The 56,156-nt window shown below is 72.0% G+C and carries 52 protein-coding genes and 1 pseudogene (2 of these 53 cut by a window edge); 27 read left to right on the top strand and 26 right to left on the bottom strand.

Translation table 11 applies throughout. The annotated features are described in order from the left end of the window. A protein-coding gene (locus tag ACH34W_RS31895) for a hypothetical protein (RefSeq protein WP_395964843.1) crosses the window boundary here: on the top strand, positions 1-2,080 show its 3' portion. The gene continues 620 nt to the left of window position 1, outside the view; only the last 2,080 of its 2,700 coding nucleotides appear in the window; its start codon lies off the left edge, out of view; the stop codon is at positions 2,078-2,080. A 38-nt stretch (positions 2,081-2,118) separates the two neighbouring features. Then, a complete protein-coding gene (locus ACH34W_RS31890; protein WP_395964842.1) occupies positions 2,119-3,201 on the top strand; it encodes a helix-turn-helix transcriptional regulator in 1,083 nt (360 codons plus the stop codon). A 22-nt stretch (positions 3,202-3,223) separates the two neighbouring features. Here the strand turns inward: ACH34W_RS31890 and ACH34W_RS31885 are convergent, their stop codons facing one another. The 3 genes from ACH34W_RS31885 to ACH34W_RS31875 all read right to left on the bottom strand — a co-directional run bounded on the left by ACH34W_RS31885 (position 3,224) and on the right by ACH34W_RS31875 (position 6,031). Beyond that, a complete protein-coding gene (locus ACH34W_RS31885) occupies positions 3,224-3,679 on the bottom strand; it encodes an ATP-binding protein (RefSeq protein WP_395964841.1) in 456 nt (151 codons plus the stop codon). Between the two features lie 488 nt (positions 3,680-4,167). Then, entirely contained in the window at positions 4,168-4,371 is a 204-nt protein-coding gene (locus ACH34W_RS31880; RefSeq protein ID WP_395964840.1) for a DUF3040 domain-containing protein, read from the bottom strand. 55 nt (positions 4,372-4,426) lie between these two features. Beyond that, positions 4,427-6,031 (bottom strand): glycoside hydrolase family 10 protein, encoded by a 1,605-nt coding sequence (locus ACH34W_RS31875; RefSeq protein WP_395964839.1) that lies wholly within the window; start codon positions 6,029-6,031, stop codon positions 4,427-4,429. Between the two features lie 188 nt (positions 6,032-6,219). Here ACH34W_RS31875 and ACH34W_RS31870 point away from each other — a divergent pair, with 188 nt between their 5' ends. The 3 genes from ACH34W_RS31870 (at position 6,220) to ACH34W_RS31860 (ending at position 8,127) form a co-directional block, all read left to right on the top strand. Beyond that, positions 6,220-6,468 (top strand): hypothetical protein, encoded by a 249-nt coding sequence (locus ACH34W_RS31870; protein WP_395964838.1) that lies wholly within the window; start codon positions 6,220-6,222, stop codon positions 6,466-6,468. A 43-nt stretch (positions 6,469-6,511) separates the two neighbouring features. After that, entirely contained in the window at positions 6,512-7,234 is a 723-nt protein-coding gene (locus ACH34W_RS31865; protein ID WP_395964837.1) for a radical SAM protein, read from the top strand. Positions 7,235-7,353: 119 nt separating this feature from the next. Continuing rightward, complete coding sequence (locus ACH34W_RS31860; RefSeq protein WP_395964836.1) at positions 7,354-8,127, top strand: glycosyltransferase family 2 protein; 774 nt, start codon at positions 7,354-7,356, stop codon at positions 8,125-8,127. Between the two features lie 418 nt (positions 8,128-8,545). Here the strand turns inward: ACH34W_RS31860 and ACH34W_RS31855 are convergent, their stop codons facing one another. Further along, the gene (locus tag ACH34W_RS31855; protein WP_395964835.1) at positions 8,546-8,827 is read right to left on the bottom strand and encodes an IS200/IS605 family accessory protein TnpB-related protein; all 282 of its coding nucleotides are present in this window, start codon (positions 8,825-8,827) and stop codon (positions 8,546-8,548) included. 155 nt (positions 8,828-8,982) lie between these two features. Here ACH34W_RS31855 and ACH34W_RS31850 point away from each other — a divergent pair, with 155 nt between their 5' ends. From ACH34W_RS31850 to ACH34W_RS31840, 3 genes are all read left to right on the top strand, one after another. After that, complete coding sequence (locus ACH34W_RS31850; protein WP_395964834.1) at positions 8,983-9,306, top strand: YciI family protein; 324 nt, start codon at positions 8,983-8,985, stop codon at positions 9,304-9,306. Further along, positions 9,303-10,532 carry an RNA polymerase sigma factor gene (locus tag ACH34W_RS31845; RefSeq protein WP_395964833.1) on the top strand — a complete coding sequence of 410 codons (1,230 nt, stop codon included), beginning with the start codon at positions 9,303-9,305 and terminating at the stop codon, positions 10,530-10,532. Before ACH34W_RS31850 ends, ACH34W_RS31845 begins: the two co-directional genes overlap by 4 nt. Positions 10,533-10,643: 111 nt before the next feature. Beyond that, positions 10,644-11,273 carry a maleylpyruvate isomerase family mycothiol-dependent enzyme gene (locus tag ACH34W_RS31840; RefSeq protein ID WP_395964832.1) on the top strand — a complete coding sequence of 210 codons (630 nt, stop codon included), beginning with the start codon at positions 10,644-10,646 and terminating at the stop codon, positions 11,271-11,273. Between the two features lie 54 nt (positions 11,274-11,327). Here the strand turns inward: ACH34W_RS31840 and ACH34W_RS31835 are convergent, their stop codons facing one another. After that, positions 11,328-12,332, bottom strand: coding sequence for a S1C family serine protease (locus tag ACH34W_RS31835; RefSeq protein WP_395964831.1), 1,005 nt, complete (start codon positions 12,330-12,332; stop codon positions 11,328-11,330). A gap of 72 nt (positions 12,333-12,404) precedes the next feature. Next, a complete protein-coding gene (locus ACH34W_RS31830; RefSeq protein WP_395964830.1) occupies positions 12,405-13,190 on the bottom strand; it encodes an SDR family NAD(P)-dependent oxidoreductase in 786 nt (261 codons plus the stop codon). A gap of 70 nt (positions 13,191-13,260) precedes the next feature. Between ACH34W_RS31830 and ACH34W_RS31825 the strand changes: the two genes are divergently transcribed. From ACH34W_RS31825 to ACH34W_RS31810, 4 genes are all read left to right on the top strand, one after another. Then, the gene (locus ACH34W_RS31825) at positions 13,261-13,938 is read left to right on the top strand and encodes a spermidine synthase (protein ID WP_395964829.1); all 678 of its coding nucleotides are present in this window, start codon (positions 13,261-13,263) and stop codon (positions 13,936-13,938) included. Positions 13,939-14,063: 125 nt separating this feature from the next. Next, a complete protein-coding gene (locus tag ACH34W_RS31820) occupies positions 14,064-14,660 on the top strand; it encodes a biotin transporter BioY (RefSeq protein ID WP_395964828.1) in 597 nt (198 codons plus the stop codon). 218 nt (positions 14,661-14,878) lie between these two features. Beyond that, on the top strand, positions 14,879-16,114 hold the full coding sequence (locus ACH34W_RS31815) for an isochorismate synthase MenF (protein ID WP_395964827.1): 1,236 nt from the start codon (positions 14,879-14,881) through the stop codon (positions 16,112-16,114). 136 nt (positions 16,115-16,250) lie between these two features. Further along, a complete protein-coding gene (locus tag ACH34W_RS31810; protein ID WP_395964826.1) occupies positions 16,251-16,910 on the top strand; it encodes a hypothetical protein in 660 nt (219 codons plus the stop codon). On the opposite strand, the gene ACH34W_RS31805 is transcribed toward ACH34W_RS31810, so the two are convergent. Continuing rightward, positions 16,883-17,719, bottom strand: a complete 837-nt coding sequence (locus tag ACH34W_RS31805) for an Fpg/Nei family DNA glycosylase (RefSeq protein ID WP_395964825.1) — start codon at positions 17,717-17,719, stop codon at positions 16,883-16,885. The two genes, ACH34W_RS31810 and ACH34W_RS31805, sit on opposite strands and share 28 nt — an antisense overlap. A 19-nt stretch (positions 17,720-17,738) precedes the next feature. Then, positions 17,739-18,767, bottom strand: coding sequence for a fatty acid desaturase family protein (locus ACH34W_RS31800; protein WP_395964824.1), 1,029 nt, complete (start codon positions 18,765-18,767; stop codon positions 17,739-17,741). A 284-nt stretch (positions 18,768-19,051) separates the two neighbouring features. Between ACH34W_RS31800 and ACH34W_RS31795 the strand changes: the two genes are divergently transcribed. After that, entirely contained in the window at positions 19,052-19,855 is an 804-nt protein-coding gene (locus ACH34W_RS31795) for a tyrosine-protein phosphatase (RefSeq protein WP_395964823.1), read from the top strand. Positions 19,856-19,923: 68 nt separating this feature from the next. On the opposite strand, the gene ACH34W_RS31790 is transcribed toward ACH34W_RS31795, so the two are convergent. After that, on the bottom strand, positions 19,924-21,381 hold the full coding sequence (locus tag ACH34W_RS31790; protein ID WP_395964822.1) for a PucR family transcriptional regulator: 1,458 nt from the start codon (positions 21,379-21,381) through the stop codon (positions 19,924-19,926). 104 nt (positions 21,382-21,485) lie between these two features. On the opposite strand from ACH34W_RS31790, the gene ACH34W_RS31785 reads away from it, so the two are divergent. From ACH34W_RS31785 to ACH34W_RS31765, 5 genes are read left to right on the top strand one after another with little or no spacing between them, the layout of a single operon-like run. Next, positions 21,486-22,541, top strand: coding sequence for a DUF917 domain-containing protein (locus tag ACH34W_RS31785; protein ID WP_395964821.1), 1,056 nt, complete (start codon positions 21,486-21,488; stop codon positions 22,539-22,541). Then, on the top strand, positions 22,538-23,866 hold the full coding sequence (locus tag ACH34W_RS31780; RefSeq protein ID WP_395964820.1) for a hydantoinase/oxoprolinase N-terminal domain-containing protein: 1,329 nt from the start codon (positions 22,538-22,540) through the stop codon (positions 23,864-23,866). Before ACH34W_RS31785 ends, ACH34W_RS31780 begins: the two co-directional genes overlap by 4 nt. 37 nt (positions 23,867-23,903) lie before the next feature. After that, entirely contained in the window at positions 23,904-25,337 is a 1,434-nt protein-coding gene (locus ACH34W_RS31775; RefSeq protein WP_395964819.1) for a purine-cytosine permease family protein, read from the top strand. A 56-nt stretch (positions 25,338-25,393) separates the two neighbouring features. Next, on the top strand, positions 25,394-26,974 hold the full coding sequence (locus tag ACH34W_RS31770; RefSeq protein WP_395964818.1) for a hydantoinase/oxoprolinase N-terminal domain-containing protein: 1,581 nt from the start codon (positions 25,394-25,396) through the stop codon (positions 26,972-26,974). Further along, positions 26,967-28,037 carry a DUF917 domain-containing protein gene (locus ACH34W_RS31765; RefSeq protein WP_395964817.1) on the top strand — a complete coding sequence of 357 codons (1,071 nt, stop codon included), beginning with the start codon at positions 26,967-26,969 and terminating at the stop codon, positions 28,035-28,037. The genes ACH34W_RS31770 and ACH34W_RS31765 overlap by 8 nt, the downstream gene beginning before the upstream one ends. Here the strand turns inward: ACH34W_RS31765 and ACH34W_RS31760 are convergent. From ACH34W_RS31760 to ACH34W_RS31745, 4 genes and pseudogenes are all read right to left on the bottom strand, one after another. After that, on the bottom strand, positions 28,027-28,569 hold the full coding sequence (locus tag ACH34W_RS31760; RefSeq protein ID WP_395964816.1) for a YdeI family protein: 543 nt from the start codon (positions 28,567-28,569) through the stop codon (positions 28,027-28,029). The genes ACH34W_RS31765 and ACH34W_RS31760 overlap by 11 nt on opposite strands. 171 nt (positions 28,570-28,740) lie before the next feature. Then, positions 28,741-30,411 (bottom strand): 2-succinyl-5-enolpyruvyl-6-hydroxy-3-cyclohexene-1-carboxylic-acid synthase, encoded by a 1,671-nt coding sequence (gene menD / locus ACH34W_RS31755; protein ID WP_395964815.1) that lies wholly within the window; start codon positions 30,409-30,411, stop codon positions 28,741-28,743. Next, a pseudogene (locus tag ACH34W_RS31750) lies at positions 30,408-31,394 on the bottom strand (o-succinylbenzoate synthase); the annotation flags it as partial. The gene menD and the pseudogene ACH34W_RS31750, both read right to left, overlap by 4 nt. A 9-nt stretch (positions 31,395-31,403) precedes the next feature. Next, positions 31,404-32,303, bottom strand: coding sequence for a 1,4-dihydroxy-2-naphthoyl-CoA synthase (locus tag ACH34W_RS31745; protein ID WP_395964927.1), 900 nt, complete (start codon positions 32,301-32,303; stop codon positions 31,404-31,406). Positions 32,304-32,394: 91 nt separating this feature from the next. Here ACH34W_RS31745 and ACH34W_RS31740 point away from each other — a divergent pair, with 91 nt between their 5' ends. Beyond that, positions 32,395-33,576, top strand: a complete 1,182-nt coding sequence (locus tag ACH34W_RS31740; protein ID WP_395964814.1) for an AMP-binding protein — start codon at positions 32,395-32,397, stop codon at positions 33,574-33,576. A 195-nt stretch (positions 33,577-33,771) separates the two neighbouring features. Next, the gene (locus ACH34W_RS31735; protein ID WP_395964813.1) at positions 33,772-35,178 is read left to right on the top strand and encodes an RNA polymerase sigma factor; all 1,407 of its coding nucleotides are present in this window, start codon (positions 33,772-33,774) and stop codon (positions 35,176-35,178) included. Between the two features lie 85 nt (positions 35,179-35,263). On the opposite strand, the gene ACH34W_RS31730 is transcribed toward ACH34W_RS31735, so the two are convergent. Together ACH34W_RS31730 and ACH34W_RS31725 are read right to left on the bottom strand one after the other, a co-directional pair. Continuing rightward, positions 35,264-36,148 carry an ABC transporter permease gene (locus ACH34W_RS31730; RefSeq protein WP_395964812.1) on the bottom strand — a complete coding sequence of 295 codons (885 nt, stop codon included), beginning with the start codon at positions 36,146-36,148 and terminating at the stop codon, positions 35,264-35,266. Positions 36,149-36,150: 2 nt separating this feature from the next. Further along, positions 36,151-37,131 carry an ATP-binding cassette domain-containing protein gene (locus tag ACH34W_RS31725; RefSeq protein WP_395964811.1) on the bottom strand — a complete coding sequence of 327 codons (981 nt, stop codon included), beginning with the start codon at positions 37,129-37,131 and terminating at the stop codon, positions 36,151-36,153. A gap of 83 nt (positions 37,132-37,214) precedes the next feature. Between ACH34W_RS31725 and ACH34W_RS31720 the strand changes: the two genes are divergently transcribed. After that, positions 37,215-37,778, top strand: a complete 564-nt coding sequence (locus ACH34W_RS31720; RefSeq protein ID WP_395964810.1) for a dihydrofolate reductase family protein — start codon at positions 37,215-37,217, stop codon at positions 37,776-37,778. 47 nt (positions 37,779-37,825) lie between these two features. Here the strand turns inward: ACH34W_RS31720 and ACH34W_RS31715 are convergent, their stop codons facing one another. The 6 genes from ACH34W_RS31715 to ACH34W_RS31690 form a co-directional block, all read right to left on the bottom strand. Beyond that, positions 37,826-38,578, bottom strand: coding sequence for a sirohydrochlorin chelatase (locus tag ACH34W_RS31715; protein ID WP_395964809.1), 753 nt, complete (start codon positions 38,576-38,578; stop codon positions 37,826-37,828). A 4-nt stretch (positions 38,579-38,582) separates the two neighbouring features. Continuing rightward, positions 38,583-39,773, bottom strand: coding sequence for a uroporphyrinogen-III synthase (locus ACH34W_RS31710; RefSeq protein ID WP_395964808.1), 1,191 nt, complete (start codon positions 39,771-39,773; stop codon positions 38,583-38,585). Then, positions 39,757-40,215, bottom strand: a complete 459-nt coding sequence (gene nirD / locus ACH34W_RS31705; RefSeq protein ID WP_395964807.1) for a nitrite reductase small subunit NirD — start codon at positions 40,213-40,215, stop codon at positions 39,757-39,759. Before nirD ends, ACH34W_RS31710 begins: the two co-directional genes overlap by 17 nt. Next, on the bottom strand, positions 40,212-42,743 hold the full coding sequence (nirB, locus tag ACH34W_RS31700; RefSeq protein WP_395964806.1) for a nitrite reductase large subunit NirB: 2,532 nt from the start codon (positions 42,741-42,743) through the stop codon (positions 40,212-40,214). Before nirB ends, nirD begins: the two co-directional genes overlap by 4 nt. A gap of 292 nt (positions 42,744-43,035) precedes the next feature. Further along, positions 43,036-44,484, bottom strand: a complete 1,449-nt coding sequence (locus ACH34W_RS31695; protein WP_395964805.1) for an FAD-dependent oxidoreductase — start codon at positions 44,482-44,484, stop codon at positions 43,036-43,038. After that, entirely contained in the window at positions 44,481-46,616 is a 2,136-nt protein-coding gene (locus ACH34W_RS31690) for a molybdopterin oxidoreductase family protein (RefSeq protein ID WP_395964804.1), read from the bottom strand. Before ACH34W_RS31690 ends, ACH34W_RS31695 begins: the two co-directional genes overlap by 4 nt. 285 nt (positions 46,617-46,901) lie before the next feature. On the opposite strand from ACH34W_RS31690, the gene ACH34W_RS31685 reads away from it, so the two are divergent. From ACH34W_RS31685 to ACH34W_RS31675, 3 genes are all read left to right on the top strand, one after another. Beyond that, entirely contained in the window at positions 46,902-47,402 is a 501-nt protein-coding gene (locus tag ACH34W_RS31685) for an NUDIX domain-containing protein (protein WP_395964803.1), read from the top strand. Between the two features lie 65 nt (positions 47,403-47,467). Continuing rightward, entirely contained in the window at positions 47,468-47,710 is a 243-nt protein-coding gene (locus ACH34W_RS31680) for a hypothetical protein (RefSeq protein ID WP_151570856.1), read from the top strand. A gap of 153 nt (positions 47,711-47,863) precedes the next feature. Next, positions 47,864-49,246, top strand: coding sequence for a nitrate/nitrite transporter (locus tag ACH34W_RS31675; protein ID WP_395964802.1), 1,383 nt, complete (start codon positions 47,864-47,866; stop codon positions 49,244-49,246). 26 nt (positions 49,247-49,272) lie between these two features. Here the strand turns inward: ACH34W_RS31675 and ACH34W_RS31670 are convergent, their stop codons facing one another. Both ACH34W_RS31670 and ACH34W_RS31665 read right to left on the bottom strand, forming a co-directional pair. Continuing rightward, positions 49,273-49,995 carry a maleylpyruvate isomerase N-terminal domain-containing protein gene (locus tag ACH34W_RS31670; protein ID WP_395964801.1) on the bottom strand — a complete coding sequence of 241 codons (723 nt, stop codon included), beginning with the start codon at positions 49,993-49,995 and terminating at the stop codon, positions 49,273-49,275. Between the two features lie 214 nt (positions 49,996-50,209). Next, on the bottom strand, positions 50,210-50,626 hold the full coding sequence (locus tag ACH34W_RS31665) for a plectin (protein WP_395964800.1): 417 nt from the start codon (positions 50,624-50,626) through the stop codon (positions 50,210-50,212). Between the two features lie 120 nt (positions 50,627-50,746). On the opposite strand from ACH34W_RS31665, the gene ACH34W_RS31660 reads away from it, so the two are divergent. Together ACH34W_RS31660 and ACH34W_RS31655 are read left to right on the top strand one after the other, a co-directional pair. Next, positions 50,747-51,313: a TetR/AcrR family transcriptional regulator gene (locus ACH34W_RS31660; RefSeq protein ID WP_395964799.1), complete on the top strand. Its 567-nt coding sequence runs from the start codon at positions 50,747-50,749 to the stop codon at positions 51,311-51,313. A 438-nt stretch (positions 51,314-51,751) separates the two neighbouring features. Then, positions 51,752-51,955: a DUF5999 family protein gene (locus ACH34W_RS31655; protein ID WP_151570952.1), complete on the top strand. Its 204-nt coding sequence runs from the start codon at positions 51,752-51,754 to the stop codon at positions 51,953-51,955. Positions 51,956-52,144: 189 nt separating this feature from the next. Here the strand turns inward: ACH34W_RS31655 and ACH34W_RS31650 are convergent, their stop codons facing one another. Further along, entirely contained in the window at positions 52,145-52,759 is a 615-nt protein-coding gene (locus ACH34W_RS31650) for an alpha/beta family hydrolase (protein ID WP_395964798.1), read from the bottom strand. A gap of 54 nt (positions 52,760-52,813) precedes the next feature. Here ACH34W_RS31650 and ACH34W_RS31645 point away from each other — a divergent pair, with 54 nt between their 5' ends. Then, a complete protein-coding gene (locus tag ACH34W_RS31645; RefSeq protein ID WP_395964797.1) occupies positions 52,814-53,230 on the top strand; it encodes a PPOX class F420-dependent oxidoreductase in 417 nt (138 codons plus the stop codon). Positions 53,231-53,245: 15 nt separating this feature from the next. Here ACH34W_RS31645 and ACH34W_RS31640 read toward each other — a convergent pair whose 3' ends face one another. Next, positions 53,246-54,385 (bottom strand): tetratricopeptide repeat protein, encoded by a 1,140-nt coding sequence (locus ACH34W_RS31640; RefSeq protein ID WP_395964796.1) that lies wholly within the window; start codon positions 54,383-54,385, stop codon positions 53,246-53,248. A gap of 140 nt (positions 54,386-54,525) precedes the next feature. Next, positions 54,526-56,156 carry the 3' portion of an aminomethyl-transferring glycine dehydrogenase gene (gene gcvP / locus ACH34W_RS31635; RefSeq protein WP_395964795.1) on the bottom strand. 1,249 nt of this gene lie beyond the right edge of the window, so only the last 1,631 of its 2,880 coding nucleotides appear in the window; the start codon falls outside the window, past its right edge; the stop codon is at positions 54,526-54,528.

The following is a 56,156-nucleotide window of genomic DNA, read 5'->3' as shown; positions in this document are numbered from 1 at the left end:
GTTCCTCACCACGCCCGCCGAGCGGCTGCACTGGATGATGCCGCCCGACTTCAGCACGCTGGCCGGCTACTACATCAGCAGGCTCGGCGCGGGCGACGCCGGCGGCGCCGCGCACATCGCCCGGGTGATGTACGAGGTGGCGGCGGGCCTGCAGGGCGACCCGCGGTTCCGGCCCGGCGCCGACGCGCTGGCCGCCGTGACCGCAGCGTCGCTGCGGCTGGTCCCGCAGGATCTGGCCACCGCCCGCTACGGCCCGGCGGCCGTCCTGCAGGAGTGGCGGCGCCGCTGCCCGGCCGAGTACGCCACGCCGATGGTGCGTGACGCCGCGCCGGGTGAGTACCTGCGGCTGGCGCTGTACGACCTGCAGCAGATCGTGGCGGGCCTGACCGGCCCGCGGCCGGGTGCCGCCGGGCGCGGCCATGACGAGGTCCGCCGCGCGGGCATCGCCGTGCTCGCCGCCGACCTGCAGGCCGCGCCGCATGTGCTGCCCGCGCTGCAACGCTGGCTGGATCCCGACAGCGCGCGCACGCTGCAGGCGGTGCTGGCCGACCCGGGCAGCCCGCTGCGCGAGCTCTGGCCGCGCGACGGGCGCCTGCCCGAGGCGCTGCGTTCCACCGACACCGACGCGCTCGCGGCGCTGCTGGCCACCACGTACACGCTGGGGCTGACGTGGTGCCGGCTGGCGCAGGTGTCGCCGCCCGCGGTCGGGTTCGCGGTCCCGCAGGCGGCCGCGGCCGAGCTCGCCGGCACCGGCGTGCACTCGCCGCCTTCCACCGACGAGCTGAGCGCCTGGGACATCATCAAGGCGGCCCGCGCCCACCTGGCGTCCGAACGCGAACAGGCCGCCGACGCCGCCGTGGCGCCTTTGCCGCCGCAGCCGCAGGCGCCCGCTCCCACGCCGCCTCCCCCGCCACCGCCCTCCGCGCCCGTGCCGCCGCCGGAGCCACCCGCGCCTGTCGCCGCGCCGATGCCCGACCCCCCCGCCCCCGCCCCCGCGCCGCCTGCGCCGCCTGCGCCGCCGGCGGCCGCCGAGGAGCCGCCGCCTGCCGCGCCCGCATGGCCGCAGGCCGACGCCGGGGAGCCGGCTCCGGCGTGGCCGGGCGAGGCCGAGGCCACCCAGCTCGACCCCGGCCCGGGGGCGACCCAGCTGGACCGCGCAGCGGCGCCGGTGTGGCCGGGCGCCGAGGAGCCGGCCACGCCGCCGCCTGTTCTGCCGCCGCCGCCCGCGCCGGTCTCCGAGCCGCCGCCGCCCGTGCCTCCCGCCGCCGCGCCCGAGCCGGGCACGCAGGTCGCCGAGGCGTACGGCATCCGGTTCCTGTGCGGCGCCGACGACATCGAACGCGTCGTCACCGAGGTGCGCCGCCGCGGCAAGTGGGCCAAGGGCCTGCGCGGCCAGGAGGTCTCCAGCGCCTCGGTGCCCGCGCTGCTGCTGATCGGCGCCGTGTCGTGCGGGCAGCGCCGCCTGGCGCGCATGGTCGCGCGTGCCCTCGCCGAGGTGGAGGTGTCCAGCGGCGAGGTCCACACCATGCACTCCGAGGAGCTGCGCGAGGACGGGCCCGACGGGCTGCGCGGCGCGCTCGACGAGCACGCCGGGCATGTCCTGCTGCTGGAGGGACTGGACGGCCTCATCCTCGACGACGCGCAGGGCTCCGCCTACGCCGCCGCGATCTACCGTGCCCGCCTGGAGGGCGTCAGCGACACCGCGCTGCTCGGCACCTGCGAACCCGACCGCGTCGGTGAATTGTCGGCGGCCGCACCCGAGCTGGTCGCCGACCTGCGTGCGGTGCGCCTTCCCGACCTGGGCGCCCCGAGGCCGCGCACGCGCCTGCTGGGGCTCCTCGCTGAGGAACGGCGGCTGCGTCTCGGCCAGGACGCGTGGGAGATCGTGCACCGCGACATGGCCACGCTGCGCGGCCGTGGCCGGCTGACCGGCGCGCGGCTCATCGAGGCCTACCTGGACCGCGCCGCGACGCGCGGTCTCGGGCGTGCGCCGGCGACGCAGGCGATCGGCAGCACGCCGGCGCTGACGCTCAGCAGCGCCGATTTCGACGGCGTCGCCGCGGAACTCTCACCTTCGTGACTCCCTGAAATGTCGGTGCCGCGGGTCACGATGGTGGGGTGAACCGTGCGGACCGGTTGCTGGCCCTGACCGCCGAGCTGCGGGCCGCGGCGCCCGAGCCGCTGCCCGCCGACGCCCTGGCCGCCCGCCTGCGCGTGAGCACGCGCACCGTGCGGCGTGACCTGGAGCTGCTGACGCACGGCGGCCTGCCGGTGCGGCTCGAGCGCGGCCGTGGCTACGTGCTGCCGCCGGACGACCCGCCGCCCCCGCTGACCGAGGCCGGGTCGCTGGTGGGCCCGGTCCGCGGCACCCTCACCGAGGCCGTGCGCGCGCGGCGCGTCGTGCGCCTGGTCTACACCGACCAGTCGGGTGTGCGCACCTGCCGCGATGTCGAGGCGCACGGCCTGGTGACCGCGCCGCAGGCCGAATACCTCGTCGGCTGGTGCCGCATGCGCGACGGGCCCCGCATGTTCCGCGTCGACCGGATCGGCGCCGCCTACCTCAGCGGCCGCGAAGCGGGCCTGCGTGACCTGGACGACCTGCTGGCGGCGCTGCGCGTCCCGTTCCCCCGCACGCCGCCCGAGGAGGGCCCGCGCGGCCCCGCCGGCGCCGCACGCGCGCGGGCGTGGACGCTCGACCGCCTCCGTCATGTGCGCGGCCGCCTCGCCGACACCATCGCCGAGGTCCGCACCCACCGCGAGGGCGCAGCCGCGCTGCGCGCGGTGCTGGGCCATCTCACCGAGTGGACGCGGTGGCAGGCCGCCGCCGTCCATGCCGCCGCCGAAGACATGCCGGCTCCGGTGTTCGAACGCGACCTGCCCTACGAGACGCGCGAGCAGATGATCCAGGACGCGATGGCGCTGCGTTCCCTGGGTGAGCTGGCCCGTGACCTCGAGGGTCTGCTCGATGACGTGGCGCGCTGGGCGGCCGACTGCGACGACGCGTTCTGGGACGCCCCTCTGCCCGACCCCACCGAGCCGTCCCGGCGCCGCCCCCTGGCCGACCTGGTCGCCGGCTGGCGCGGCCCGCTGGCCCACATCGAGTGGCACCTGGACCGCCTCACCGACGGCTCCCCCGCCGCCGAGCTCGACGCCGACGACGAGGGCGTGTGGGTGGTGGACCGCTGTCCCCTCCAAGCGTGACCAGCACCGAATGGCGGGTGGGTCAGGCGGGGGTGCGGCCGTTGCCGTTGGCGGTGTGGAGCAGGCGTGTGAACCACACGGTTTTGCCCCGGCCTTCGGGGCGGCTGCCGAACTCTGACGCAAGCGCGCTGACCAGGAGCAGGCCGCGGCCTTGTTCGGACCAGTCGAGCAGGGGCGGCGAGGACGGGGCGCCGGGTGCCGTGGGGTTGCCGTCGGTGATTTCACCCACAATGCGGGTGCCGTCGAGGTGGAGGCGGAGCCTCACGGGGCCGGTGCCGTGGACGATCGCGTTGGTGATGAGCTCGTCGACCATGAGCACGATGTCGTCGACGTCGGGGGTGGTCACGTGCCATGCGCGGAGGGCGTCGCCGGTGAGGGCGCGTGCCCGGGACGCGGTGCGGGCCTCGGCGGGCAGTTCCCAGGCCGCGTCCCGCTCGCCCGCCGTCGGTTTCTCGATCCCGAGCCACTTCGTACTCAATGCCCCGACTCCTCCTGTTGCGGGTTGCCGCAGGCCGGCGCCCACCAGGCATGTTCCCGGCGTGCGTCGCGCGATAGGGCCCGGCCAAGAGGTCTGGCCGGACCGGGAGCTCCCCGTACCGGCGGCGGTCACGCTGGTGCGCCGCCGGTGTCGATCCGCGCATTTCCTGCGTCCGTACATTCAGGACGCGGCGCCGCGGAGCCCGGTGCACGTTCATACATAATCCTCACTTTCCAGTCAGGTGATCGTGCGCCGGGCGGCGGGGTGGAACAGGCCGCATGGAACAGGCACTGCGTGGATGCCGTTATGGTGGTGGTGTCGGTGTGGCATGTGTCCCCCGGGCTCTACACAATGCCTTCGTGGAATACCGCCGGGCCGCAAGGTCCGGGCCGGAGCCACGTTGTGCCTTTCGCCGTGAGGCGACCACCACACCGGCTTGACGTCGGAGGCCCCGGCGAGAGTCATCTCGCCGGGGCCTCCGACGTCTCCTACGAGACCGCGGTGATGATCGCGGAGGCGATCGCCGTCACCACGCCGATCACGGCGACCACGATCGCCGCGATCAGGCGGATCCTGCGCCGCCGCCGCTCCCGGCCGAGTCTCGACAGGCGATGGGCCAGCCGCGGGTCGTCCTCACGGAGCTGGATCTCGATCTCGGCGAGGATCCGCTGCTCTTCCATCGACAGCGCCATGCCATACCTCCGGGGGGCGTTCAGGTGCTGTGTTCCTCCCCCGCCAGCAAGATCATTATCCACGCCGTACGGTAATCGTTGCGCCACGGCCGGGCGCGCTCTCGTGGTGGAGCCGGTCCAGCGCGGTCACGTAGTAGGTGTAGGCCTTGCCGGGCTCGGCGGCCGGGTCGGTGACGCCGCCGCCGCGGACGCTGGCCAGCAGCGTCGCGGGGTTCACCGCCGCGCAGCCGGGCCGCTTGCCGTCGGCGCGGTAGACCGCGTACGCCGTGGCGCCCTTGGACGTCTGCCACCGCACGCGCACGCGCTCGCCGTCACTCTCCGCCGTCACCGACCGGGCCGGCGCGGGCGCCTTGCCGCCGCTTCCCTGCACCGCGGGCGGGATCGCGGGGCGGGCGTAGTGGTCCTTGCGGAGCCGCTCGGCGAAGCCGCGCTGGTTGGCGGCCATGTCGCTGGCACTGAAGTACACGTCGCCGCGCACGCCGGGGTAGCGCTGGTTGAGCGTGAGGTGCCGGGACAGCTCGGCGGGTTTCTTCCAGGTGGCGTCCTCGCCGACGCGGTAGCCGGCCTGCCCGATCGTCAGCTGCACCTTGGTGCCGGCGACCTGCTTGGACCACCAGTCGACCAGCCGCGCGTAGTCGGCGCGCGAGTCGCCGATCGGCCAGTACAGCTGCGGCGTGACGTAGTCGATCCAGCCGTTGCGGATCCACTTGCGGGTGTCGGCGTACTGGTCGGAGTAGCTCTGCAGCGCCTTGGTCGCCGAGCCCGCCGGGTCGGAGGTGGAGTTGCGCCACACCCCGAACGGGCTGATGCCGAACCGCACCCACGGCTTGGCCTCGTGGATCTTCTGCGACAGGCCGCGGACCATGACGTCCACGTTCTGCCGCCGCCAGTCGGCCTTCTTCATGCCCTTGCCGTAGGTCTTGAACGTGGCCTGGTCGGGGTAGTCCCGGCCGCCCTCGGGATAGGGGTAGAAGTAGTCGTCGAAGTGCACGGCGTCGATGTCGTACTTGCGCACGACGTCCAACACGGCCTTGGTCGCCAGGTCGCGCACCTGAGGCAGCCCCGGGTCATACCACAGGCCCGTCCCGTACTTGCGCACCCAGTCGGGGTGCTGCCGCGCCGGGCTGTTGGGCGCGAGCTTCTTCGGGTCGCTCTCGCGGCTGACCCGGTAGGGGTTGAACCAGGCGTGGAACTCCAGGTTGCGCGCGTGCGCCTCCTTGAGCATGAACGCGAGCACGTCGTAGCCGGGGTTCTTGCCGGGGGTGCCGGTGAGCCACTTGGACCACGGCTCGTACGGGGAGGGGTAGAACGCGTCGGAGTTGGGCCGGATCTGCACGAACACGGCGTTGAGGTTCATCGCCTTGGCGGCGTCGAGGAGCCGGCGGAACTGCGCCTGCTGCGTGGCGACGGGCTTCTTGGGGTCCTTGGGCCAGTCGATGCCCGCCACGGTGGCGATCCACATGCCGCGTACCTGCCGTGCCCGCGAGTCCCCCGCCGGCGCCGCGACCGAGCATTCTCCCTTCGCGGCGTCGGGCGCCTGCGCGCGCTCGGCCTTGCCGTCACCAGTGCCGCCGCTCGCCGGAATGCACGCCGTCAGCAGCAGCCCGGCCGCCGCTGCGGCCGCTGCGACCTTCGCTCCGATCCCCGAATGCCTCGCCATAGCGGCCCATTGTTACGCACCCGTTGCCATGCTTTTGCCCAAACCGGCCACTCGTGTCGTGCTGGACAGCCCGGCCGACCCAGCCAGCCCGGACGCCGTACACCGCCGGTTGCGATCTTCGAACGGATGTTCAAGACTGGTCACACCTGCCACAATCGTGCAGGTGTTCGACGATCGGGAGGTCAGGGATGCGCTGGGATCATCTCCGGCTGGTCGAGGAGGCCGGTGGGCCCGCGCTGCCGCTGATCGAGCGGCAGGCGGTCGCGCGCACCTTCGACACGCCCGGGTTCCGCGGCATGACCTTCTACGAGGTGCAGGCCCGTTCCATCATCAACCAGGTGCCGCCGGCGTCCCGGATGATGTTCCGCTGGACGATCAACCCCTACCGGGGCTGCTCCCACGCCTGCAAATTACTGCTTCGCCCGCAAGACCCATGAGTATCTCGACCTGGACGCGGGGGCGGACTTCGATTCGAAGGTCGTGGTGAAGGTCAACGCGGCCGAGCTGGTGCGGCGGGAGCTGGCGGCGCCCAGGTGGCGGGGCGAGCACATCGCGATGGGCACCAACGTCGACTGCTACCAGCGGGCCGAGGGGCGCTACCAGCTGATGCCGGGGATCCTGGCGGCGCTGCGTGACGCGGCCAACCCGTTCTCGATCCTGACCAAGGGTTCGATGATCATGCGGGACCTGCCGCTGCTGCTGGAGGCCGGCGAGCGCGCGGACGTGAGCACGATGGTGTCGGTCGGGTCGCTGGACCGGGAGCTGTGGCGGCTGGTGGAGCCCGGCACGCCCGCGCCGGGCAGGCGACTGGAGGTGTGCGCGGCGCTGAACGAGGCGGGGATCGGCTGCGGGGTGCTGATGGGGCCCGTGCTGCCGTACCTGAGTGACTCGCCGCGGCAGCTGGAGGCGGTGGTGCGGGCGGCGGCCGAGGCGGGCGCCACGTCGATCGGCGCGATCACGCTGCATCTGCGGCCCGGGGCACGGGAGTGGTACCTGTCGTGGCTGCGCGATCACCATCCGGAGCTGGTGGTCCCCTACGCGCGGCTGTACGCGAACGGCGCGTACGCCCCCAAGGCGTTCCAAGATCGCATCTCGGTGCGGGTGAAGGAGCTGGCGGCCCGGTACGGCATCGGCAAGCGCGCGGCGCGCGGGCCGGAAAGGCCCGCCCGCCCGGCCGGACCGCAGCAACTCACCCTCATGTGAACGACGATGTATTAGCAGCCGTGGCGGCCATATAAGGCGACCATCAAGATTTTTTCAAACATCTGGTGGCCGGAGTCACATCTAACAGAGTGTCGCCAACAAGGAGCCACGGAGAAAACATGATGAACGCCACCGCAGATATGAGCCGCATCGCCAGTCCCGCGCAGACGGTCACCGCCGTCATCCCGACGCTGAACGAGGCCGACAACCTCCGATGGCTCCTCCCCCGGCTGACCGGGGTCGACGAGATCGTGATCGTGGACGGTGAGTCCAGCGACGGTTCCGCCGAGATCGCCGCGTCGCTGCGGCCCGACGCCGTCATCATCAGCCAGCCGCCGCGCGGCAAGGGCTCGGCGCTGCAGGCCGGCTTCGCCGCCGCCACCGGCGACGTGATCGTGATGCTGGACGCCGACGGCAGCATGGACCCGGCTGAGATCCCCGCGTTCGTCGCGCTGGTCGGCCGCGGCTTCGACTTCGTCAAGGGCTCGCGCTACGCCTGCGGCGGCGGCTCGGAGGACCTGACCTTCCTGCGCCGCACCGGCAACAAGTGGCTGACCCGCCTGGCCAACACCCTGTACCGCACCAGCTGGACCGACCTGTGCTACGGCTACGTCGCGATGCGCCGCACCGCGGTCGAGCGCCTCCAGCTCCAGTCGACCGGGTTCGAGATCGAGACCGAGATGTGCGTCAACGCCGTCACCACCGGGCTGCGCATCGCCGAGGTCGCCAGCTTCGAGAGCAACCGGCTGTTCGGCGAGTCGCACCTCAACACCTGGCGCGACGGCTACCGCGTGCTGCGGAAGATGATCAGCAGCCGCGTGAACCCGGTCCGCGACACCGCCGCGCTGCCCGAGCCGGTGGCGCTGCCCACCGCGGTCGGCGTGGCCGCCTGACCCACCCGCGACACCTGATTTCTCCACTGCTCCGCGACAGAAGCCCCGGTCCGCCCCTGGCGGACCGGGGTTTTCGCTGTCTTCAAAGGCGGAGGCCGCCCGGCCCGTCGCCCAACGCTTTTAGGCTGGTGGTCCTTTCGGGGTGATGTCGTTCGTCGGAACGATACGGAGGAACTGTCAACTTCTCGACCCTGAAGGATCCGAGTTTTTGGTTCGGGTCCTGCAAGCCGGGTCGCGCTCCCTGACTGCCCTGGACGAGGGGGCGGTGACGGGTCGCATCCACCAGTTCGGGAGGTGTGAGGTCCGTTGTGGTGCGGGTGTGTTGACGAACACCCACGCCGTTCGTGCGCGTCGTGTGACGTTCACGGCGGCGACGACGTCGGCGGGGCCAGCGAGCCCGCACCGGCGACAGCAGAAATCATCTCTGGTGGAACGGTTGTGCCAGGCGTTGTGCCCGCAGCACGGGGCGCATCTGGGAGGTGTAGGCCGGGTCCACGGCCTGGACCAGCACGCCAGCGCGCCGGGCTTTGTAGCCGAGGTGTTGTTCCAGTCGGTGGAACGGCCAGGTGGAGAACGTGGCCCGCTGGTCGCCTCGGAGCCGTACCCGGTCACGGATTTCGCTCAGTTCTTCGAGCGCGATGCCGCGTCCGGTGCGTTCGGCGACGGTCACGATCTCCTTGCTGACCTTGTGAATCTTCACAACCACATCGTAACGGTAGGTGCCGATAAAATAACTCAGTGCTACCAAATCGTTGTTCAATATCACATCAATCCGCAAAGGACGATCACCATGCTGCACCGCACCGCGCCTCCTCCCCGCCGCGAAGGACGGGGCCTCCACGCTAGGGGTGAGAGATGAAGTACATGTTGCTGATCGCAGGAGATGAGTCGGCGGCCGAGCACGCCGACGACGGCTGCGACGGCTGGAGCGAGGAGATGACGGCACGCGGCGTGATCCGCGGCGGCGGCGGGCTGCGGCCGCCCGCGGAGGCGACGACGGTGCGGGTCCGCGACGACCAGGTGCTGCTGACCGACGGCCCGTTCGCCGAGAGCAAGGAGCAGATCGGCGGGTTCTGCCTGATCGAGTGCGCCGACCTGGACGAGGCCATCGAGATCGCCGCCAGGCACCCCGCGGCCGGGTACGGCACGATCGAGATACGGCCGCTCTGGCCGCAGTGACCGGCACCCACGACGCCGTCGACCGGGCGTTCCGGGACGAGTGGGGCCAGGTCGTGGCCACGCTCATCCGCGTCACCGGTGACTGGGACCTGGCGGAGGAATGCGCGCAGGACGCCTTCGCGCAGGCCCTGCAGACCTGGCCGCGCGACGGGGTCCCCGAACGCCCCGGCGCCTGGCTGACCACGGCGGCGCGCAACCGCGCGACCGACCGGCTCCGCCGCGCCGCGGTCGGCGCCGCCAAGCTACGGGAGGTGGCCGCGATGGAAGCCGTTCAGAGCGGCGATCCGGGACACGACGGCACGGTGCCCGATGACCGGCTGCGGCTGATGTTCACCTGCTGCCACCCGGCACTGGCCCTGGACGCACAGGTGGCGCTGACGCTGCGGACCTTGGCGGGCCTGACCACCGCCGAGATCGCGCAGGCGTTCCTGGTGGGCGAGCAGACGATGTCCAAACGCCTGACGCGCGCCAAGCAGAAGATCAGGCACGCCGCCATCCCCTACCGGGTGCCGCCCGCGCACCTGCTGCCCGAGCGGACACCCGCCGTGCTGGCGGTGCTGTATCTGCTGTTCAACAAGGGGCATTCGGCCGACCCGGCGCAGGCGGAGCTGAGCGGCGAGGCGATCCGGCTGGCGCGGGTGCTCGCGCGGCTGATGCCCGACGAACCCGAGGCGGTGGGGCTGCTGGCGTTGATGTTGCTGCACGACGCCCGCCGCCCCGCCCGGTTCGACGCCGCCGGCGACCTGGTGCTCCTGGAGGACCAGGACCGGACCCGGTGGGACACCCGGGAGATCACTGAGGGAACGGCCCTGCTGGACGCGGTGCTGAAACGCGGCCGCCCCGGCCCGTACCAGGTCCAGGCCGCCATAGCCGCCTGCCACGCGGGCGCCGCGCGCGCCGCCGACACCGACTGGGCGCAGATCGCCGCGCTGTACGGGGAGCTGGCGCGGCTGGGGCCCTCCCCCGTCGTCGAGCTGAACCGCGCCGTCGCGGTCGGCATGGCCGACGGCCCGGCCGACGCCCTGCCGCTGGTCGAGGCCCTCGACGCGTCGGGGCAGCTGGCGGGCTATCACCTGCTGCCGGCGGTCCGCGCCGACCTGCTACGCCGCCTGGACCGCACGGCCGAGGCCGCAGCCGCCTACCGCGACGCCCTCGCCCTGGCGCCCACCGACGCCGAACGCCGGTACCTGCACCGGCGCCTCACCGAAGTGACCCCGGAGCCCTGACCACCACCGCGCGGTGTCTGTCTGGCGCCTGGTTGTTCGTCGGTGAGATGTCAGGCCGCGTCCGGGATGAACCGCCCGGCGCGGCGTCCGGCTTCAGCCAGGAGGCTTGGCATGAACGAGACGGAGCTTCGGAGCGAGATCGCGGCGGAACGCGGGGAGCTGGCGGCGCTGCTGGGTGATCTTCCAGCCGGGGACTGGGACGCGCCGTCATTGTGCGAGGGATGGCGGATCCGGGAGGTCGCCGCCCACATCACGATGGCCTACCGGTACTCGGCGCCGCGAGTGATCTTCGAGCTGGTGCGGTCCGGCGGGAGTTTCGACCGCATGCTCGACCGGTGTGCCCGCCGCGACGCCGCATCGGTCCCGGCGGCCGGCCTGCACGCCTCGCTCCGCGACAACACCACGCACCCGTGGAAGCCGCCGGGCGGCGGATACGCGGGCGCCCTCACCCACGACGTCGTGCACGGCCTGGACATGACGGTCGCGCTCGGTCTGGAGCGGCGGGTGCCCGAGCGGCGGCTGCGGGTGGTCTTGGAGGGGCTCGCCTCCCCCAAGGGCCTGAAGTACTTCGGCGCCGACCTTGACGGGATCGAGCTGCGCGCCGACGACATCGACTGGTCGTTCGGCTCCGGCACGCCTGTCACCGGCGCGGCCCAGGACCTCGCGCTGGTCCTGTGCGGCCGGCGCCTGCCCGCAGGGCGGCTGAGCGGTGAGCAGAGCACGCGTTTCGCCGCGACGTGAGCGGTCTGGGCGGTCTGCGGGGTCTGCGGGGTCTGGGTGATCTGGCTGGGTGGTCTAGGCGTGCTCGGCGTCCAGTTCGGTCGGCTCGGCGATCACGTCGACCATCGCACCGTTGCGCAGCACGGTGATCTGCAGCGGCCGCCCGATCGCCTCGGCGAACATCAGCCGCTGCAGGCTCTGGGCCTGGCTGACCGGCACACCGCCCGCGGTGAGGACCAGGTCGCCGCGGCGCAGCCCGGCACTCGCGGCGGGGCTGCCGGGCACCACGTCGGCGACCCGCAGCGCGTCGTGCTGGCCGAGGCGGTCACGCAGCGCCGCCGGGACCGGCACGGGGTTGGCGACGAGGCCGAGGAACGCGCGCCGCACCCGGCCGTCACGCATCAGCGCACCGATGATGCGGCGGCTGGTGGAGTTGATCGGCACGGCCAGGCCGAGGCCGATCCCGGCGACCGCGGTGTTGATCCCGACGACATGGCCACGGGAGTCGGCGAGCGCGCCGCCGGAGTTGCCGGGGTTGAGGGCCGCGTCGGTCTGGATGACGTCCTCGATCACCCGTACGGCGTTGCCGCTGCGGGTGGGCAGGGACCGGCCGAGCGCGCTGACCACCCCGGCGGTGACCGACCCGGCGAGGCCGAGCGGGTTGCCGACGGCGACGACCAGCTGGCCCACCACCAGCCCGTCGCTGTCACCGAGGGTGACCGGGCCGGGGGTGCCGCCGTCGGCGCGTACCACCGCCAGGTCCGACAGCGGGTCGGTGCCGACGACGGTGAACGAGGTGGTGGTGCCGTCGGCGAACGCGGCCTGGCCGCCGCGGGCGCCGCCGACGACGTGCGCGTTGGTGAGCAGGAACCCGTCGTCGGTGAACGTCACCGCCGACCCGGAGCCCTCACGGCTCCGCTGGCGCACACGCAGGCTCGCCACGCGCGGGGTGAGCTCGCGGGCGACCGCCGACACCGCCTGGGAGTAGGCGTCGAGCGGCTGGGCGCTGGGTTCGGGATCGCGGATCTCGGGATCGCGGGGCTCGGCATCGCGGGGCTCGGGGATCGGTTCAGGGCTCATCTCGCCTCCCGATGATTACATCGTTACACGGTAACCGCGGACGGCGAATCCGTAATCCCCTCCGAAGAGGATTCAGCGCAGAGTGGACAGTCCCCCGTCGACGCCGATGACCTGGCCGGTGACATAGCTCGCCCGCTGCGAGAGCAGGAACACCGCGACCTCGGCGACCTCCCACGCGGTTCCCTGCCGCCCCAGCGGGATCAGCCTGGCGACCCGGTCACGGTCGGCGTTGCCCGCTGACGCCATCCGGCCCATCACGGTGTCGATCAGGCCGGGCGCGACCACGTTCGCCCGGACGCCCTGCGGCGCGCCCTCGGCCGCGACGTGCCGCACCAGCCCCGTCAGCCCCGCCTTGGACGCGTCGTAGGAAGGGGAGCCGCTGCCCGGCTTCGTCCCGGCCAGCGACCCCACGAACACCAGCGCGCCGCCCTCCCCCAGCACCGGCACCGCCGCCCTGGCGATCAGGAACGGCCCGCGCAGGTTCACCGCGAGCACGCGGTCCCAGTCGGCCGTCCCGGTCCCGGCCAGGCCGTAGCCGACGCCGATCCCGGCGTTGAACACCACGCCGTCCAGCCCGCCGAGCACCTCGGCGGCGCCGGCGACCATGCGCTCGCACGCCTCCGGGTCGGCGGCGTCGCCGGTCAGCACGTGCGCGCGGCCCCCGCCGCCGGAGATCAGCTCCGCGGTCCCTGCCGCGGCGGCCCCGTCGACGTCGGCGCAGACCACCGCCGCACCCTCGCGCGCCGCCGTCACGGCGATCGCACGGCCGTTGCCGGCCGGCGCGTCAGGCTCGTCACTGGGGCGGGTGCCTGCGCCGACCACGAGGATCCGCCGACCGGGCAGAAGGGTCTCGGCCATGCCGACGACGCTAGCGCCGGCGCCGCCGCGCCGCCCAGACCCAAGGTCGAACGGCCGCTAGGCTGCCGGGGTGACCGTCACCGGGGAGCCAGCCACCATCGAGCGCGCCCACGGGCGAAGCGGCGAGCTGGTACTGCGACGCGCCGGCGCCCACTACGAGATCATCAGTAACGGCGTCTTCCTCATGGACACCCGCAACGGCGAGTCCGAACGGCTGCTCGTCCGCGCCGCCACGGCCGGCCTCCAGCCGCCGGTGTCGCTGCTGATCGGCGGGCTGGGTGTCGGGTTCTCCCTCGCCGAGGCCGCCGCGCTGCCCGGCGTGGCCGCCGTCACCGTCGTGGAGATCGAACCCGCCGTGATCGGCTGGCACGCCACCCACCTGCGGCCCTTCTCCGCCGAAGCGCTCGACGACCCGCGCGTCCACGTCGTCAACGCCGACCTGCTCGATCATCTGCGCGGCAGCTCCGGTCGCCACGACGCGATCTGCCTGGACATCGACAACGGCCCCGAGTGGACGGTCACGCCCGCCAACGCCGGGCTGTACGGCGACGACGGCCTCGCCCTGCTCACCTCGCGGCTGACCGGGCACGGCGTCCTGGCCGTGTGGAGCGCCGGCGCCGCCCCCGCCTTCGAGGCACGCCTGCGGGCGCGGTTCGCCGAGGTGGAGACGCGGCCCGTGCCCGTCCCGCGCGGCGAGCCCGACGTCGTCTACCTCGCCCGGCGCCCCCTGGCCTCCACGCGTCCATGACGGCCTCCGCGCGTCCATGACCGGGGCGGACAAGAAACACCCAGCCGAAACAGTGACCCGCGTGATCCACCCGCACGTCCCGATTCGCTAGGTTTCGCCCTGACACAGTATTTGTGGAGGGTTTTGTGACTACTGTCCCAGCGGCCCGGCGGCGCCCCATCGTCCTCGGTGACCTGCTGCCCGGCTCCCTGGCCCGCGACACCGCGCTCGTCGCCGGCTCCGCGGCCTTCGTCGGCCTGGCCGCCCAGATCGCCGTCCCGCTCCCCGGCACCCCCGTACCCGTCACCGGCCAGACGTTCGCGGTGCTCCTGGCCGGCGCCGCGCTCGGATGGGGCCGCGCCGCGCTCGGCATGACGCTCTACCTGCTCGCCGGGATCGCCGGCGTGCCCTGGTTCACCGATGGAGCCTCCGGCGCCGGCCTGCACACCCTCGGATACATCATCGGGTTCGTGCTGGCCGCCGCCGTCGTGGGCCGCCTCGCCGAACGCGGCGGCGACCGCACCCCCGCGCGCACCATCGGCACGATGCTCCTCGGCACCACGATCATGTACGCGACCGGCGTCCCGTACCTGATGGCCTCCCTCGGGGTCGGCCTCGGCAAGGCGGTCGATCTGGGTCTCACCCCGTTCCTCATCGGCGACGCCCTGAAGGTCCTGCTGGCCGCCGGGCTGCTGCCCGGCGCCTGGAAACTGGCCGGAACGGGCCGCGGCCACTCCGCCTAACGATCACACAGGGCGCCCACCTGGACGTTCGCCCGCCCGTGCCGCATCTACCCGCACGGCCGATGCGGCACGGGCTCGGCACATGTTCGGCACATGTTCGGCGCGGCTCAGCCGGGGAACGAGTAGGGGCGCTCACGCGCCAGGTGTGGCGCAAACCTCACCACGACCAGCCACCCCGGCAGTTTGAACGGGTTCAATTCTCCCGTAGAGTGGCTCGCGTGAAGCTCGCCGTGACCGCACCGGACCGCCTGATCGTCCGCACCGAGCGGGTCGCCGACCCCGGCGACCTCATCTCGCGGCTTCCGCATCCGACCGCGCTGGCCTGGGTCCGCCACGGCGAGGGCATCGTCGGCTGGGGCGAGGCCGCCCGCCTCACCCTCCCCGGCGGCGAGGACCGCTTCGCCGTCGCCGACCAGTGGCTGCGCGACCTCTTCGGCTCCGCTGACATCGACGACCCCGTCCAGGTCCCCGGCTCCGGGCCCGTCGCCTTCGGGAGCTTCGGCTTCGACCCCAAGTCACCCGACTCGGTCCTCATCGTGCCGCGCTGGATCGTCGGCCGCCGCGACGGCGCCGCCTGGCTCACCACCATAGGCGAGGACGCCGACCCGCTCGCGCTGGTCCGCCCGCCCCAGCCCCCGGCCCGCCTCGACTGGAGCGACGGCACCCTCAGCGCCCCCGCCTGGGAACAAGCCGTCGCCGCCGCCGTCGACCGCATCCGCGACGGCCGCCTCGGCAAAGTCGTCCTCGCCCGCGACCTGCACGCCGAAGCCGCCGAACCCATCGACGCCCGTACCCTCCTGCGCCGCCTCGCCGACCGCTTCCCCGCCTGCTACACCTTCTCCTGCGCGGGCCTGGTCGGCGCCACCCCCGAACTCCTCATCCGCCGCGCCGGCGAACGCCTCGACTCCCTGGTCCTGGCCGGCACCACCGCCCGCGGCACCACCCCCGCCGACGACGCCGAACGCGCCACCCGGCTCAGCGCCTCCGCCAAAGACCGCGAGGAACACGCCTACGCCGCCGAAATGGTCCGCGACGCCCTCACGCCGCTGTGCGCCGAGCTCACCGTCCCCGACCAGCCCGAACTGCTCACCCTGCCCAACGTCATGCACCTGGCCTCGCCCGTGCACGGCCGCCTCCGCAGCGAACGCTCCGTCCTGGACGTCGTCGCCGCGCTCCACCCCACCCCCGCCGTCTGCGGCACGCCCACCGACATCGCCCTCGACCTCATCCGCGAACTCGAAATGATGGACCGCGGCCGCTACGCCGGCCCCGTCGGCTGGATCGACGCCCGCGGCGACGGCGAATGGGGCATCGCGCTCCGCTGCGCCGAGCTCGACGGCACCCGCGCCCGCCTCTTCGCCGGCTGCGGCATCGTCGCCGACTCCGACCCCGCCGCCGAGCTCGCCGAAGCCCAGACCAAGTTCCGCGCCATGCAGTACGCCCTCGAAGGCTGACCCGCCACCAACCGCCATCAACCCGCCGCCTGTCCCGGCGATCGCTGACCAGAGTGGGTCAGGAGGTTGTTGATCTCCGCGGTGGCTTGTGAGGCTGGCACCGACACCACTTGCGCGACCTTCGGGGGATCACTCGATGCACCGCCGCCGTACCGCCGCTGTCCTGCTCGCCTGGCTCATCACCGTCAGCACGCTCGCGGCCGGACCCGCGCAGGCCACGACCGGCTCACACCCTCACCAAGCGGAGATCTTCGCCACGAACAACACCGCGATCATCACCGACCCCGACGACCCCCGGCTGAAGACACGCCTCACCCGGTTCGACCGGCAGGCCCGCCGGATCATCGCCGGCCACGGCGCCCGCACCCGGCGCTCCACCCTTCTCGACGGCGTCTTCTGGTCCAGCGACCTCCAGCAGACCACCTACGAACGATCACGCCGCTTCGACCTCGACCGCACCGACACCCTCGAGCTGCACCACATCGCCGGCCTCATCCGCAAGGAGTTCCACCAGGAGTCGGTCCTCACCTTCGAACACCTCCCCCAGGGATCACCGCGCACGGACGCCGTCCGCATCGAGGTCCCCGGACTCGACGTCCGCCGCCTCCACGACGGCCTCGTCGCCGACCCCGCCGCCCGCGACGAGCTCTTCGGCGGCTCGGTCACCCTGCGCGGCCACCTCATCCTCGTCGCCGAACTCGCCGATCTCGCCATCGCCCGCCGGTTCGTCACCGCCATCGGCGGCGACTGGTCACAAGCCACCGTCCGCTACGGCGACAGCGAATTCGTCGGCTGACGCCCCGCTTGACACGTCGGGCACCAGAACAGATTCCGGCCCACCAGCCGCTCGGTGCGCACCTCGGTCCCGCACAGCAAGCACGGCAACCCCGCACGCCGGTACACGTACACCTCGCCACCATGGTCATCCACCCGCGGCGGACGGCCCATCGCCTCCGGAGTGTGCTCAGGACGCACCGTGTCGATCCGGCCCGTCGCCACACCCACCCGCATCAACGACACCAGATCACCCCAGATCTCCCACCACTGCTCAGCTGTGAGAGCACGACCCGGCAGGCTCGGATCGATCCCCTGCCGGAACAGCACCTCCGCCCGGTACACGTTCCCCGGCCCCGCCACCACCGCCTGATCCAGCAGCAGCGCCGCGATGCTCGTCCGGCTCCGCGAGATCCGCCGCCACGCCCGCTCCGGATCGGCGTCCGCACGCAGCGGATCCGCACCGAGCCGGTCGAGCAGCACCTTCACCTCACCCGGCTCCAGCAGCTCACACGCCGCCGGCCCGCGCAGATCGGCGAACTCGGCCGCCCCCGTCAGCCGCAGCCGCACCAGCCCCTTCGGCTCCGGAGCGGGCACCGGCCCGAACGTGTACGTCCCGTACAACCCCAGATGGATGTGCAGCAGCCGCTCATCCTCAAACCGCAGCAGCAGATGCTTCCCATGAGCATCCGCCCCGTCCAGCACCCGCCCGTCCAGCTGCCGGGCCCCCTCAGCGAACCGCCCCTGCGGGCTCTCGGCACGCAACGCACGGCCGCCGAACATCCGCAGATGCTCGGCGGCCAGACGATGGATCGTGTGTCCCTCAGGCATTGTGGAACAAGGATAGGGCTCAGGAACGCAACGGCTCGCCCACCTCGTGCATGTAACCCAGGGCCTCCCGGTACGACTCGATCAGCCCCGTCTCTACGTACGGCAGGCCCACCAGGGCGCAGTGCTCGCGCACCAGCGGCTGCACCTTCCGCAGGTTCGGCCGCGGGATGCTCGGGAACAGGTGGTGCTCGATCTGGTAGTTCAACCCGCCCAGCATGTAGTCGGTCACCAGGCCACCACGCACGTTCCGAGACGTCAGCACCTGCCGCCGCAGGTGATCCCACCGCTTACCGTCAGCGGGCATCTCCATCCCCTTGTGGTTGGGCGCGAACGAGGCGCCCAGGTGCACCCCGAACAGCGCCTGGTGCAGCAGGATGAACGCCACCGCCTGCGCCGGCGACAGGAACGAGAAGGCCATCCCGACGTAACCGCCCAGGTGCGCCGCCAGCAACGCCCCCTCGATCAGCCTCTCCCGCCGCGGCGCGCGCTTCAGGTACAGAACGCTGTTGACCTTGAGGTTGAACCCCTCCAGCGTCAGCAGCGGGAAGAACAACCGCGCCTGGTGGCGGGCCAGGAACCCCAGCACGCCCCGCCGCCCGTCCGCCTGCTCCCGCGTCCACGCCAGCGGCCCCTCGCCGACGTCGGGGTCCTTATCGACATGGTTCGGGTTCGCGTGGTGCCGGTTGTGCTTGTCGTTCCACCACCCGTACCCCATCCCGAGCATCAGATCGCCCAGGATCAGGCCCAGGACACGGTTCGCCCGATGCGAGCCCGCGATCTGCCGGTGCCCCGCGTCGTGGCCCAGGAACCCCGTCCGAGCCGACGCCAGCGCCAGCGGCACGGCGAGCAGCACCGCCCACCACGTGGCGCCCGCCCACGCCACCGCCGCCCAGATCGCCGCCGTGGCCGCCACGTTCACTCCGATGGCCCAGGCGTAGTAGCCGCGCCGCCTCTCCAGCAGCCCGCTGTCACGGACCTCTCGTGACAGCGGCGCGAAATCGCTGCCGGCGCTCCGGCGGGATGCCGGGGCTTCGACGGTGGCGGTCATGGGCTCTCCATTCGTTCGGGGATGAGTTCGTTCGACTCGCAGGCTACGGATACGATGATCAAGCGGTCGCCACGCTGCGGAGCCATCTCCTGACTGGCTCGCAGGTCTTGGTGCCGATCGGAAACCGCACGTGACGGGCTTGATCCGGTCTTCAGTCTGGCCACCCCGCAGAACGATCACATGGGCTCCAGCACCACGTTCGCAGGGGATCTGCCACCCGGTTCCGGGGTGGTGCTGGCTCCCCCGCCAAGACATGACAGACCGGCCATATAGGGTCATAGGTCATGAATGCGCGCTCTCGCTGGATCGATCTGGACGGTGCGGTCAATGTCAGAGATCTGGGCGGACTTCCCACCGCGGATGGCGGTACGACTCGGCGAGGGCGGGTGCTGCGGTCGGACAACCTGCAGGACCTGACGGTATCCGACGTCAGGATCCTCATAGACCATTACGCGCTCAAGGACGTCATCGACTTGCGCAGCGACGCCGAGGTGAACCTCGAAGGTCCCGGCCCGCTGACCCGCACACCCTCGGTCACCGTCCACAATCTGTCGCTGTTCGCCGAGGGCGGCCGCCACACCGATGTCGCCGCTGACACCGACGTCGTGGACATCGACAAGGTGCTCCCATGGCAGACCCGCCCGGACAACTCACCGGCACAGGACCGCCCGATCAGCCACTACCTCGGCTACCTGGACGACCGGCCCGACTCGATCGTGGCGGCGCTGCGCGTGATGACCAGGCCCGCCGGTTCCGCCCTGGTCCACTGCGCCGCAGGCAAAGACCGCACGGGCGTGGTCTGCGCGTTCGCCCTGGAGGTCGCCGGGGTGACCCGTGAGGCCATCGTGGCCGACTACGCCCAGACCGGCGAACGCATCGACGCGATCCTGGCCCGGCTCCGCGCCAGCACCACCTACGCCGAGGACCTCGACTCCCGGCCGGCCGACAGCCATAACCCGCACGCCTTCATCATGGAGAAGTTCCTGGCCCGCGTGGACGAGAAGTTCGGCGGCTCGCTGGGATGGCTCACCGCCCACGGATGGACGGCCGAGGACACCGCTGCGCTTCGAGCTCGCTTGCTGGATTGAGGCTGTTTAAGGTGTGGGGTTTGATCAAACCCCACACCTTTACGTTGTAAGTTTACAACTGGAACACTTTAGATCCGGAGTGCGCGGCAGGCCAGCTGGAGCGCCAGCCGCTGCTCCGGGTCCGCCAGATCCACGCCGAGCAGCCTGCCCGCCTTCCGTATGCGCTGGGTGACGGCGTTGCGGTGCAGATGCAGCTCCTCCGCCGCCCGCGCCGGCGACCCCTGGTGGTCAAGATAGGCCTGGAGGGTGCGCAGCAGCGGCTCGGCCCGCTCGGCCCCCAGCGCCTCGATCGGCGCGAGCAGCTCCCGTGCCGAGGCCCACGCGGTGTCCGAGGCGTACCACTCCCCCAGCATGCGGTCCAGGCCCGCCAGGTCGTGCGCCGTGACCGGGCGATCACGTCCGCCGCCCCGGGCCAGCGCGGTCCGGGCCTCCCGAGCCGAGCCGCGCAGCCCCAGCGGTCCGCGGTGGGCTCCGCCGACGCCACAGCGCAACCCCGCAGCGGGAAACCGGCCGCGCAGCTCCCCCAGCAGCCGCTCGGCGTCCCCGACGGCCGAACGCAGGCCGTCCCGCCCGGGGTCGCCGGTCTGCGTCCGGATGAGCAGCAGGGCGTCATCCGCGCGCGCCGGATTCCACTGCGCGCCACCGGCCGAGCGCAGGCTCTGCAACGCCACCCGGCCAGCCGCGTCCAGCAGGTCGTACCGTTCTGGTCCCTGCAGCTCCACAGGCTCCACGCGCAACGCGATGTGCCAGCCGTCCACAGGGAGCCCGATCCCGCGGGCCCTCCCCAGCAACCGCAACGCCTGGCCCTCGGGAGACACCAGCAGCTCCGACAGCAGCAACATCCGTGACCGGATGGGGGTGTCCTCCGCCGCTCCCCCGGCGGCACGGGCGATCGCCTCCGCTGCCATCCGCAAGGACACCGCCACGGCCTGGCCGAGGTGCCCGCCGAGCTCGGGCGCCGCGAGCGTCACCTCCCCCTCGCGCCCCCGAGCCACCTCGCCGCGTTCTCCCGGCCCCGGCGCGCGGAGCTCGATCGGAACTCCCAGCGCCTCGTTCAACGCCGCCACCATGCGTTCGGCATCACCGCCAGAGCGCACGATCCCGTCCAAAGCAGCGGTCAGCCGTGCGAACGCCTCCGCCGCGCCGCCCTCGACCACCCGGGCGAGCAGGATCACAAGGCCGCCGAGGTCCACGCCGTCGCTGTGCAGCAGCGCGACACGCCCCCGTTCGGCGATGCCCTGCACCGTCCGGGCGACAGGCGGGGCCGCACCGCCTGTCAGTACGAGCCCCGCACCGCCCGCGGCCACGACGTCGCGCATCGCCACATCCAGGAGGTACGCGGTGGCCCGGGACGAGGCGGGGCCGGTCAGCACGGCGAGCGAGCCCGGCGGCACCTCGGACAGCACCCGCAGATCCTCCACCAGCCGCACACCCAACACCGGCCGGCCGGCCGCCGGACCCGCCAGCAGATCAAGCGATCCAGGACGTCCCGGCGCGGCGAGCAGATCGGCGATGACGGTGTCCACGCCAGCAGGCTATCCCGTAGAAGTGTGCTAAAAGCACACTGACCAGGCAAATTAGAGGCGGCCAGCACACGAGATCATGGCATGCCCCGTCCTACGCTGACGCCATGCCTCTCCTGGACGGCACCACACTCCCCACGTTCGCTCGCGGCTGCGCGGTGCTGGGTTCCGGCGGCGGCGGAGGCGTCGGCGTCGCCCTGGCGACCGCGCTCCAGGCCGTCGAAGATCACGGACCCGTCCACGTCGTGCAGCACGAGGACCTCGACGCCGGAGCGCTGGTCATGCCGTGCGGGATCATCGGCTCCCCGGCGGTCGCGGGCGAACGCATCGGCGGCGGCACCGAGGCCGAGGTCCTGCGCGACACCGTCGAACGGCTGCACGGCGCGCCCGTAGCGGCGCTGATGTCCAGCGAGATCGGCGGCTCCAACGGCTGCCACGCCGTGGCATGGGCAGCCGGCCTCGGCCTGCCGCTCGTGGACGCCGACGCCATGGGCCGGGCCTTCCCCCGCATGGACCAGAACGCCATGGAACTGGCCGGCATCGCGCCCACGCCCTGCGTCCTCACCGACGAACGCGGCCGCACGGTCGTCCTCGACCATGTCGACGGCCGGTGGCTGGAACGGCTGGCCAGAGGAGTGCTCGAGGCCTTCGGCGGCCAGGCCGCCACCTCCGAGTACGTGCTGCGCGCCGGCCAGGTCCGCACCGCCGCCGTCACCGGCTCGGTGTCGCGCGCCCTGGCCATCGGAGCGGCGCTGGCCGGCGGAGTCCCCCATGAGCCGGGCGGCGGCCTCGGCCGCCTGATCACCGGCAAGATCTCGGCTGTCGACCGGACCGGGACCGGCGCCACCGCCGCCATCGTCGAGGGGCTGGGCCCCGACACCGGGCGGCTGCTACGGCTGGAGGCACAGAGCGAGTACCTCGCCGCCTACGAGGACGGCCGCGCACTCACCCTGGTCCCCGACATCATCGCCGTCCTCGACACCCGTACCGCCGCCGCCATCGACGTGGAACAGCTGCGCTACGGGCTCCGGGTCAGCGTGCTCGCCCTCCCCTGCGCGCCGGTCTGGAACACCCCAGAGGGCCGCCGACTCGCCGGACCGGCCGCCTTCGGCCTGGACGCAGCCATCACAGACACAGCCACCACACCGGAGGTGGCCACGTGATCACCGGAATCGAGGTCGGCCCCACCCACACCGACGCCGCCGTCCTCACCGACGACGCGGTGCCCTGGGCAACGGCCAAGGTGCCGTCCGTTCCAGGCGATCCCGTGGCATCCGTCCGCGATGCCCTGGCCGCGCTCCCCCAGCACCCCCGCACCCAGGTCGCCGTCGGCCTCCGCGGCCCCGCGCAGGCCCTCGTCGAACGACGGGGCCTCGCCAAGGTCGGCGTGCTCCGCATCGGCGGGCCCGCCGCCCAGGCCGTGCGGCCCCTCTTCGGCTGGCCCGCCGACCTTAGCGACGCCGTCTGCGCCGGCACCGCCATCGTCGAGGGCGGCGGCGGCTTCGACGCCGCCGAATGGACCCCGCTCGACACCGGCGCCGTCGCCGCGTTCGCCGCCGCACTCGCCGGGCGCGCCGACGCGATCGCCATCGCCGGGGTCTTCTCGCCCGTGGACGGCGCGCAGGAACGCCAGGCCGCCGACATCATCCGCCGCGAACTCGGCGACGCCATGCACATCTCGCTGTCCGGCGAGCTGGGCCCGCTCGGCCTGCTGGAACGCGAGAACACCACCGTCCTGGACGCCGCGCTGCACCGCGTCACCGCCGATCTCGCCGACGGCCTGCAGGCGGCCATCGGCGGCGCCGCGACCGTCCTGGTCACCCGCGGCGACGGCACCCTGATGGGCCTGGGCCACCTGCGCCGGCACCCCGGCCTCGGCCTCGGCGGCGGCCTGGCCGGCACGCTGCGCGGCGCCGCCACCCTCACCGGGCTGGCCGACGCCGTCGTCGCCGACGTCGGCGAGCACCGCGTCCGCGTCGCCGCCCTCACCGCCGGCTTCCCGCAGCAGGCGCTCGACGCCGAGATCACCGGCGTCCCCGTCGGCTTCTGGATGCCCGACGTCATCCGGGTGCCCCGCGGCGGCCCGCGCGCCCACCACGAGCTCGCCGAGGCCGTCGACCGCATGCAGCCCGCCGCCGGACGGCTCCCCCTGGTCGTCGTCGGCGGAGGCGCCACCGAGGTCCCCGCGACGCTGCCCGGTGTCGCCGAGGTCCGCCACCCCGACCACGGCGCCGTCGCGGGAGCCATCGGCGCCGCCTCCAGCCCCGTCGGCGGCCAGGCCGAACGCGTCGTCCGCCTCGACCCGCGCACCGGCCTGCAAGCCGTCCTCGACGACGTACGGGAAGAAGCCCGCGCCAGCGCCGTACGGGCCGGAGCCGACCCTCGCCGCGTCCAGGTGTCGGAAGTGACACAGACCCCGCTCCCCTACCTGCCCAGCGTCACTCTGCGGCTGCACGCCCGCGCCTCTGGCCCCGCCCACCCCCTGTAACCCCCTGTAACCCCGGCCCAGCCCGAAAGGCCAACCCATGTCAAAGACCGGCTCACCCATCGACCAGCCATCGCCCCCAATACCGGCCAAGGCCTCCTCCCACACCGACGAGGACTACCCGCTCGAACGGGTCCCGCAGTCGGCCCGCTACTCCTGGTTCAACGTCGCGGTCCAGCGGTTCGGCCAGCTGTCGGACCTCACCCAGTTCCTCCTCGGCGCCACCCTGGGCGCGGGCCTGTCGTTCTGGGGCGCCTTCTGGGCGTTCACCCTCGGCTCGGTGATCCTGGAGGTCGTCTGCATCTTCGTCGGCATCGCCGGGATGCGCGAGGGCCTGTCCACCTCGGTGCTGGCCCGCTGGACCGGGTTCGGCCGGTACGGGTCGACGCTGATCGGGGTGGTCATCGCGGTCTCGCTGTTCGGCTGGTTCGGCGTACAGACCGCCGTGTTCGCCACGGGCCTGCACTCGCTGGTGGGCGGCCCGCCGCTGTGGGTCTGGTCGATCATCGCCGGGCTGGGCGTGACGGTGCTGGTGCTCAGAGGCTTCCGCGTCATGGGCTGGACCGCGTTCGTCACCGTCCCGGCCTTCCTCGGCCTGGCCGGCTGGGCGATGTACGTGGAGATCTCCAAGCACAGCCTCGGCGACCTCGTCGCCTCACCGCCGTTCGGCGAGCCGATGTCCATCGCGACCGGCGCGACCATCGTCGCCGGGTCCTACATCGTCGGCGCCGTCACCACCCCCGACATGACCCGCTTCAACCGCACCACCGGCGACGTGGTCAAGCAGACCCTCGTCGGCATCTCCCTCGGCGAGTACGTCCTCGGCCTGGCGGGCGTGCTGCTGGCGTACGCCGTCAAGACCTCCGACGTCATCGCCATCATCACCGCGTCCTCCGGCGTCGCCGGCGTCATCATCCTCATCTCCGCCACCACGAAGATCAACAACTGGAACCTCTACTCGGCCGCGCTGGGCCTGATCAACGCCGTCGAGTCGCTGGTCGGCGTGCGGCTCAACCGCGTCGCGGTCACGGTCGGCATCGGCGTGCTCGGCAGCATCGCGGCCGCCGCCGGGATCCTCGACCGGTTCGCCGACTTCCTCACCCTGCTCGGCGTCCTCACCCCGCCGATCGCCGGGATCATGGTCGCCGAGTACTTCGTCGCCCGCCGCTGGCGGCCCGCCCTGGACGCCTCCCGCGAGCTCGGCAGGCTGCCCGAGACCGAACCCGGCTGGGTCCCCGCCACCCTCGTGCTCTGGACCGCCGCCGCGACCGTCGGCTGGTTCAGCGAGCACCACCACTGGTGGGGCATCCCCGCGCTCAACTCGCTGCTCCTCGCCGGCGTCGGCTACGTCCTCGCCGCCCGCCTCGGCCTGGTCCGCGGCACCCGCGAGCTCCCCGTCGAGCAGCCCGACCAGCCGGCCGCAGCCCTGGAGGCCGCCGCACGCGGCGGCACCGCGGCCACCACCCACTCGTAGATCACCAGGCACAGCAAATCCCACACCCCGTAAATCCCACACAGCAAAGGAGCGGAATGCGCATCGGCATCGACGTCGGCGGCACCAACACCGACGCGGTCCTGCTGGACGGGGACACCGTGCTCGCCACGGTCAAGTCCCCCACCACCCCGGATGTCACCGGCGGCGTGATCACGGCCGTCAACGCGGTCCTGGACGGGTCGGGCGCCGCACCCGGCACCATCACCGCGGTCATGATCGGCACCACGCACTTCGTGAACGCCCTGGTGGAGGGCGAACGGCTCGCACCGACCGCGGCCGTACGGCTCGGCCTGCCCGCCACCGCGGCGCTGCCGCCGATGTCCGACTGGCCCGCCCGGCTCCGCGCCGCCCTCGGCAATGCCCATGGTGATGCCCCCTCGTTCCTCTGCCACGGCGGCCACGAGTACGACGGCCGTGAGATCTCCCAGCTCGACGAGGGGGAACTGCGCAAGGCCGCCGCCGGGATCGCCGCGCGCGGCATCCGCTCGGTCGCCATCTCCTCGGTCTTCTCACCGGTCAGCGCCGACGCCGAGCTCCGTGCCGCGGAGGTGCTCGCGGCCGAGCTCGGCGACGCGGTGCACCTGTCGCTGTCCCACGAGATCGGGCGCGTCGGCCTCCTCCCCCGCGAGAACGCCACCATCGTCAACGCCGCGCTGCGCGACCTCGCCGTCACCATCGTCGAGGCGTTCGGCGGCGCCCTCACCGCCGCCGGGATCACCGCGCCGCTGTTCCTGTCCCAGAACGACGGCACGCTGATGGACGTCGAGCACGCCCGCCGCCATCCCGTCGCAACGTTCGCCTCCGGCCCCACCAATTCCATGCGCGGCGCCGCTTACCTGTCCGGCCTCACCGACTGCGCCGTCATCGACGTCGGCGGGACCACCGCCGACGTCGGCATCCTCACCGGCGGCTTCCCGCGCCAGGCCGCCGGCGAGGCCGAGCTCGCCGGCGTCCGCACCAACTTCCGCATCCCCGACGTGCTGTCCCTCGGCATCGGCGGCGGCTCGCTCGCCGACCTGGACACGCCCTCGATCGGCCCGCGCAGCGTCGGCTACCGGCTCACCGAAGAGGCGCTCGTCTTCGGCGGTGACACGCTCACCGCGACCGACCTCGCCGTCGCGGCGGGCCGCGCCGACATCGGCGACGCCGCCCGCGTCGCGCACCTCGACCCCGGTGCCGTCCAGGCCGGGCTCGGGCACATCGCCGCACGCCTCGCCGAGACCGTGGACCGCATGCGCACCTCCGCCGAGCCGATCCCCGTCGTCGCGGTCGGCGGCGGCAGCATCCTGGTCGGCACCGAACTGCCCGGCTTCTCCGACGTACGGCGCCCCGGCCACTTCGCCGTCGCCAACGCCATCGGCGCCGCCATCGCCCAGGTCGGCGGCGAGGTCGACCGGGTCTTCCAGGTGCCCGCCGGCCGCCGGGACGCCGTCCTGGACGCCGCCAAGGCCGAGGCCGTACACGCCGCCGAGGAGGCCGGCGCCCGCCCCGGAACCGTCACCATCACCGACATCGAAGAGGTCCCCCTCGCCTACCTGCCCGGCGGCGCCACCCGTATCCGGGTCAACGCGGTCGGCGACCTGGACCTGCAGCGACTGGAGACCGCCCATGCGTGAGATCCGCCCCGAGCACCTGGACGACATGGCGCGCGGCGCCGGGATCCTGGGCACCGGCGGCGGAGGCGACCCCTACGTCGGCAAGCTGCTGGCCCAGCACGCCATCCGCAAGCACGGCCCGGTGACGGTCGTGGACATCGACGAGGTGCCCGCCGACGCCACCGTCGTCGCCATCTCCGGCATGGGCGCCCCCACCGTGTCGCTGGAGAAGATCCCCGCCGGCACCGAGGAGGTCACCGCCCTCCGCGCCCTGGAGAGGTTCCTCGGCCGCAAGGCCACCCACCTCGTGCCCATCGAGGTCGGCGGGCTCAACTCCATGACGCCGTTCATCGCCGCCGCCCAGACCCGGCTCCCCGTGGTCGACGGCGACGCCATGGGCCGCGCCTTCCCCGAGGCCCAGATGGTGCTGCCCGGCCTCATCGGCGTCACCGTCACCCCGATGGCCGTCGCCGACGACAAGGGCAACACCCTGGTCCTGGAGACGGTCTCCAACCTGTGGTCCGAACGGCTCGCCCGCACGGCGTGCGTCGAGATGGGCTGCTCGGTCTCCTGCGCCGACACGGTCATGCGCGGCGACCAGCTGGCCGACGGCCTCGTCCCCGCCACCCTCACCCTCGCCGAAGACCTCGGCCGCACGGTCCGCGAGGCCCGAGCCGCGCACGCCGATCCGGTCGCCGCAGCCAGCGATCTCCTCGGCGGGATCCGGCTCCTCACCGGCAAGGTCGCGGACGTCCAGCGCCGGACCTCCGGCGGCTTCGCCCGCGGGCAGGCCCGCATCGACGGCCTCGGCGGCGACGACGGCCGGTGGCTGGAGCTCAGCTTCCAGAACGAGCACCTGCTCGCCCGGCGGGACGGTGAGATCGTGGCGACCACGCCCGACCTGATCTGCGTGCTCGACACCGACAGCGGCGAGCCGGTCACCACCGAGGGCCTGCGCTACGGCCTGCGCGTCACCGTCCTCGGCGTGCCCTGCGACCCCCGCTGGCTGACGCCCGGCGGTCTGGAACTGGCCGGGCCGCGCTACTTCGGCTACGACACCGGCCACGTCCCGCTCAGCCGCTGAGCAGGGCCGACACGGCCTTCTCCAGGCGGGCGGCGCGGCCCGCCGGGGTCCTGGCCTTCAGGAGCGGAAGGATCAGCTGGTAGCGGCCGGTCTTGTCGAGTGCCTCGAAACGGGCGGCGGCCTGCGGGTCGGCCTCCAGCGCCGCGGCCAGGTCGGGCGGCACTGTGGCGTTGCGCTGGGCGACATAGGCCGACTCCCACCGGCCGTCCGCCTGGGCGGCGGCGACCTCCGCCAGGCCCGGCGGCCGCATGCGCCCGGCGGCGATCAGCGCCTCGACCTTCTCGACGTTCACCCGCGACCACGGGCTGCCCTTGCGGCGGGGTGAATACCGCTGCAGGTAGAAGTCCTCGTCATGGGCCTTGCGCTGGCTGTCGATCCAGCCGTAGCACAGCGCGACGTCCAGCGCCTGGGTGATCGTGAGGGAGGTGGCACGCCCGCCCTTCTTGGCGATCTTCAGCCACACTCCGCCATCGTCTGCGTGGTGCTCGGCCAGCCAGGATTCCCACTGAGCCTCGTTCTCGAAGTGCATCATGCGGCTCTCTCCCTTCCTCTCTGCCAAAGCTAGAGGTCGTTGAGGAACGTGCAGTTCCTCAACTCGGGGAGATACACCAAACCCGGCGCCTTTACATTGTAATTTGAGAGCTCAAATAGTGTCCGATGGCATGCTCCGATGGCACTCGTGGCGAAGACGGTATTCGTGTGCTCAGCGGGCCATCAAGGCGCGGACGGCCTCGTGGGCGGCCTTGCGCATCTCCGCGTGGAGCACAGCGTTGGCGTCGCGGTCGGTGCGGGCCTCGACGATGCGCAGCCCCTCCCCCGCGATCGCCTTGGGCAGGTCCGCCGCGGCCTCCAGGCGCCGGTACGGGATGCCGTGCGCGGCGGCGATGTGCTCCAGGTCGACCCGGTGCGGCGTGCCGAAGACCCGCTCGAACGGGTCGCGCAGCGCCGCCTGCGGCAGCAGCGAGAAGATCCCGCCGCCCTCGTTGTTGACCACGATGATCGCCAGGTCCGGGCGGCGGTCGTCGGGTCCGAGGATCAGCCCGTTCTGGTCGTGCAGGAACGCCAGGTCACCGAGCAGCGCGTAGGCGCGGCCGCTGTGCACCAGCGCGGCGCCGATCGCCGTGGAGACCAGCCCGTCGATGCCGCTGGCGCCCCGGTTGGCCATGACGCGGATGCCGCGGCGCGGACGCATCACCTGATCGAGGTCACGGATCGGCATGCTCGCCGCGGTGAACAACAACGAGCCGCCCGGCAGCCCGGCGACGAGGTCGCGGGCCAGCCGCGGCTCGCTGACCTCGGGGATCGCGTCGAGCACCGAGTCCACCGCCGCGGCGGCGGTCAGGTCGGCGCTGCGCCACGACTTCAGCCACGCGTCGTCGCCCGACACCACCGGGATCTCCACGTCCTGGGCGACCTGGGTGGCCGAACGCACGGGGTCGGGCCAGCGCGTCAGGTCCGGCGAGAGCACGACGTGCTCCTCCGCACGGCGCAGCAACGAAAGGAGGGGCCGGGAGAGACCCGGCTTGCCGAGCGTCACGACGACCTCGGGCCGGTGCCGTTCCACGAACTCCGGCACGCCGAGCAGGAAGTGGTGGGAGGAGAGCGCGTGGTCGCCGTAGCGGGCGTTGCCGTTCGGCTCGGCCAGCACGGGCCAGCCCGCCATCGACGCGGCGGCGACGTAGCGCTTGACGTTGGTGGCGCCGTCACCGACGACCAGGACCCCGCGGCGGGTCGGCGGCACGTGCAGCACCGACCCCGGCGTGGCCGCCCGCACCTTGGTCCAGGCCCCCGTCGCGTCGCCGTCCAGGGGCTCGCACCAGGTGGCGTCGCCGTCGGGGATCAGCGGCTCGCGGAACGCCGCGTTCAGGTGCACCGGGCCCGGGTCGGGCGCGAGCGCCAGGCCCCACGCCCGGCTGATCAGGGAACGCCAGTAGGCGACCATGCCGGGCCGGTTCTCCGGCACACCGATCTCGCAGCTCCACCGCGCGGCGGTGCCGTAGATCTTGACCTGGTCGATGGTCTGATTGGCGCCGGTGTCGCGCAGCTCGGGCGGCCGGTCGGCGGTCAGCACGATCAGCGGCACATGGGACTCGTGCGCCTCGATGACGGCGGGGTGGAAGTTGGCAGCGGCCGTGCCCGAGGTGCAGACGAGCGCGACCGGCCGGCCCGACCGCTTGGCCATGCCGAGTGCCAGGAACGAGGCGGACCGTTCGTCGATGCGCACGTGCAGCCGGACCCGGCCGGCCCCGGACGCCTCGTGCAACGCCAGCGCCAGCGGCGCCGACCGGGACCCGGGCGCCAGCACCGCCTCGGTCATCCCGCAGCGCAGCAGTTCGTCGACCAGCACGGTCGCCAGTGCGGTGGCCGGATTCATCGCGCGACTCCGATCACCGGTGGTGCGTCCATCAGGGCCTGGGCGTCGGCGACCCGGCGCCGCCAGCCCGCCTGCAGCTCATCGTCGGCGGGCTCGAACCGGCGCAGGGCGTCCTCGACCACGTCCGGGCGGCGTACCGGGATCGCGCCGTCCTCGGCGACCAGCGGGTCACCGACGACATCGCCCTGCAGCAGCGAGAGTGTGGCCAGCCCGCACGCGTACGGGAGCTCCGGCAGCGCGGCGGCCAGCGCCAGGCCCGCCGCGAGCCCGATCGAGGTCTCCACCGCGCTCGACACCACCACCGGCAGGCCGCACGCTTCGGCGATCTTCAGGGCGGCGCGGACACCGCCGAGCGGCTGCACCTTGAGCACGGCGACGTCGGCGGCCTCGGCCGCCCGCACCTTGAACGGGTCGTCGGCGCGCCGGATGGACTCGTCCGCGGCGACCGGCACGTCCACCAGCCGCCTCACCTGCGCCAGCTCATCCAGCGTCGCGCAGGGCTGCTCGACGTACTCCAGCCCGAACCGGTCCAGCGTCCGGATCATCCGCACGGCCCGGTCGACGTCCCACGCCCCGTTGACGTCCACGCGGATCCTGCCGTCGGGGCCGATCGCGTCGCGGACGGCCTCCACCCGGGCCACGTCGTCGGCCTCGCCTTGACCGCGTTCGGCGACCTTCACCTTGGCGGTGCGGCAGCCCGAGGCCCGCGTCATCTCGGCGGCCGTCTCGGGGCCGACCGCGGGGATCGTCACATTGACCGGAACGGTCTCGCGCAGCGGCGCGGGCCAGCCGTCGTAGGCGGCTTCACGCGCCGCGGCCAGCCAGCGTGCGCACTCGGCGGGGCCGTATTCGGCGAAGGGGGAGAACTCGCCCCAGCCGGCGGGGCCGTGGATCAGCACGCCCTCCCGTTGCGTGATGCCGCGGAACCGCGTCCGCATCGGGATGGAGTAGACCCTCACCCGTTTGACCCCCTGCCGTTCACCCTGAGGTTTTTAGTAGTACCACGGGAAACGCGACCAATCGGGGTCACGCTTCTCAAGGAAGGAATCACGTCCCTCGGCGGCCTCATCGGTCCCGTACGCAAGCCGGGTCGCCTCGCCCGCGAACACCTGCTGCCCGACCAGGCCGTCGTCCACGAGGTTGAAGGCGAACTTGAGCATGCGCTGCGCCGTCGGGCTCTTGCCGTTGATCTTGGCGCCCCACTCCAGCGCGGTCCGCTCCAGCTCCGCGTGCGGCACGACCGCGTTGACCATGCCCATGCGGTGTGCTGCCTCGGCGTCATAAGTGTCACCCAGGAAGAAGATCTCCCTGGCGAACTTCTGCCCCACCTGCCGGGCCAGATAAGCCGATCCGAACCCGCCGTCGAAGCTGGCCACATCGGCGTCGGTCTGCTTGAAGCGGGCGTGCTCCCGGCTGGCGAGCGTCAGGTCGCAGACGACGTGGAGGCTGTGGCCCCCGCCTGCGGCCCAGCCGGGCACGACGCAGATGACGACCTTGCCCATGGTCCGGATCAGCCGCTGCACCTCCAGGATGTGGAGCCGCCCCGCCCGGGCCGGGTCGATGCTGTCGGCGGTCTCCCCCTCGGCGTACTTGTAGCCGTCCTTGCCCCGGATCCGCTGGTCGCCGCCGGAGCAGAAGGCCCAGCCACCGTCCCTGGGTGACGGCCCGTTGCCGGTGAGCAGGACGCAGCCGACATCGCTGGACATCCGCGCGTGGTCCATGGCCCGGTAGAGCTCGTCGACCGTGTGCGGCCGGAAGGCGTTGCGCACCTCGGGCCGGTTGAACGCGATGCGGACGGTGCCGTGATCGACCGCCCGGTGATAGGTGATGTCGGTGAAGTCGAAGCCCTCGACTTCCTTCCAGGCGCCGCTGTCGAACAGCTCCGAGACCATGTGCCCCTCTTCCATGTCGCTCGCTGGCGCCTCCATTCAACGGCACGCCGAATCGAACGTGTTCAGCGGGGTCGTTTAGGCTGATCGCATTATGGATCGCCGTCTGCACGCCGTCGTTCTGCCGCCGGGACCGCGCCTGTACGCGGCGCTCGCCGCGGCGCTGGACGGCACCGGCCCGGCGATCTGCCCGATCTCCCCAGACCTCCCCGGGCCGGCGCTCCGGGACCTGGTGAACGCGCTGGCCCCGCACGCGATCGAGACCGAGGACGGCATCCACCCCCATCGGGCGGGCAGCGCCGGCATGCCGATCACCGGCATCCCCGTGGCGCCGGAGACCGCCGTGCTGATCGCGACCTCCGGCTCCACCGGCATCCCCAAGATCGTCGAGCTGCCGGCGAGCGCGTTGCTCGCCTCAGCGGCCACGACGTTCGACCGGATCGGGGCCGGGCCCGATGATCGCTGGCTGTGCTGCCTGCCGACCAGCCATATCGCCGGTGTCCAGGTCCTGGTCCGGTCGCTCGTCGCCGGGACCGAGCCGGTGATCCAGCCGCGCTTCGACGCGATGGCGGTGGCCAGTGCCGATGTGGCGCATCTCTCGGTCGTCCCCACGCAGCTCCGCCGTCTCCTGGACGAGGGCACCGACCTGTCGAAGTTCCGTTCCATCCTGCTGGGCGGCGCCGCCGCTCCCCCGGACCTGCTCGACGCCGCCAGGGGACGCGGCGCGCGGGTTTTCACCACATACGGCATGAGCGAGACCTCCGGTGGCTGCGTGTACGACGGCGTGCCGCTGGACGGCGTCCGGACCGGCATCGGAGCGGACGGGCGCATCCGGCTCGCCGGGCCCGTCCTGTTCAGCGGATACCGGCTGCGGCCGCAGCTCACCTCGGCCGCGCGGGACGGCGACTGGTTCGTGACCCAGGACCTCGGCGTGATCGAGGACGGGCGGCTGCGCGTCCGCGGCCGGGCCGACGACGTGATCGTCACGGGCGGGGAGAAGGTCGTCGCCGGTGAGGTCGCCGCGGCCCTGTCCCGCCATCCCAAGGTGGCGGACGTGGTGGTCGTGGGCCGCTCCGACCCCGAGTGGGGCCACCGGGTGACCGCCGTGGTCGTGCCGGCGGGCGAGGCGCCCGATCTGGCGGGGCTGCGCGGCTGGATCCGCGAGACCATGCCCGCGTACGCCGCGCCGCGCGAGCTGGAACTGGTCGGGGAGATCCCGCTCCTGCCCTCCGGCAAGCCGGACCTGGAGGCCCTCCGGCGCCCTGGATCGCAATAAACCCGTAAAGTCTTCAAGAATGTGAATCCGGCGCTCCACAAGGGGCTCCGGGCCGCTCCTGGGGCCCGCCCGGGGGTTTCGGGCGCTGTGGCCGGGAACAGAAGCCCTCCGTGCAGCGTTCCGATAAGTGCGCGCATCACTAGCGATTTACGCCTCCGCGTCGCACCCACACAGTGAAGGGAGAGGGGTGCCCCCATGCCGCGAACCGCTGTAGAGACCCCGCTCACGGAGTTGACGAGCCCGGCGCTCGCCGACCTCCTCGAGCGTGGCCGTGCTCAAGGGCGCCTCTCGCTCGACGAGGTACGCAAGGCCTTCGAAGCCGCCGGTATCAGCCCCTCGCAGGGACGTTCCATCCTGCGCGAGCTCTCCGACGCCGGCATCGGCCTGGCCAGCGAATCCGAGTCCGCCGGCAAGCCCCCGGCCAAGACCACCAGGGCCAAGACCCGCAAGCCCGGCAAGGCGGCCGGCCCCGGCGAAGCCGCGGACGAGGCGGACGTGACAAAGGTCACCAAGGCCCCCGCCGCGAAGCGGGTCACCGCCAAGAAGGCCGCCGGCAAGTCCGCCACCCAGGCCGCCGTGCAGGCCGTCGACGACCGTGAGCCCGCCGCCGCGGAGCTCGACGACGCCGACGACGGAACCTTCGAGGTGACCGAGGTCGAGGGCGCGCCGCTCGCCGACCTGGACGACCAGTCGACCACCATGGGCGACTCGGTGCACACCTACCTCAAGGCGATCGGGCGGCGCCAGCTGCTCACCGCCGAGCAGGAGGTCGACCTGGCCAAGCGCATCGAGGCCGGGCTTTACGCCGAGCACCTGCTCGAGACGCAGAAGCTCAGCCCCCAGCGCCGCCTTGACCTGGAGTGGGTCGCCGCCGACGGCCGCCGCGCCAAGTCCCACATGCTTGAGGCCAACCTGCGCCTGGTGGTGTCGGTCGCCAAGAAGTACTCCGACCGCGGGCTGTCCCTGCTGGACGTCGTCCAGGAGGGCAACCTGGGCCTGATCCGCGCGGTCGAGAAGTTCGACTACTCCAAGGGCTACAAGTTCTCCACCTACGCCATGTGGTGGATCCGCCAGGCGATCCAGCGAGGCTTCGCCGACTCCGCCCGCACGATCCGCCTTCCCGTCCACGTCCTGGAGATGCTGAGCAAGCTGAGCCGGATCGAGCGGGACATGCACCAGCGGCTGGGCCGCGAGCCCACCCCGGAGGAGCTGGCGGTGGAGCTCGACAAGAGCCCCGAGCAGGTACGTGAGCTGCTGCGCACCAGCCGGCAGCCGATCAGCCTCGACTCCACCATCGGCGAGGACGGCGAGACCCGCATCGGCGACCTCATCGAGGACACCGACAGCCCCGAGGCCGCCGAGCTGGTCGACCGCCAGCTCATGGCCGAGCAGCTGCGCCGCACCCTCGACATCCTCAGCCCGCGCGAGGCCAAGATCATGGCGATGCGGTTCGGGCTGTTCGACGGGACGCCGCGGACGCTCGACGAGATCGGCAAGGCCCTCGGGCTGACGCGCGAGCGCATCCGCCAGCTGGAGAAGGAGTCGCTCTCCAAGCTGCGGCACCCCAGCAACGCCCAGCCGCTGCTCGACTTCGCGGTCTGACCCCAGCCCAGCACGCACACGAGCCCCGCCTGGCCACCCGGCCCGGCGGGGTTCGCTGGTCTTCGGCGTCGTGCGTCGCGCGCCGTCAGTCTCCTCGGCGGAACTCCCAGATGGCCACGGCGGTCAGGATGGGGCCCAGGGCGACGATGATGAGGAGTTCGAGCCAGACGGGGACGACCCACCCGTTCCAGGTGACGCCGGGGTTGAAGGTCTTCTCGAGCTCCGCCGACACGTCCAGGTGGGCGAAGACGACCTGGCGCAGCGGGTCCACCGCGTACGTCAGCGGGTTGATCCGGGTGAGCACGCTCAGCCAGGTGGGCAGGCCGTTCAGCGGATAGAGGGCGCCCGACAGGAACATCATCGGCATCATCGCCATCTGCATGAGGGCGAAGAACGACTGCATGGTCTTGATCCGCGCGGCCATGATCACGCCGAAGCCGGTCAGCGCGAAGGCGCCGAGGAACATGATCCCGATCATCTCCAGGAGCAACAGCGGGTCGTACGGCACACCCGCCAGCCCGGCCAGCATCACGATCAGCAGGCCCTGCAGGGTGGCCACCGTGGCGCCGCTGACGCACTTGCCGACGACGATCGCGGACCGGCTGACCGGCGCGACCAGCATCTCGCGCAGAAAGCCGAACTCGCGGTCCCACACGATCGAGCCGGCCGAGAACATCGCGGTGAACATCACCGACATCGCGCAGACGCCCGGGAAGATGAACGTCTTGAGGTCGATCTCGCCGGACGGGCCGCCGCTGGCCATGAGGTTGGACAGCCCCGTTCCCATCACCAGGAGCCAGAGCACCGGCTGGACCAGGGTGGAGACGATGCGCATCTTGTCGTGCCAGAACCGGATCAGCTCCCGGTGCAGGACGATCTTCACCACGCGCAGGTCGTGCCGGAAACTGCGTTCGGGCACCTGAACGCGGACGACGCCGCTGCCCGCCTCCGCCGGAGCCGGAGTCCCCATGGTCATCTCCTTCCCCGGGCGACCATTCGCATCCAGTCGCTGGCCGACCCCTCGGCGTCGCGAATCGTATTGCCGGTGAACGACATGAACACATCGTCCAGCGACGGCCGCGACACGCTCACCGACCTGATCGGCATCCCGAGCTCGGCGAACAGCCGCGGCACGAACGCCTCCCCCGACGGCACCGCGAACGTCACCGCGCCCTCGGCGACCTTCGCCTCCAGGCCGAAGCGGTCCCGCAACGCCGCGATCGCGGCCCCGTCGTCGTCGGTGTGGATCTGCACCCGGTCCTTGCCCACCCCCGCTTTGAGCGCCTCGGGCGTGTCCAGCGCCACGATCGTGCCCTGGTCCATGATGGCGATGCGGTCGCAGAACTCCGCCTCGTCCATGTAATGGGTCGTCATGAAGATCGTGATCTCCTCGGCGTCCTTGAGCCGGCGGATGTAGTCCCAGATCGAGGAGCGCGTCTGGGGATCGAGGCCGACCGTGGGCTCGTCCAGGAACAGTACCCGGGGCGAGTGCAGCAACCCCCGGGCGATCTCCAGCCGCCGTTTCATGCCGCCGGAATAGATCTCCACACGGTCACCGCGCCGGTCCCACAGTCCGACCATCTCCAGCACCTGGCGCATCCGGTCCGCCACCAGGGCTCGCGGCACCCCGTACAACTCGGCGTGGAAGCGCAGGTTCTGCTCGCCGGTGAGGTAGTTGTCCAGTGTCGGATCCTGGAAGACGAGCCCGATGTTGCGCCGCACGTCGTCGCGTTCGGAGACGACGTCGTGCCCGGCGACCCGCGCGGAGCCGGAGGTGGGCCGCAGCAGGGTGCAGAGCATGTTGATGGTGGTCGACTTGCCGGCGCCGTTGGGACCGAGGAACCCGAAGATCTCTCCCGCCGCCACCTGGAGCTCGATCCCCCGCACGGCCTCCAGCTCGCCGAAACGTTTGACCAGCCCGTCGACCGCGACAGCGGGTTCCCCGTTCGCCATGGCTCTCCCCGCAGATAAGTTAGCACTGCCAACGATAGAAGCATCTCCGTGTCACTCGCGCTTCCAAGGATGGGATGGCGGCCATGGGCAAGATCGTTTCTAACTTCTTCATCTCGCTGGACGGCGTCGTCGAGTCGCCCGACCAGTGGCACTTCCCCTACTTCAACGACGAGATGGGCGCCGCGGTGAGCGCGGGGATGGAGACCGCCACGGCGTTGCTGATGGGCCGCAAGCTCTACGACGAGTGGTCGGCTTACTGGCCCGCGCAGAGCGACGACGAGCCGTTCGCCACGTTCATCAACAACCAGCCGAAGTACGTGGTGTCCAACTCGCTCGACAAGGCCACGTGGAACAACACCACGATCATCTCTGGTGACGTCGCCGCCAAGATCCGCGAGCTCAAGGAGCAGAGCGAGGGCGACATCGCCATGTCCGGCAGCGCCACCCTCGTTCGCTGGCTGCTCGCCAACGGGCTCCTCGACGAACTGAACCTGCTGGTCCACCCGATCGCCGTGGGCCACGGCCAGCGGCTCTTCGAGGACACGCCCACGCAGCCGCTGCGCCTGATCGACAACACGGTGTTCCAGACCGGCGTCCTGCACTCGATCTACGCGCCCGCTGAGACCCCGCCGGCCGCGAACGAGTAGGCAGAGATCGGGGAGGCACAGACCGAGGGGACGTGACCCCGCGCCGCTCAGGCGGCGGGCACCGCGCCGCCGAGCCTCAGGCGGGCCTCGTCGAACCGGTCCAGCACCAGCTGCGCCACCGCGTCGTGGGCCCCGATCGGCGCGCTCGCGACATCGGCGCCCGCCGCTTCGATCCGGTGGTGGAACAACCCGGGCGCGAGAAGGTAGGAGGCGGCCAGGACGCGGCCCGCGCCATCGCGGCGCCGTTCCTCCACCACCTCGGCCAGCCCCGGGCCATCGGCCGCGACGAAGCCGTACGGCACGGGCCGGCGAAGCCGCCGCGCCAGGATCCGCGCGGCGGCCCGCACGTCGGCGACGCCCGCCGGATCGGACGATCCAGCCGCGCCCAGCACCACGGCGTCGGTGCGCCGTAGCGGCTCCCCGCCGGCCAGGGCGGCCGTCATCCGGTCGATCATGGCGTCCGCGAGCATGCCGTCCGGCCCGAGCGGGCGGGAGGTGACCAGGCCGGGGTGCAGCCGCTCGGCCCGCCCCGGGATGTCGATCAGCGCGTGATACCCGCGGGCCAGCAGCAGCGGCACCGCGACCACCGGCCCGTCGACGCCGCGCAGCGCGTCCTCCAGCGACGGCGCGGCGATCTCCGCGTACGCCTCCGCCACCCGCAGCCACGGCCGCAGTGCCCGCACCCGGTCGAGCAGCGCCCGGATCGTGGCGGCACCGGCCGGATCCCGGGTCCCGTGCGCGACGGCCAGCAGCGTCGGCTGTGGCAGTGTCGAATGTGGCAGTGTCGAATGTTCGTCCATCGGCTCAGCCACTCATCTCCGCACGAACAGGGTCGATCAAACGCGGGTCGCAGGCGAGGCGGTAACCGCGCTTCACGACGGTCTCGACGATCCCGGACCGGCCCAGCCCGCGCCGGAGCCGCGCCACCGCCATCTCCACCGCGTGCTCGTCGGCCTGGGGCCGCCCGTCCCGGCCCCACGGCACGCCGCCCACCATCAGGCGGCTGGGCAGCACCCCGCACAGCTCGGCACGCGACACCACATGCCCGGGACGCCGCGCCAGCGCTCGCAGGATCGCCATCGGGGCGGGCGCGATCGGCTTCAGCTGGCCGTCGAGCACCACCGCGTGCCCGCGCAACTCCAGCGAGAACCCGCGCACCTCGAGACGCCGCGACCGCCGTTGCGGCAGGTCGGTGACAAGCGCCCGCACCAGCGCCCCGATCCGGGCCCGCTCGGGCTGGACGGTCGGCACGCCCCTCTCCGTCAGCCGCTGTGCCGTGACCGGCCCGACGCAGGCCGCCACGACGTGCGTCCGCAACGCCTCCAGCAGCGGCTCTTCCAGGCCGTCCTCGGCGGCGACCGCGAGCGTCGCCGCGACCGCCGGGGAGCTGGTGAACGTGATGGCGTCCACGGTCCCCGCCACCGCCTGCCCGACCAGCCGCCGCAGCGGCGTGGAGTCATCGGTGCGCGACCACCGGTACACCGGGATCTCGATCACCTCGGCCCCGGCCGCCCGCAACGCTCCGGTGAACTCGGGAAGCTCCTCCCCGTACAGCTGCACGGCGATCCGGGTGCCGTTCAGATCCTTCTCCAGCAGGTGCTTGAGCACCTCGGCGCAGCTCTCCGACGTCGGCGACCACACCTCCTGCAGGCCTGCCGAACGGATCGCGCCGCGCGCCTTGGGCCCGCGCGCCAGCATGTCCACCTGGGACAGCCGCTCGATGAGCGCGTCGCGCAACCCCCACCCGTCGGCCGTCTCCAGCCAGGCGCGGAAGCCGATGCCGGTCGTGACGACCACGTGGTCGAGGGGCCGTTCGATGCAGTCGCCGGTGGCGTGCAGCAGGTCGGCGTCGTCCGACAGCGGGATGAGGCGGATCGCCGGCGCGTGCACGACCCGGGCCCCGCGCCGCTCCAGCAGCGCGGCCAGCTCCTCGTGCCGGCGGTCGGCGGTCACGCCGACCGCGAAGCCGGCGAGCGGCTCATTCCCGGTGCTCATCAGACCCCCGGTGCTCATCGGGCAGTGCCCCCTCCACAGCCACCTCCACACGGTCACCCACGGGATTGCGGCGGATCGGGAAGGTGGGCAGCGCCACCTCCGGGTCGGCCAGGCAGACGCCGGTCCGCAGGTCGAAGACGTCCTTGAACATCGGCGACGCGACGGTCGGCGCGCCGCCGCGGCTGCCGAGGATGCCGCGCGAGATCACGTACGCGTTGCTGAACGGGTCGAAGTTCGACACCGCGAACAGCTCGCCCTCGAAGGTCCGGAAGACCGCCACCTGAAGCCCGCCGACCATCGCGCAGACGCCGCGTTCGGGGATCAGGTCGGGGTAGGAGCAGACGTCCACCCAGCGGCCCCTGTCGGCGGGCACAGCGGTGGGCACGGCAGTGGGGAGCACTGCGGTGTCTCGGGTGATCGTCATGTCGGGTGTCGTGGTCATCGGGCGGCCACCTCCAGGCGTGGACCGGTCACCAGGACCGGCTTGATCTGATCGCGTTCCTGCTCGAAGACGATGCTCGGATCGGGAGTGTCGGGTGCGTTGACGAACGAGACGAAACGGCTCAGCTTGCCGGGGTCCTCGATGGCGTCGCGCCACTCGTCGGCGTAGGAGCCGACGTGCCGGTCCATCGCCGCGTCCAGCTCCGCGCAGATGCCGAGGCGGTCCTCGATGACCACCTCGCGCAGGTAGTCGAGCCCGCCCTCCAGCCCCTCCAGCCAGCTCGCGGTGCGCTGCAGCCGGTCGGCGGTGCGGACGTAGAACATCAGGAACCGGTCGATGTAGCGGACGAGGGTCTCGTCGTCGAGGTCGGTCGCGAACAGGTCGGCGTGCCGGGGGCGCATGCCGCCGTTCCCCGCCACGTAAAGGTTCCAGCCCTTCTCGGTGGCGATGATGCCGAAGTCCTTGCTCTGTGCCTCGGCGCATTCGCGTGCGCAGCCCGACACGGCGGACTTGAGCTTGTGCGGGGCGCGCAGGCCGCGGTAACGCAGCTCCAGCAGGATCGCCATCGCCGTGGAGTCCTGCACGCCGTAGCGGCACCAGGTCGAGCCGACGCACGACTTCACCGTGCGCAGGGCCTTGCCGTACGCGTGACCCGACTCGAACCCCGCGTCCACCAGCCGCTTCCAGATCCTGGGAAGCTGCTCGACACGGGCGCCGAACAGGTCGATCCGCTGACCGCCGGTGATCTTGGTGTAGAGCCCGAAGTCGCGGGCGACCTCGCCGATGACGATCAGCTTGTCCGGGGTGATCTCCCCGCCGGGGATGCGCGGCACCACCGAGTAGGTGCCGTTCTTCTGCATGTTGGCCAGGAAGTGGTCGTTGGTGTCCTGCAGCGCGGCCTGCTCCCCTTCGAGGATGTGGCCGTTGCCGAGGCTCGCCAGGATCGAGGCGACCACCGGCTTGCAGATGTCGCAGCCCCGCCCGCCCTGGCCGTGCTCGCTGACGAGCTGGGTGAACGTGGTGATGCCGCGTACCCGCACGATGTCGAACAGCTCGGCGCGGCTGTAGGCGAAGTGCTCGCACAGCGCCCGGCTGACCTCGATGCCGGCCGCCGTCAGCTCGGCGTCCAGGATCTTCTTCACCAGCGGCACGCAGCTGCCGCAGCTCGTCCCGGCCCGGGTGCAGCCCTTCACCCCGCCGACGTCGGTGAGGCCCTCATCCCGGATGGCACAGCGGATGTGCTCGGCGTTGACGTTGTTGCAACTGCAGATGACGGTGGCACCGGGGAGCTCGCCCCCTGCCGCCTCCGTGCCGCCGAACAGGGCCTGCTCGGGCGTGCCGGGCAGTTCCGCGCCGATGAACGCGCGAAGCGTCGGATAGGACTCGGCGTCACCGACCAGGACACCGCCGAGCAGCGTCCGCGCGTCGTCGCTGACGATGAGCTTCTTGTAGATCCCCGCGACCGGGTCGGTGTAGGTGACGTCCAGCGCGCCCTGCTCGGGCCCGGCGAAGGGGTCGCCGAAACTGGCGACGTCCACGCCCATCAGCTTCAGCTTCGTCGACAGGTCGGCGCCGGTGAAGCACGCGGGGCTCTCGTCCCCCGCGGCGGCGGCCAGGAGCTGGTCCGCGACCACCTCGGCCATACTGAAACAGGGGGCGACCAACCCGTACACCTGGCCGCTGACCAGGGCGCACTCCCCCACCGCGTAGACGGCCGGGTCGGCGGTGCGGCAGGTCTCGTCGACGACGATCCCGCCGCGTTCGCCCACCGGCAGCCCGCAGTCGCGGGCCAGCTCGTCGCGCGGCCGGATGCCGGCCGAGAAGACCACCACTCCGGCGTCGATGGCCGAGCCGTCGGCGAGCGCCACCCGCGCGACGGCGCCGGTCTCACCGGCCTCCAGGCCCGCCATGGGCGTTCCCGCGTGCACCTTCATGTCCAGGCTCTCGATGTGGCGGCGCAACATCGCGCCGCCGCCCTCGTCGAGCTGCCGCGGCATCAGCCAGGGCGCGACCTCGACCACGTGCGTGTCGACACCGAGGCCCTGGAGCGCGCGGGCGGCTTCGAGGCCGAGCAGCCCACCGCCCACGACGACGCCGCCAGCCCCGGGCCTTGACGTTGTAAGGTTTGTGCAGTGCTCGCGGAGCGCCTCGAGATCGTCGATCGTGCGGTAGACGAAGACGCCCGGCAGGTCCTTGCCCTCCACCGGCGGCACGAACGGGGCGGAGCCCGTGGCCAGCACCAGCGCGTCATAGCCGATCTCCCGGCCGTGACGCGTCCGGATCGTCCGCGCGTCCCGGTCGATGCGGACGACCTGGTCGCCGGTGATCATCTCCACGTCGGCGTCGTGGGCCGGATAGGCCAGCTCCGCGTCCTCCGTCAGGTAGGAGGTCAGCGCCACCCGGTCGTAGGCGGGCCGGATCTCCTCACCGACCACCGTGACCCGCCAGACGCCCGCGGTGTCCCGCTCGCGCAGGGCCTCCACCAGCCGGTGTCCGGTCGGACCGTGCCCGACGACGACCAACCTCATCCGTCCGCCTCCTCCATCACCCATGCGCCGATCCTCAGCAGGGGCCGTTTCGCGACTGCGTCCCCTTTGTCACCGGCGTGTTAAAAGACGCTCACGTTGAAATCGAATCGTGGTCACCTCGCAATCAGGCGAGCCAAGCGCAGCTTGTCCGTTGAAAGGGTGGTTGGGCGGGGGCTGTGGGATGGCGAAATTCGGTGGTTCTTTCGCACACCACAAAACCCCGCCGCTGTCGCGACGGGGTTCAGTGGACGGAAGGGCGGTCCGGTAGGCGGCGGGAGAGAGTCCCCAGGGCTCACCCGACGGGTGCCGACTCCTGTTCATCGAGCCAGGCCACTATGCCCTCCAGGGCATCGCGGCAGCCGCCGCAGCCGGTGCTCGCCCGCGTCTCGGCGGCGACTTCCGCCGCCGAACGCGCACCTTTCTCCCAGCACGTACGTATTTGCCCCTTTGAAACGTTGTTGCAGTGACAGACCGTCGCGGCGTCCGGCATGCGCACCGGTGAATCGGCGGTCTGGACGCCGCCCATCCCGGGGAAGAACAGGCTGAGCCGGTCGGCGGGCAGCGGCGCCGCCCGGTCGTAGAGCTGGGTGAGCGTGCCGGCGGTGCTCGTCTCGCCGAGCAGGATCGCCCCGATCACCCGGTCGTCCCTGATGACGACCTTCTTGTAGGTGCCCCGGCTGGCGTCGGCGAACTGCATGACCTCGACGTCGGGATCGTCGTCGCCGTGGTGGGTCTCCCCCATCGCCGCCAGTTCCACGCTGGCGGCCTTGAGGCGGGTGATCTGCCGCGCGCCGGTGAACCGCGCGCCGGTGTCCGCCCCGGTGAGCACGTCGGCCAGCACCGTCGCCTGCTCCCAGGCCGGCGCGACGAGGCCGTAGACCACGTCGCCGTACTGCGAGCACTCCCCGATCGCCCGGACGGCCGGATCGGTGACCGAGGTCAGCGTCTCGTCCACCACGACACCGCGGTCGATCTCCAGCCCGGCGGCGCGGGCCAACCCGACCTCCGGCTTCACGCCGCAGGCCATGACCACCAGGTCACCCGCCACCACGTCGCCGGATGCCAGCTCGACCCCGGTGACCCGCGCGCCGTCGGCGCCGACGCGCAATCCGGTCACGTTGGCCTCCAGGAGGGCACGGATCCCCAGGCGGCGGAGGGTCCGCGCCAGCACCTTCCCGGCCCCGGGGTCAAGCTGGCGTTCCATGAGGTGGCCGGCCAGATGCACGACCGTCACCTCCAGCCCGCGTCCGGCGAGCCCGCGCGCGGCCTCGATGCCCAGCAGGCCGCCCCCGACCACCACCGCGCTCCGGGCGGTCGAGGCCACGTCGAGGATCGCGCTGCAGTCGTCTAGGGTGCGGAAGGCCACCGCCCCGGCGGGCAGGCCCCCCTCCGTGCCCGGGATCGGGGGCACGAACGACGTGCTCCCCGTGGCGATGACGAGCGTCTCGTACGGCGTGACGCTGCCGTCAGAGGCGTGCACCTCCTTGGCGTCACGATCGATGCGGACGACCTCGACGCCGAGCCGCGCCTCGACGTTGTTGCGCTCGTACCAGGCGGGGTCCACCAGGCCGATCTGGTCCGGTCCCGCGATCCCGGCGAGGACGTTCGACAACAAGACCCGGTTGTAGGGCTGCTGGCGCTCGGCACCGAACACCGTCAGCGGCGTCTCCCGGTCCCGGTCCCGCAGCTCGGTGACGAACCGCGATCCGGCCATCCCGTTGCCGATGACGACGATGCTCACAGCTTCGCTCCGTTCGGTGTCTCACTGGCGTCGGTTGCAGTGACGTCGGTTGCAGTGACGTTCGAGGACTCGGCTGGTTCGAGGCGTACGGCGCACACCTTGAACTCCGGCATGCGCGACATGGGGTCGAGGGCGGGGTTGGTGAGCAGGTTCGCCCGTTCCGCCCCCGCCCAGTGGAAGGGGATGAAGACCGTGTCGGACCGGATGGCGTCGGTGAGCCGCGCCCGGACGGTGGCGGTGCCCCGCCGGCTGGCCACCCGCACTCCGGACCCGTCGTCGATGCCCAGTCGTTCGGCCAGGTCGGGGTGCAGCTCCACGAACGCCTCGGGGGCGGCCTTGACGAGCGGCCGCACCCGCCGGGTCTGCGCGCCGCTCTGGTACTGGGCGAGGACGCGGCCCGTGGTGAGGTAGATCGGGTACTCGTCGTCCACGTCCTCGGCCGGGCCGTGGTGCTCGACCGGGGTGAACCGCGCCCGCCCGTCCGGTGTGGCGAACCGGTCGAGGAACGGCCGCGGCGTCCCGGGGTGATCTTCCCCGGGGCACGGCCAGAAGACGCCGCCCTCGGCCTCGATCCGCTCGTAGGTGATGCCGGAGTAGTCGGCCAGGCCGCCCGCGCTCGCCGCGCGCAGCTCGTCGAACACCTCGGCGGGCTCACAACTCCACTTGCCCGGGGAGTCCAGCCGGTCGGCGAGCGCGGCGAGGATCTCCAGGTCGGACCGGACCCCGGCCGGGGGCCGCACCGCCTGCCTGCGGCGCAGCACCCGCCCCTCCAGGTTGGTCATCGTGCCCGACTCCTCGGCCCACTGCGCGCTCGGCAGCACGATGTCGGCGCGCTGCGCCGTCTCCGAGAGCACGAAGTCGGCCACGACCAGCAAATCCAGCGCGTCCAGCCGTTCCTCGACGGCGGAGGCGCGCGGCGCCGACACCACCGGGTTGGAGCCGAACAACAGCATCGCCTTCGGCCCGTCGGCGGTGCCGAGGGCCGACAGCAGTTCGTACGCCGACCGTCCGGGACCCGGAAGGCTGTCAGGGTCCACGCCCCAGACAGCGGCGACGTGCTCACGCGCCGCGGGGTCGTCGATCTTGCGGTATCCGGGCAGCTGGTCGGCCTTCTGGCCGTGCTCGCGGCCGCCTTGACCGTTGCCTTGCCCGGTGAGGCACCCGTAACCGGAGCCCTCCCGGCCGGGCAGGCCGAGGGCCAGCGCCAGGTTGATGAACGCGGTCACCATGTCGGTACCGCGGGCGTGCTGCTCGGCGCCGCGGGCGGTGAGGATGAGGGACCGGCCGCCGCGGGCCAGCAAGCGCACCGTCTCCCGCATGTGCGGCACCGGCACGCCGGTGATGCGTTCCACCCGGTCGGGCCAGTAGCCGTTCACCACGGTCCGTACGGCCTCGAACCCGTTGGTCCTGGCCGCGATGTACTCCTCGTCCACCAGCCCCTCGGTGAAGGCCAGGTGCAGGAGCCCGTTGGCCAGGGCCAGGTCGGTGCCGGGCGTCGGCTGAAGGTGCAGGCCGGCCTGGCGTGCCGTGGCGGTACGGCGCGGATCGACCACGATCAGCGCGCCGCCGCGGTCCTGCATCTCGGTCAGGTGGCGCATGAACGGAGGCATGGTCTCGGCGACGTTGCCGCCCACGACCAGGATCGTGTCGGCCTGGCCGAGGTCGGTGATCGGGCCCGGCAGGCCGCGGTCCATGCCGAACGCCCGGTTGGTGGCCGCGGCGGCCGACGACATGCAGAAACGCCCGTTGTAGTCGATCTGCGAGGTGCCCAGTGCGATCCGGGCGAACTTGCCGAGCTGGTAGGCCTTCTCGTTGGTGAGGCCACCACCGCCGAAGACCGCGATCGCGTCCTTGCCGTGCGCCGCCTGCAACCGCCCGGTCTCGGCGGCGATCCGGTCGAGGGCCTCGTCCCAGCCGCACGGCTCCAGCGGCGCGCCGCGCCGCGCACGCATCAGCGGGCTGGTCAGCCGGTCCGGGACCGTCAGCATCTCCGCCGCCGTCCAGCCCTTCTGGCAGAGGCCCCCTCGGTTGGCGGGCACGTCCTCGCGCGGCGTGACCTGGACGGGGCTGCCGCCCAGGGTCATGCCGCACTGCAAAGCGCAGTAGGGACAGTGCGTCGGGGTCTCGGTCATGTCCCGAGAGTGTTCGGGGGGCATTTCACGCTTGCGTCCCGCTTGTGACCCGGATGTTAAATGCCGCTCACGCGCTTCCGTTCTCCAAGGTCAGACTGGTAGGACGTAGACGTGGCGCGCGGCGATCACGTGTCGAGCGTTGTCGGCGTCCACCAGGGCCCATTCGTCGCCGCCCGGCCCCATCCCGAACGGATTCGCGGTACCCCTCCGATCTCGCGTACGGAAGTGGTCCCGGTGTCCGGCTGCGTCCGCGCGGCCCCGGCCGGGGCCGCTTAACCTCGGTCTATGCCCGACCTTGCTTACTATGCCTCACTGCCGCGCACCCGCGGCGCAGCCGCGGCCCTCCTGCTCGACGACCTCGGGCGGGTCCTGCTGGTGAAGCCCACCTACAAGGAGGGCTGGTTCCTGCCCGGCGGGGTCATCGAGGACGGCGAGTCGCCCCTGACCGCCTGCGTGCGGGAGTGCCAGGAGGAGCTCGGCTTCGTGCCCCGCCTGGACGGACTGGTCTGCGTCGACTGGGGGTCCCCCCGCGGCGGCGTGGACGCGGTGAACGTGTTCGTCTTCGCCGGTGTCATCACGGCCGACCAGGCCGCCGCCATCCGGCTGCCCGCCGACGAGCTCTCCGACCACGTCCTGGTGGCCGTCGAGAAGATCCCCGAGCTCGCCCCGCCGCATATCGCCCGCCGCATGGAACCCAGCCTGCGCGGGCTCGCCGAGCGCCGGGCGATCTACCTGGAGGACGGCCGGGAGCCCTCCTTCGTCGCTCTGGGTGACGGCGAAGGATAGAACCCGCGGCAGGGTGGGTAGATCGCGTACGGAACTGACGGATGGGAGAAACGGAGGGACCGTCGATGGCAGCCTGTGAGGTCTGCGGCAACGACTACGCGATGAGCTTCGAGGTGCACGCGCAGGGGGCGGTGCACACCTTCGACTCGTTCGAGTGCGCGATCACCCGGATGGCGCCGATCTGTGAACACTGTGAGTGCCGGATCCTCGGCCACGGAGTGGAGGTCGACCGGCGCTGGTACTGCTCGGCCCACTGCGCCCGCAGCGCCGACCCGCGCCGGGCCGAAGCGCTCGTCGATCACGTGTGACCTGGCGCTGAGCAGGGCGGCCGGGCCTCGCGCCCTCACATCACGCGCCGGGCGCGGTGCAGCAGAGTTATCACTGTCGCATTACGTGAAACACACCGGCGAAACTCGCGGCTCCTAGCGTCGGCCACGCAAAGCCACCGACGAGGAGTCCCGATGACCGTCACGACCGAAGTCACACAGAAAGGCCGCGGGCGGCCACTGACCCGGATCAAGGGTCACTGGATCGACGACTGGCGGCCCGAGGAGCCCGAGTTCTGGGCCAACGGCGGCGCCAAGGTCGCCCGCCGCAACCTGATCTTCTCGATCTTCTCCGAGCACATCGGGTTCTCGGTGTGGACACTGTGGTCCGTGCTGGTGCTGTTCCTGGGTCCGGCCTACGGCATCGACCCGGCCGGCAAGTTCATGCTCACCGCCGTCCCTGCGCTGTTCGGCTCCGTGCTGCGGATCCCCTACACGTTCGCCGTCGCCAAGTTCGGCGGGCGCAACTGGACGATCTTCAGCGCGGCGCTGCTGCTGGTCCCCTCGGTGCTGGCCGCGTTCCTCATCGAGCCGGGCGTCTCGTACTCCACGCTGGTGATCCTCGCGGCGATCGCCGGTGTCGGCGGCGGCAACTTCGCCTCGTCGATGGCCAACATCAACGCCTTCTACCCGCAGCGTCTCAAGGGCTGGGCGCTCGGCATCAACGCCGGCGGCGGCAACCTCGGCGTCGCCGCGGTGCAGCTCGTCGGCCTGCTCGTGCTGGCCACCGCGGGCAAGGACCACCCCGGCCTGGTCGCCGGGATCTACATCCCGTTCATCGTGCTGGCCACCCTCGGCTCGGCGCTCTTCATGGACAACCTGTCGCAAGCCCGCAACGACAAGCGCGGGATGCGCGACGTGAGCAGGGACCCGCACACCTGGATCATGTCGGTGCTCTACATCGGCACGTTCGGCTCGTTCATCGGCTTCGGCTTCGCGTTCGGACAGGTCCTGCAGGTGCAGTTCAAGTCCGACTTCCCAACGCCGATCGACGCCGCCTACCTCACGTTCCTGGGCCCGCTGCTCGGTTCGCTGATCCGTCCCTTCGGCGGCGCGCTCGCTGACAAGCTCGGCGGCGCCAAGGTGACCTTCTGGAACTTCGTCGCGATGGCGGCCGCCGCGACCGTGGTGCTGATCGCCTCGCAGCAGAAGTCGCTGGCACTGTTCCTCACCGGCTTCATCCTGCTGTTCGTGTTCAGCGGCCTCGGGAACGGCTCGACCTACAAGATGATCCCGGCGATCTTCCGGGCGAAGGCTGAGCTGGGCGTCGCCAACGGCGGCGACGCGGGCGCGGCCGAAGTCGAGTCCCGCAGGCTCGCGGCCGCCCTGATCGGGATCGCGGGAGCGGTCGGCGCGTTCGGCGGCGTGCTGGTCAACGTGGCCTTCCGGCAGTCGTTCCTCACCTACAAGACCGGGGACGGCGCCTACATCGCCTTCATCGCCTTCTACGCCCTGTGCTTCGCACTGACCTACGTCGTCTACATCCGCACGCACAGCAGGAAGCTGGTCGGAGTCTGATCCAGCACAGTCTGATCTCCAGCCGGTCAAGCGCGCCGGCCGCGTACCCGGCGACGTCCGGGCGCGGCCGGCGCGCCGCGTGTCGCGAGGCTGGGCGCCTCCTGAGGGAGATGAGGGCGAACTGCCTCCTCCACCGGCCAGCCCGGTGACCGGCCCGAGGAGCGCAGCACCGCCTCCCAGGCGTCTCCCGGGGCCAGCGGCAGGTGCGGGACACCCCAGTGCCACGCCGAGACGAGCAGCTCGGGGTCACGCGGCCGGTAATCGGCCCCGATCGCCCTGGCGAGGTCCCAGGCGTGCAGGTGCCATTCGACGCAGGCGGCGCCCGCGTGGTCGCCCACGGTGTACTTGGTGCCGCGATAGATCAGATGGGTGCGGTCCCACATGTCCGGCATCAGGTCGGCGTAGGCGCCGGCCGACACCGTGAACGCCATGATGCGCGACGGCCCGGGTTCGGGGGGCAGGACCGCGAGCTCGGTCGCGTTCTGCCGGGCCTGCTGGCGGATCAGGACCGCGGAGGCGGCGTCCTGGGCGAACAATTTGGCCAGCCGGCTGTCGGGCGAGTCCTGGAGGTATTCCAGGAAGTTCTCCGCGACGCAGCGGAGGTGACCGGCCAGGTCGCAGGCCAGCCAGTCCGTGCACGGGGTCGGCACGTTCCAGTCGCCGACCCTGTCCGCCAGCGACCGGATCGCCTGTACTCCGTCCTGATAGGACTCGAGTACGCGATGCCGATCAGGCGGCGTGCGCTCCACGTGACTTCCCCCCGCGTTAAGAGCACCGTGATGTTCGTACGGCCCTGACGCCGGGCGCTCCGGCCACGCCGGCACGGTCCTCCCCCCGCGGCCGGTGCGGGAAGCCCCCCGGCGATCCCCGAGAAGGTAGATTCTCAGAACTCGGCGGCCGGTGCCACCCGGTGTGAATGCTGTGTCGCGAAGCCGCGACCGGAGCCACGGCCCCGGCGGGCGCTCAGACGGCGGTCGCAGGCCGGACGCGGAAGGCCATCCGGTGCTGCTCGCGCGCGGTCCGCAGGCGGTCGACCTCGCCGGTCAACGGCGTGACGGCCGGGCGCGCCTTGGCCTTGCGGCGGGCGATCTCGGCGGCCCGCCTGGTCTTGGGATCCGCCGACTCCGAGACATAGGTCTTCGTCCCGGCGGCGGCCCTCTCAGCGGCCTCGGCGGCCAGCAGCACCTCGGTCAGGGCCTTGTCGAAGGCGATGGCGAGCTCGTGCAGCTCGGTCTCAGTGCCCCCCTCGGTCTCGGCGGTGCGCAGCGCCTTCTCCGCCTCGGCGGCCTCGGCCAGCCGGTCCTTGTAGGTGCCCGCGAGCCGCTGGTCGGCCTCGTACATCTCCATGACTTCCTTGTTCACACGGCGGCCCAGCGGCATGGGGTGACTCCTTCGAATCCCGGCGTTCCAGATCCAGCTCCGGGTAAGCGTACGCCCAGGCCCCGGCGTGTCGCGGCGCGGGACGCCCAACTCGCGCCCTTTACGCAGTAAGGTCAGGTCATGGTCCGACAGCCGGCGATCAACGCCCAGAACCGCGCACCCCTCAGCATCGAGCGCATCATCGAGGCCGCGCTGCAGATCGTGGACGGCCAGGGGCTCGGCCGCCTCACGATGCGGCGTCTCGGCGACGCCCTGGAGGTGGAGGCGATGGCGATCTACCACCACCTCCCCCGCGGCAAGGAACAGCTCCTGGACGGCCTCGTCGCCCACGTCGCCATCGCCCCCGCCGAGACGCGGGGCGCAGCGGGCTGGCGCGAGGCCCTGCGCGGCTGGGCCCGCGTCTACCGGGCCCGGCTGCTCGACCACGCCGGGGTGCTGCCCCTGCTGGTCACCCGCCGCAATCCGGCGGCCCTCGCCACCACGACCGCCTCGCTCCAGGAGGCGCTGCGGCTGGGCGGGATCCCTGAGGCGGCGGCAGCCGTCGCCGCGCACACCCTGCTCGGGTACGTCATCGGGCACGCGGCGCTGGAGGCACGCGGCACGCCGGACGGCTCCGGCGAGACGGTCGACTGGAACGCCCGGTTCAACGGCGGGCTCGACCTCATCCTGGCCGCCATCAACCCCTGACGCCGCCGCCTCCCCTTGGTAGCCGGTAGTACCGGTGGCATCTGGCCGCAATAGGTCTGCTCCGGCGGGAACTCCACCTCATGCTCCAGCCGCTCGGGCAACTCGGTCATCGCCCGGCCGGCGCCCGGATCGGCCGCCCGGCCGCCCGGGAACAACGCGTCGTCGAAGCAGGCTGCGAACAGCCGCACAGGCCAGGACGCGAATCAGGGTGAATCGTTTGTCCGGCGGACGGCGTGTCGTTCTCCACCCTTAATCGATCAAGCGGAACATAATGAGTGGCACCTCAGGGTGAGGCGGGTCACAGCCATCCGGTACCCCGGTACCAAAGCACAACCGTCCCAACGGGCTATGGCCGCGACGATGCGAACCGCATCACACTGGGGAACGTCATAAGGACGACACCAAACCGCACCGAAGTTGAAGACCGGAGGCACGCTGATGTGCCCGCACCAGCCACCATGTCCCTCTCCTGACGGACCGAACCGCGACGCCGCGCGGACGATCGTGCACCACCCCGAGCAGGGGTGGAGCCTGCTGTGCAACGGCGTCGTGCTCTTCGAGGACACCGGTGAGCTGCTGCCCGACGGGGAAGTCATCGCACCGCACCGGCCGACGGATCTGATCGCTCCGTCTGCCGCCTGAACTGTCCCATACGGGGGACTAGTCCAAACGGGTGATCATCCTCGGGGGCAAGCTCACCTGCCCGAGACCTCTGGGCCGACTCGCGGCCCAGAGGGGCACGACCCCTCAGTTCGCATGACCCTCAGTTCGCACGACCCGCTACGACGCCCGCTCCGTGCGGGCGTCTCTTGCTAGGTGCGTGCGGCGCGGTCAGCGGGTGCCGCTGGAGCGGATGCCGCTCCAGCGGCGCAGCCACGGCTCCGCGGCGGCGCCAACCGCGGGCGGATCCTTCGTGAGATCGTGCCGCTCGCCCGCCAGCACGACGACCTCCGCGGCGTCCGCCGGATCGGGGACGCCGAACGGGTCGCGGTCGCCGTTCACGACGAGGACCTCGACCCCCGCCGAGCGCAGCTCGTCCGCGCGCGACCGCTCCGGATTGCGCGGCGGGTGCAGCGGGAAGGCCAGCGCGATGACCCCGGCCGCGTCTGCGGCCCGGGCGGTCCTGCACGCCACCCGTGCCCCGTTGCTGCGCCCGCCTTGAACGAGCGGCACGGCGCCGTGGCGGTCCCGCAGCAGCTTCATGACCTCTAGCCAGGCCTCATCCTGCTTCACTGCAGGTCCGGGCGCGCGGCGGCCCGCCAGCCGGAACGGCTGCATCACGCGCGCGACGGCCCCGCCGAGGGCGAGCGCGACGTCCCGGACGGCCAGCAGATCGGGGGCGTCCACTCCCCCGTTCGACCCGTGGGTCAGCACCAGCAGGAACGAAGGGTCGCCGACCTCGTCCAGGGTGACCTCCGCCGGGCCGTGGGCCGTGACGATCCGCATGTGACCAACCGTAGCCACCGGGCACCGGTGCGGCAGACTTGCCCCATGGTAAAGATGACGGAAAGTGAATGGCGAGCCTTCGTATCCGAGGGGACCCGCACCGGGAAGATCGGGCTGACCCGCAAGGACGGCAGCCCGCACGTGACGCCCATCTGGTTCGTGCTGGACGGCCCCGACCTGGTGTTCAACACCGGCAAGGACAGCCTCAAGGGCCGCATCCTGCGGCGTGAGCCGCGAGTGGTGATCTGCGTGGACGACCAGGAGCCGCCGTTCTCGTTCGTCCTCATCAAGGGAGAGGCGACGCTGTCGGACGACCTTGACGAGATGCTCACCTGGGCGACGGCCATCGGCAGCCGCTACATGGGTGAGGACAGGGGCAAGGAGTTCGGCGAGCGCAACGCGGTGCCCGGCGAGTACCTCGTGCGTGTGCGGATCGACAAGGTCGTCGCCGAACGCGACGTCGCGAACTGATCCCTCCGAGGTCGGTCAGGCGTCGGGCCGGCCGGGCGGCGGCGACTGGGCGGGCGTGCCCGTCGCCATCCGCAGCCGCTCGGCGAAACTCTCGTGAAGCAGCGGACCCCAGAGGTAGTCGCTCGGCACTCTGATGGCCCGGCCCAGCAGGTCGTGGGTGTCGGCGTGCGCGGGCTCCGCGGCTGGGCCGTCGGCGTATCGGACGGCGAGCAGCGCGTACATGTGGTCGAGGGCGCCGAAGGCCTCGCCCGCCACCGCGGGGAGCGAGCCGTCCGACACCGCCGACTCGACCACCGGCTCCCACCACAGGTCCGCGGGGTCGGCGTCCTCGTCGTCACCGCCGAAGTCGCGGCGGAGGCGTGCCCGCACCTGGCCCGACACGCCCGGGTCGGAGAGGCCCCGGCGCCAGACCTCGCGTGCCTCGTCGCCGCGCCCGCGCAGCGGCAGCGTGCGCGCGAGCAACTCGGTGGCCAGCGGCCCGACCTCCGGATCGGCGACGGCGTCATCGTCACCGAGGGCCGCCCCGAACGCGCCGATGGCCTGGTCGAGGCAGGAGATGCCGAGGGCCACCGCCAGCCGGGCGTAGGCGTACGGGGCGGACTCCCGGTCGATGACCTTCAGTCCCGCGGTCAGGACGCGCTGGGCGCGCGCCGGCTCGCCGCGTTCGAGCAGCCGCTGGGCGAGGTCGTGAGCGGCCACCGGGCCGTACTCGCGATCCCCGGTCCCGATCGCCTCCTCCCAGTGCCCCCGCGCGGTCTCGAAGTCGCCCGCGTCGTCGGCCAGCCGTCCCAGTGCCAGGAAGGCCGGCGGCAGGTAGGCGGGATTGCCGAAGTCGACCACGACCTGCCAGGCGCGGCCGGCCTCCAGGTGCTCGCCGGCCCGTTCGTGGGTGAGCGCCAGGTGGTAGGCGGCCCGCGGCCCGTACTCGGGGTCCGCGGTCGAGATCGCGACGCGGTCGGCCTCCCGCGCCCCCGCCACGTCCCCGGAGTCGTCGAGGACGACCGCCAGCCCGAGCGCGGCCTGCGCCCGCACCGGCGTGTCGCCCAGGGCGAGCACCTCCTGGAACAGCAGGGCGGCCCGGTCGGCCTCGCCGTTCTCGGCGAGCCGCCGGGCCTCCTCGCACAGCCGAGCCGGATCGTCAGGCGTCTTGCTCATGCGGCAGCCTTCTGGGGGTCCGAATGGTCCCCAGAGCCTATCGAGACCGGCCCCTCCGTCCCGGGACGACACCCGGATCCGGCCAAGAACGATCACAGATTCCGAAGCCGCGTCACGGTCAGTCCTCGAGCGCCTCCGGCTCAGTCCTCGAACGCCTCCGGCGGGGGGCAGGAGCACACCAGGTTGCGGTCGCCGTACGCCTGGTCGATGCGGCGCACCGGCGACCAGTACTTGTCCTCCCGCAGCGCCGGCACCGGGTAGGCGGCCTCCTCGCGGGTGTAGGAGTGCTTCCAGTCCTCGGTGATGAGGCTCGCCGCGGTGTGCGGGGCGTTCTTCAGCGGGTTGTCGTCGCGGTCGAACGTGCCGTCCGCGACCCGTTCGATCTCCCGCCGGATCTCGATCATGGCGTCTGCGAACCGGTCGAGCTCGGCGAGGTCCTCGCTCTCGGTCGGCTCGATCATCAGCGTGCCGGCGACCGGGAACGACAGGGTCGGCGCGTGGAAGCCGTAGTCGATCAGCCGCTTGGCGACGTCCTCGGCGGTGACGCCGGTCTCCTTGGTGATCTTGCGGAGGTCGGCGATGCACTCGTGCGCGACCAGGCCGTTCCGCCCGGTGTAGAGGACCGGGTAGTGCGGGGCGAGCCGCGCGGCCAGGTAGTTGGCACCGATGATGGCGCTCTCGGTGGCTTCGCGCAGGCCGTCCGGGCCCATCATCGCGATGTACGTCCACGAGATGGGGAGGATGCCGGCCGAGCCCCACGGCGCGGCCGAGATCGGCCCGACACCGGTCTCCTGGGGTCCCGCCTCCGCCCGCAGCGGGTGGCTGGGCAGGAACGGCACCAGGTGCTCGCGCACGCCGACCGGGCCGACGCCGGGACCGCCGCCGCCGTGCGGGATGCAGAACGTCTTGTGCAGGTTGAGGTGGGAGACGTCGGAGCCGAACTCGCCCGGCCGGGCCAGGCCCACCAGCGCGTTGAGGTTGGCGCCGTCGACGTAGACCTGGCCGCCCGCGTCGTGCACGGCCTTGCACACGTCCGCGATGGTCTCCTCGAAGACGCCGTGCGTGGAGGGGTAGGTCACCATGATCGCGGCGAGCTGCCCGCGGTGCTTGCCGATCTTGGCGTGCAGGTCGTCCAGATCGATGTTGCCCTGGTCGTCGCACTTGACGACGACGACCTTCATGCCCGCCATGACGGCGCTGGCGGCGTTGGTGCCGTGCGCCGAGGACGGGATCAGGCAGATGGTCCGGTCCTGGTCGCCGCGGGAGGCGTGGTAGCCGCGGATGGCCAGGAGCCCGGCCAGCTCGCCCTGCGACCCGGCGTTCGGCTGGACCGACACCCGCGCGTAGCCGGTGAGCTCGGCGAGCCAGTCCTCCAGCTCACCGATCAGCTCCAGATATCCCTGGACCTGCTCGACGGGCGCGAACGGGTGGATGTCCGCGAACTCGGGCCAGGTGATCGGCTCCATCTCGGTGGTGGCGTTCAGCTTCATCGTGCAGGAGCCGAGCGGGATCATCGACCGGTCCAGCGCGATGTCGCGGTCCTGCAGCCTGCGCAGGTAGCGCAACATCGCGGTCTCGGAGCGGTGCGCGTGGAACACCGGGTGGGTGAGGTACGGGCTCTCCCGGCGCAGCCCCTCGGGGATCACCTGTGCGACCGTCTCCGACGGCGCCTCGCCCAGGCCGAACGCGGCGAGCACCGCGGCCACGTCGGAGGCGTCGGTGGTCTCGTCACACGCGATCGCGAGGTGGTCGTCGTCGACCAGGCGCAGGT

It is taken from the genome of Actinomadura sp. 6N118, from assembly GCF_044326415.1.
Taxonomy (GTDB): Bacteria; Actinomycetota; Actinomycetes; order Streptosporangiales; family Streptosporangiaceae; genus Spirillospora.
This window is presented reverse-complemented; position numbering and strand designations above follow the sequence as displayed.

Bases quoted from the DNA above. Each gene is read 5' to 3' on its own strand.
- ACH34W_RS31880 (WP_395964840.1), bottom strand. From the start codon at position 4,371: ATGGCGCTGTCGATGGAAGAGCAGCGGATCCTCGCCGAGATCGAGATC.
- ACH34W_RS31875 (WP_395964839.1), bottom strand. From the start codon at position 6,031: ATGGCGAGGCATTCGGGGATCGGAGCGAAGGTCGCAGCGGCCGCAGCG.
- ACH34W_RS31870 (WP_395964838.1), top strand. From the start codon at position 6,220: ATGCGCTGGGATCATCTCCGGCTGGTCGAGGAGGCCGGTGGGCCCGCG.
- ACH34W_RS31860 (WP_395964836.1), top strand. From the start codon at position 7,354: ATGATGAACGCCACCGCAGATATGAGCCGCATCGCCAGTCCCGCGCAG.
- ACH34W_RS31850 (WP_395964834.1), top strand. From the start codon at position 8,983: ATGAAGTACATGTTGCTGATCGCAGGAGATGAGTCGGCGGCCGAGCAC.
- ACH34W_RS31840 (WP_395964832.1), top strand. From the start codon at position 10,644: ATGAACGAGACGGAGCTTCGGAGCGAGATCGCGGCGGAACGCGGGGAG.
- ACH34W_RS31835 (WP_395964831.1), bottom strand. From the start codon at position 12,332: ATGAGCCCTGAACCGATCCCCGAGCCCCGCGATGCCGAGCCCCGCGAT.
- ACH34W_RS31830 (WP_395964830.1), bottom strand. From the start codon at position 13,190: ATGGCCGAGACCCTTCTGCCCGGTCGGCGGATCCTCGTGGTCGGCGCA.
- ACH34W_RS31810 (WP_395964826.1), top strand. From the start codon at position 16,251: ATGCACCGCCGCCGTACCGCCGCTGTCCTGCTCGCCTGGCTCATCACC.
- ACH34W_RS31805 (WP_395964825.1), bottom strand. From the start codon at position 17,719: ATGCCTGAGGGACACACGATCCATCGTCTGGCCGCCGAGCATCTGCGG.
- ACH34W_RS31800 (WP_395964824.1), bottom strand. From the start codon at position 18,767: ATGACCGCCACCGTCGAAGCCCCGGCATCCCGCCGGAGCGCCGGCAGC.
- ACH34W_RS31795 (WP_395964823.1), top strand. From the start codon at position 19,052: ATGAATGCGCGCTCTCGCTGGATCGATCTGGACGGTGCGGTCAATGTC.
- ACH34W_RS31785 (WP_395964821.1), top strand. From the start codon at position 21,486: ATGCCTCTCCTGGACGGCACCACACTCCCCACGTTCGCTCGCGGCTGC.
- ACH34W_RS31775 (WP_395964819.1), top strand. From the start codon at position 23,904: ATGTCAAAGACCGGCTCACCCATCGACCAGCCATCGCCCCCAATACCG.
- ACH34W_RS31770 (WP_395964818.1), top strand. From the start codon at position 25,394: ATGCGCATCGGCATCGACGTCGGCGGCACCAACACCGACGCGGTCCTG.
- ACH34W_RS31765 (WP_395964817.1), top strand. From the start codon at position 26,967: ATGCGTGAGATCCGCCCCGAGCACCTGGACGACATGGCGCGCGGCGCC.
- ACH34W_RS31760 (WP_395964816.1), bottom strand. From the start codon at position 28,569: ATGATGCACTTCGAGAACGAGGCTCAGTGGGAATCCTGGCTGGCCGAG.
- menD (WP_395964815.1), bottom strand. From the start codon at position 30,411: ATGAATCCGGCCACCGCACTGGCGACCGTGCTGGTCGACGAACTGCTG.
- ACH34W_RS31745 (WP_395964927.1), bottom strand. From the start codon at position 32,303: ATGGTCTCGGAGCTGTTCGACAGCGGCGCCTGGAAGGAAGTCGAGGGC.
- ACH34W_RS31740 (WP_395964814.1), top strand. From the start codon at position 32,395: ATGGATCGCCGTCTGCACGCCGTCGTTCTGCCGCCGGGACCGCGCCTG.
- ACH34W_RS31735 (WP_395964813.1), top strand. From the start codon at position 33,772: ATGCCGCGAACCGCTGTAGAGACCCCGCTCACGGAGTTGACGAGCCCG.
- ACH34W_RS31730 (WP_395964812.1), bottom strand. From the start codon at position 36,148: ATGGGGACTCCGGCTCCGGCGGAGGCGGGCAGCGGCGTCGTCCGCGTT.
- ACH34W_RS31725 (WP_395964811.1), bottom strand. From the start codon at position 37,131: ATGGCGAACGGGGAACCCGCTGTCGCGGTCGACGGGCTGGTCAAACGT.
- ACH34W_RS31720 (WP_395964810.1), top strand. From the start codon at position 37,215: ATGGGCAAGATCGTTTCTAACTTCTTCATCTCGCTGGACGGCGTCGTC.
- ACH34W_RS31715 (WP_395964809.1), bottom strand. From the start codon at position 38,578: ATGGACGAACATTCGACACTGCCACATTCGACACTGCCACAGCCGACG.
- ACH34W_RS31710 (WP_395964808.1), bottom strand. From the start codon at position 39,773: ATGAGCACCGGGAATGAGCCGCTCGCCGGCTTCGCGGTCGGCGTGACC.
- nirD (WP_395964807.1), bottom strand. From the start codon at position 40,215: ATGACCACGACACCCGACATGACGATCACCCGAGACACCGCAGTGCTC.
- nirB (WP_395964806.1), bottom strand. From the start codon at position 42,743: ATGAGGTTGGTCGTCGTCGGGCACGGTCCGACCGGACACCGGCTGGTG.
- ACH34W_RS31690 (WP_395964804.1), bottom strand. From the start codon at position 46,616: ATGACCGAGACCCCGACGCACTGTCCCTACTGCGCTTTGCAGTGCGGC.
- ACH34W_RS31685 (WP_395964803.1), top strand. From the start codon at position 46,902: ATGCCCGACCTTGCTTACTATGCCTCACTGCCGCGCACCCGCGGCGCA.
- ACH34W_RS31680 (WP_151570856.1), top strand. From the start codon at position 47,468: ATGGCAGCCTGTGAGGTCTGCGGCAACGACTACGCGATGAGCTTCGAG.
- ACH34W_RS31675 (WP_395964802.1), top strand. From the start codon at position 47,864: ATGACCGTCACGACCGAAGTCACACAGAAAGGCCGCGGGCGGCCACTG.
- ACH34W_RS31665 (WP_395964800.1), bottom strand. From the start codon at position 50,626: ATGCCGCTGGGCCGCCGTGTGAACAAGGAAGTCATGGAGATGTACGAG.
- ACH34W_RS31660 (WP_395964799.1), top strand. From the start codon at position 50,747: ATGGTCCGACAGCCGGCGATCAACGCCCAGAACCGCGCACCCCTCAGC.
- ACH34W_RS31655 (WP_151570952.1), top strand. From the start codon at position 51,752: ATGTGCCCGCACCAGCCACCATGTCCCTCTCCTGACGGACCGAACCGC.
- ACH34W_RS31650 (WP_395964798.1), bottom strand. From the start codon at position 52,759: ATGCGGATCGTCACGGCCCACGGCCCGGCGGAGGTCACCCTGGACGAG.
- ACH34W_RS31645 (WP_395964797.1), top strand. From the start codon at position 52,814: ATGACGGAAAGTGAATGGCGAGCCTTCGTATCCGAGGGGACCCGCACC.
- ACH34W_RS31640 (WP_395964796.1), bottom strand. From the start codon at position 54,385: ATGAGCAAGACGCCTGACGATCCGGCTCGGCTGTGCGAGGAGGCCCGG.